At 26.8% G+C, this 57,671-nt stretch carries 55 protein-coding genes and 1 other RNA gene (1 of these 56 running past the window's edge); 21 read left to right on the top strand and 35 right to left on the bottom strand.

Annotation, left to right across the window (positions count from 1 at the left end; genetic code table 11):
- The 10 genes from AMRN_RS00275 to rsmA all read right to left on the bottom strand — a co-directional run.
- Positions 1 to 1,616, bottom strand: partial view of a methyl-accepting chemotaxis protein gene (locus AMRN_RS00275; protein ID WP_099311434.1) — the 5' portion only. 211 nt of this gene lie to the left of the window's left edge; the window shows 1,616 of its 1,827 coding nt (coding positions 1–1,616); the start codon lies at positions 1,614 to 1,616; its stop codon lies off the left edge, out of view.
- Between the two features lie 112 nt (positions 1,617 to 1,728).
- Positions 1,729 to 2,208 carry a hypothetical protein gene (locus AMRN_RS00270; protein ID WP_099311435.1) on the bottom strand — a complete coding sequence of 160 codons (480 nt, stop codon included), beginning with the start codon at positions 2,206 to 2,208 and terminating at the stop codon, positions 1,729 to 1,731.
- Between the two features lie 29 nt (positions 2,209 to 2,237).
- Positions 2,238 to 3,164, bottom strand: a complete 927-nt coding sequence (locus AMRN_RS00265; protein WP_099311436.1) for a D-2-hydroxyacid dehydrogenase — start codon at positions 3,162 to 3,164, stop codon at positions 2,238 to 2,240.
- Positions 3,165 to 3,232: 68 nt separating this feature from the next.
- Positions 3,233 to 4,642, bottom strand: coding sequence for a PhoH family protein (locus tag AMRN_RS00260; RefSeq protein WP_228150835.1), 1,410 nt, complete (start codon positions 4,640 to 4,642; stop codon positions 3,233 to 3,235).
- Complete coding sequence (gene hemJ, locus AMRN_RS00255; protein WP_191282187.1) at positions 4,639 to 5,160, bottom strand: protoporphyrinogen oxidase HemJ; 522 nt, start codon at positions 5,158 to 5,160, stop codon at positions 4,639 to 4,641. Before hemJ ends, AMRN_RS00260 begins: the two co-directional genes overlap by 4 nt.
- Before the next feature lie 8 nt (positions 5,161 to 5,168).
- Entirely contained in the window at positions 5,169 to 6,353 is a 1,185-nt protein-coding gene (locus tag AMRN_RS00250) for a replication-associated recombination protein A (protein ID WP_099311450.1), read from the bottom strand.
- The gene (locus AMRN_RS00245) at positions 6,346 to 7,152 is read right to left on the bottom strand and encodes a pseudouridine synthase (RefSeq protein ID WP_099311438.1); all 807 of its coding nucleotides are present in this window, start codon (positions 7,150 to 7,152) and stop codon (positions 6,346 to 6,348) included. The genes AMRN_RS00250 and AMRN_RS00245 overlap by 8 nt, the downstream gene beginning before the upstream one ends.
- A gap of 8 nt (positions 7,153 to 7,160) precedes the next feature.
- Positions 7,161 to 8,123, bottom strand: a complete 963-nt coding sequence (locus AMRN_RS00240) for a KpsF/GutQ family sugar-phosphate isomerase (RefSeq protein WP_099311439.1) — start codon at positions 8,121 to 8,123, stop codon at positions 7,161 to 7,163.
- A gap of 9 nt (positions 8,124 to 8,132) precedes the next feature.
- On the bottom strand, positions 8,133 to 10,103 hold the full coding sequence (locus tag AMRN_RS00235; protein WP_228150836.1) for a ribonuclease J: 1,971 nt from the start codon (positions 10,101 to 10,103) through the stop codon (positions 8,133 to 8,135).
- Positions 10,075 to 10,884: a 16S rRNA (adenine(1518)-N(6)/adenine(1519)-N(6))-dimethyltransferase RsmA gene (gene rsmA / locus AMRN_RS00230; protein WP_099311440.1), complete on the bottom strand. Its 810-nt coding sequence runs from the start codon at positions 10,882 to 10,884 to the stop codon at positions 10,075 to 10,077. Before rsmA ends, AMRN_RS00235 begins: the two co-directional genes overlap by 29 nt.
- A gap of 72 nt (positions 10,885 to 10,956) precedes the next feature.
- On the opposite strand from rsmA, the gene hisF reads away from it, so the two are divergent.
- The 5 genes from hisF (at position 10,957) to gltX (ending at position 15,998) form a co-directional block, all read left to right on the top strand.
- A complete protein-coding gene (hisF, locus tag AMRN_RS00225; protein WP_099311441.1) occupies positions 10,957 to 11,718 on the top strand; it encodes an imidazole glycerol phosphate synthase subunit HisF in 762 nt (253 codons plus the stop codon).
- A gap of 1 nt (position 11,719) precedes the next feature.
- Positions 11,720 to 12,403 carry an SIMPL domain-containing protein gene (locus AMRN_RS00220; RefSeq protein WP_099311442.1) on the top strand — a complete coding sequence of 228 codons (684 nt, stop codon included), beginning with the start codon at positions 11,720 to 11,722 and terminating at the stop codon, positions 12,401 to 12,403.
- Positions 12,400 to 12,936, top strand: a complete 537-nt coding sequence (locus AMRN_RS00215) for a phosphorylase family protein (RefSeq protein ID WP_099311443.1) — start codon at positions 12,400 to 12,402, stop codon at positions 12,934 to 12,936. The genes AMRN_RS00220 and AMRN_RS00215 overlap by 4 nt, the downstream gene beginning before the upstream one ends.
- A 506-nt stretch (positions 12,937 to 13,442) precedes the next feature.
- Positions 13,443 to 14,510, top strand: a complete 1,068-nt coding sequence (gene rlmN, locus AMRN_RS00210; RefSeq protein WP_099311444.1) for a dual-specificity RNA methyltransferase RlmN — start codon at positions 13,443 to 13,445, stop codon at positions 14,508 to 14,510.
- An 87-nt stretch (positions 14,511 to 14,597) separates the two neighbouring features.
- Positions 14,598 to 15,998: a glutamate--tRNA ligase gene (gene gltX, locus AMRN_RS00205; RefSeq protein WP_099311445.1), complete on the top strand. Its 1,401-nt coding sequence runs from the start codon at positions 14,598 to 14,600 to the stop codon at positions 15,996 to 15,998.
- A 24-nt stretch (positions 15,999 to 16,022) separates the two neighbouring features.
- Here gltX and AMRN_RS00200 read toward each other — a convergent pair whose 3' ends face one another.
- Entirely contained in the window at positions 16,023 to 16,370 is a 348-nt protein-coding gene (locus AMRN_RS00200) for a winged helix-turn-helix transcriptional regulator (RefSeq protein ID WP_099311446.1), read from the bottom strand.
- Positions 16,371 to 16,479: 109 nt separating this feature from the next.
- Between AMRN_RS00200 and AMRN_RS00195 the strand changes: the two genes are divergently transcribed.
- On the top strand, positions 16,480 to 17,457 hold the full coding sequence (locus tag AMRN_RS00195; RefSeq protein ID WP_099311447.1) for a YhdH/YhfP family quinone oxidoreductase: 978 nt from the start codon (positions 16,480 to 16,482) through the stop codon (positions 17,455 to 17,457).
- A gap of 10 nt (positions 17,458 to 17,467) precedes the next feature.
- Here the strand turns inward: AMRN_RS00195 and AMRN_RS00190 are convergent, their stop codons facing one another.
- Positions 17,468 to 17,836 (bottom strand): winged helix-turn-helix transcriptional regulator, encoded by a 369-nt coding sequence (locus AMRN_RS00190; protein WP_079578088.1) that lies wholly within the window; start codon positions 17,834 to 17,836, stop codon positions 17,468 to 17,470.
- A gap of 154 nt (positions 17,837 to 17,990) precedes the next feature.
- On the opposite strand from AMRN_RS00190, the gene trxA reads away from it, so the two are divergent.
- From trxA to AMRN_RS00165, 5 genes are all read left to right on the top strand, one after another.
- Positions 17,991 to 18,308 (top strand): thioredoxin, encoded by a 318-nt coding sequence (gene trxA, locus AMRN_RS00185; protein WP_099344892.1) that lies wholly within the window; start codon positions 17,991 to 17,993, stop codon positions 18,306 to 18,308.
- 123 nt (positions 18,309 to 18,431) lie between these two features.
- Positions 18,432 to 19,664, top strand: a complete 1,233-nt coding sequence (locus AMRN_RS00180) for a glutamate-5-semialdehyde dehydrogenase (protein ID WP_099312718.1) — start codon at positions 18,432 to 18,434, stop codon at positions 19,662 to 19,664.
- A gap of 100 nt (positions 19,665 to 19,764) precedes the next feature.
- Positions 19,765 to 21,111: a cytochrome c oxidase accessory protein CcoG gene (ccoG, locus tag AMRN_RS00175; protein ID WP_099312716.1), complete on the top strand. Its 1,347-nt coding sequence runs from the start codon at positions 19,765 to 19,767 to the stop codon at positions 21,109 to 21,111.
- 91 nt (positions 21,112 to 21,202) lie between these two features.
- Positions 21,203 to 22,465, top strand: coding sequence for a serine hydroxymethyltransferase (locus AMRN_RS00170; RefSeq protein ID WP_118897334.1), 1,263 nt, complete (start codon positions 21,203 to 21,205; stop codon positions 22,463 to 22,465).
- A gap of 70 nt (positions 22,466 to 22,535) precedes the next feature.
- Positions 22,536 to 23,378, top strand: a complete 843-nt coding sequence (locus AMRN_RS00165; RefSeq protein ID WP_099310640.1) for a bifunctional helix-turn-helix domain-containing protein/methylated-DNA--[protein]-cysteine S-methyltransferase — start codon at positions 22,536 to 22,538, stop codon at positions 23,376 to 23,378.
- Between the two features lie 40 nt (positions 23,379 to 23,418).
- On the opposite strand, the gene AMRN_RS00160 is transcribed toward AMRN_RS00165, so the two are convergent.
- Genes AMRN_RS00160 through AMRN_RS00140 form a run of 5 tightly spaced genes read right to left on the bottom strand, consistent with a single transcriptional unit; the run spans position 23,419 to position 28,879 of the window.
- The gene (locus AMRN_RS00160) at positions 23,419 to 24,735 is read right to left on the bottom strand and encodes a sensor histidine kinase (protein WP_099310641.1); all 1,317 of its coding nucleotides are present in this window, start codon (positions 24,733 to 24,735) and stop codon (positions 23,419 to 23,421) included.
- Positions 24,728 to 25,402: a response regulator gene (locus AMRN_RS00155; protein WP_099310642.1), complete on the bottom strand. Its 675-nt coding sequence runs from the start codon at positions 25,400 to 25,402 to the stop codon at positions 24,728 to 24,730. Before AMRN_RS00155 ends, AMRN_RS00160 begins: the two co-directional genes overlap by 8 nt.
- Entirely contained in the window at positions 25,386 to 27,278 is a 1,893-nt protein-coding gene (locus AMRN_RS00150; protein WP_099310643.1) for a PAS domain-containing sensor histidine kinase, read from the bottom strand. The genes AMRN_RS00155 and AMRN_RS00150 overlap by 17 nt, the downstream gene beginning before the upstream one ends.
- Positions 27,275 to 28,198, bottom strand: a complete 924-nt coding sequence (locus AMRN_RS00145; protein ID WP_099310644.1) for a cytochrome-c peroxidase — start codon at positions 28,196 to 28,198, stop codon at positions 27,275 to 27,277. The genes AMRN_RS00150 and AMRN_RS00145 overlap by 4 nt, the downstream gene beginning before the upstream one ends.
- 51 nt (positions 28,199 to 28,249) lie before the next feature.
- On the bottom strand, positions 28,250 to 28,879 hold the full coding sequence (locus tag AMRN_RS00140; protein WP_099310645.1) for a LysE family translocator: 630 nt from the start codon (positions 28,877 to 28,879) through the stop codon (positions 28,250 to 28,252).
- Between the two features lie 97 nt (positions 28,880 to 28,976).
- Between AMRN_RS00140 and AMRN_RS00135 the strand changes: the two genes are divergently transcribed.
- From AMRN_RS00135 to AMRN_RS00125, 3 genes are read left to right on the top strand one after another with little or no spacing between them, the layout of a single operon-like run.
- Positions 28,977 to 30,374: a phosphomannomutase/phosphoglucomutase gene (locus AMRN_RS00135; protein ID WP_099345320.1), complete on the top strand. Its 1,398-nt coding sequence runs from the start codon at positions 28,977 to 28,979 to the stop codon at positions 30,372 to 30,374.
- Positions 30,349 to 31,074, top strand: coding sequence for a carbon-nitrogen hydrolase family protein (locus AMRN_RS00130; RefSeq protein ID WP_099310646.1), 726 nt, complete (start codon positions 30,349 to 30,351; stop codon positions 31,072 to 31,074). The genes AMRN_RS00135 and AMRN_RS00130 overlap by 26 nt, the downstream gene beginning before the upstream one ends.
- Positions 31,067 to 31,516, top strand: a complete 450-nt coding sequence (locus tag AMRN_RS00125) for a low molecular weight protein-tyrosine-phosphatase (protein ID WP_191282144.1) — start codon at positions 31,067 to 31,069, stop codon at positions 31,514 to 31,516. The genes AMRN_RS00130 and AMRN_RS00125 overlap by 8 nt, the downstream gene beginning before the upstream one ends.
- Before the next feature lie 186 nt (positions 31,517 to 31,702).
- On the opposite strand, the gene AMRN_RS00120 is transcribed toward AMRN_RS00125, so the two are convergent.
- Both AMRN_RS00120 and AMRN_RS00115 read right to left on the bottom strand, forming a co-directional pair.
- On the bottom strand, positions 31,703 to 32,095 hold the full coding sequence (locus AMRN_RS00120; RefSeq protein WP_099310647.1) for a hypothetical protein: 393 nt from the start codon (positions 32,093 to 32,095) through the stop codon (positions 31,703 to 31,705).
- Positions 32,096 to 32,097: 2 nt separating this feature from the next.
- Positions 32,098 to 32,706 (bottom strand): OmpA family protein, encoded by a 609-nt coding sequence (locus tag AMRN_RS00115; protein WP_165772940.1) that lies wholly within the window; start codon positions 32,704 to 32,706, stop codon positions 32,098 to 32,100.
- A gap of 321 nt (positions 32,707 to 33,027) precedes the next feature.
- On the opposite strand from AMRN_RS00115, the gene AMRN_RS00110 reads away from it, so the two are divergent.
- Both AMRN_RS00110 and hcp read left to right on the top strand, forming a co-directional pair.
- The gene (locus AMRN_RS00110) at positions 33,028 to 34,245 is read left to right on the top strand and encodes an NAD(P)-dependent oxidoreductase (RefSeq protein WP_099310649.1); all 1,218 of its coding nucleotides are present in this window, start codon (positions 33,028 to 33,030) and stop codon (positions 34,243 to 34,245) included.
- 76 nt (positions 34,246 to 34,321) lie between these two features.
- Positions 34,322 to 35,647 carry a hydroxylamine reductase gene (hcp, locus tag AMRN_RS00105; protein WP_099310650.1) on the top strand — a complete coding sequence of 442 codons (1,326 nt, stop codon included), beginning with the start codon at positions 34,322 to 34,324 and terminating at the stop codon, positions 35,645 to 35,647.
- On the opposite strand, the gene AMRN_RS14385 is transcribed toward hcp, so the two are convergent.
- The 6 genes from AMRN_RS14385 to purB all read right to left on the bottom strand — a co-directional run bounded on the left by AMRN_RS14385 (position 35,637) and on the right by purB (position 43,902).
- Positions 35,637 to 36,332, bottom strand: a complete 696-nt coding sequence (locus AMRN_RS14385) for a sensor histidine kinase (RefSeq protein WP_419777953.1) — start codon at positions 36,330 to 36,332, stop codon at positions 35,637 to 35,639. The genes hcp and AMRN_RS14385 overlap by 11 nt on opposite strands.
- 1,119 nt (positions 36,333 to 37,451) lie before the next feature.
- Positions 37,452 to 38,207: a nitroreductase family protein gene (locus AMRN_RS00095; RefSeq protein WP_099310652.1), complete on the bottom strand. Its 756-nt coding sequence runs from the start codon at positions 38,205 to 38,207 to the stop codon at positions 37,452 to 37,454.
- Position 38,208: 1 nt separating this feature from the next.
- Positions 38,209 to 38,466, bottom strand: a complete 258-nt coding sequence (locus AMRN_RS00090; RefSeq protein WP_099310653.1) for a hypothetical protein — start codon at positions 38,464 to 38,466, stop codon at positions 38,209 to 38,211.
- A 572-nt stretch (positions 38,467 to 39,038) separates the two neighbouring features.
- Positions 39,039 to 40,070, bottom strand: a complete 1,032-nt coding sequence (locus AMRN_RS00085) for a ribonucleotide-diphosphate reductase subunit beta (RefSeq protein WP_099310654.1) — start codon at positions 40,068 to 40,070, stop codon at positions 39,039 to 39,041.
- A gap of 83 nt (positions 40,071 to 40,153) precedes the next feature.
- Positions 40,154 to 42,532 (bottom strand): ribonucleoside-diphosphate reductase subunit alpha, encoded by a 2,379-nt coding sequence (locus tag AMRN_RS00080; RefSeq protein WP_191282185.1) that lies wholly within the window; start codon positions 42,530 to 42,532, stop codon positions 40,154 to 40,156.
- 41 nt (positions 42,533 to 42,573) lie between these two features.
- Positions 42,574 to 43,902 carry an adenylosuccinate lyase gene (purB, locus tag AMRN_RS00075; protein ID WP_099310656.1) on the bottom strand — a complete coding sequence of 443 codons (1,329 nt, stop codon included), beginning with the start codon at positions 43,900 to 43,902 and terminating at the stop codon, positions 42,574 to 42,576.
- Between the two features lie 114 nt (positions 43,903 to 44,016).
- Between purB and AMRN_RS00070 the strand changes: the two genes are divergently transcribed.
- On the top strand, positions 44,017 to 44,913 hold the full coding sequence (locus AMRN_RS00070) for an RluA family pseudouridine synthase (protein WP_099310657.1): 897 nt from the start codon (positions 44,017 to 44,019) through the stop codon (positions 44,911 to 44,913).
- Positions 44,914 to 44,943: 30 nt separating this feature from the next.
- Positions 44,944 to 46,839: a sensor histidine kinase gene (locus AMRN_RS00065; protein WP_099310658.1), complete on the top strand. Its 1,896-nt coding sequence runs from the start codon at positions 44,944 to 44,946 to the stop codon at positions 46,837 to 46,839.
- On the opposite strand, the gene AMRN_RS00060 is transcribed toward AMRN_RS00065, so the two are convergent.
- Complete coding sequence (locus AMRN_RS00060) at positions 46,836 to 47,255, bottom strand: YqaA family protein (protein WP_099310659.1); 420 nt, start codon at positions 47,253 to 47,255, stop codon at positions 46,836 to 46,838. The genes AMRN_RS00065 and AMRN_RS00060 overlap by 4 nt on opposite strands.
- Positions 47,255 to 48,172: a DMT family transporter gene (locus AMRN_RS00055; RefSeq protein WP_228150804.1), complete on the bottom strand. Its 918-nt coding sequence runs from the start codon at positions 48,170 to 48,172 to the stop codon at positions 47,255 to 47,257. Before AMRN_RS00055 ends, AMRN_RS00060 begins: the two co-directional genes overlap by 1 nt.
- 144 nt (positions 48,173 to 48,316) lie before the next feature.
- On the opposite strand from AMRN_RS00055, the gene ffs reads away from it, so the two are divergent.
- An RNA gene (gene ffs, locus AMRN_RS14410) (signal recognition particle sRNA small type) lies at positions 48,317 to 48,413 on the top strand.
- A gap of 42 nt (positions 48,414 to 48,455) precedes the next feature.
- On the opposite strand, the gene AMRN_RS00050 is transcribed toward ffs, so the two are convergent.
- The 4 genes from AMRN_RS00050 to AMRN_RS00035 form a co-directional block, all read right to left on the bottom strand.
- Complete coding sequence (locus AMRN_RS00050; protein WP_099310660.1) at positions 48,456 to 49,076, bottom strand: DNA-binding protein; 621 nt, start codon at positions 49,074 to 49,076, stop codon at positions 48,456 to 48,458.
- 9 nt (positions 49,077 to 49,085) lie between these two features.
- Complete coding sequence (queF, locus tag AMRN_RS00045; protein WP_165375136.1) at positions 49,086 to 49,463, bottom strand: preQ(1) synthase; 378 nt, start codon at positions 49,461 to 49,463, stop codon at positions 49,086 to 49,088.
- A 104-nt stretch (positions 49,464 to 49,567) separates the two neighbouring features.
- Complete coding sequence (locus tag AMRN_RS00040) at positions 49,568 to 49,888, bottom strand: hypothetical protein (protein WP_099310662.1); 321 nt, start codon at positions 49,886 to 49,888, stop codon at positions 49,568 to 49,570.
- Between the two features lie 149 nt (positions 49,889 to 50,037).
- Positions 50,038 to 50,445: a VOC family protein gene (locus AMRN_RS00035; protein WP_099310663.1), complete on the bottom strand. Its 408-nt coding sequence runs from the start codon at positions 50,443 to 50,445 to the stop codon at positions 50,038 to 50,040.
- 80 nt (positions 50,446 to 50,525) lie between these two features.
- Here AMRN_RS00035 and AMRN_RS00030 point away from each other — a divergent pair, with 80 nt between their 5' ends.
- Both AMRN_RS00030 and AMRN_RS00025 read left to right on the top strand, forming a co-directional pair.
- The gene (locus AMRN_RS00030; protein ID WP_099310664.1) at positions 50,526 to 51,380 is read left to right on the top strand and encodes an AraC family transcriptional regulator; all 855 of its coding nucleotides are present in this window, start codon (positions 50,526 to 50,528) and stop codon (positions 51,378 to 51,380) included.
- A gap of 89 nt (positions 51,381 to 51,469) precedes the next feature.
- Positions 51,470 to 52,177 (top strand): nuclear transport factor 2 family protein, encoded by a 708-nt coding sequence (locus AMRN_RS00025; RefSeq protein WP_099310665.1) that lies wholly within the window; start codon positions 51,470 to 51,472, stop codon positions 52,175 to 52,177.
- Positions 52,178 to 52,198: 21 nt separating this feature from the next.
- Here AMRN_RS00025 and AMRN_RS00020 read toward each other — a convergent pair whose 3' ends face one another.
- From AMRN_RS00020 to dnaA, 4 genes are all read right to left on the bottom strand, one after another.
- A complete protein-coding gene (locus tag AMRN_RS00020) occupies positions 52,199 to 52,717 on the bottom strand; it encodes a hypothetical protein (RefSeq protein ID WP_099310666.1) in 519 nt (172 codons plus the stop codon).
- Positions 52,718 to 52,784: 67 nt separating this feature from the next.
- Positions 52,785 to 55,097 (bottom strand): DNA topoisomerase (ATP-hydrolyzing) subunit B, encoded by a 2,313-nt coding sequence (gene gyrB, locus AMRN_RS00015; protein ID WP_099310667.1) that lies wholly within the window; start codon positions 55,095 to 55,097, stop codon positions 52,785 to 52,787.
- A gap of 28 nt (positions 55,098 to 55,125) precedes the next feature.
- Positions 55,126 to 56,196, bottom strand: a complete 1,071-nt coding sequence (gene dnaN / locus AMRN_RS00010; protein WP_099310668.1) for a DNA polymerase III subunit beta — start codon at positions 56,194 to 56,196, stop codon at positions 55,126 to 55,128.
- 158 nt (positions 56,197 to 56,354) lie between these two features.
- Positions 56,355 to 57,671: a chromosomal replication initiator protein DnaA gene (gene dnaA, locus AMRN_RS00005; RefSeq protein ID WP_079578164.1), complete on the bottom strand. Its 1,317-nt coding sequence runs from the start codon at positions 57,669 to 57,671 to the stop codon at positions 56,355 to 56,357.

The following is a 57,671-nucleotide window of genomic DNA, read 5'->3' as shown; positions in this document are numbered from 1 at the left end:
ATAATATTTAAAGTTTGCTCAATATTGTCATTTAAACTCTCATATCCATTTATCATATTATTTGAAATCTCTTTTCCATCATTTGCTTTAATTGTTGCATGTTCTACTAACTCTTTTATCTCTTTTGCTGCTTGTGCTGATCTAGTTGCTAAGTTTCTAACTTCACCTGCAACTACTGCAAAACCTTTACCTAACTCTCCAGCAGTTGCTGCTTCTACTGCTGCATTTAATGATAATATATTTGTTTGAAAAGCTATTTGGTCAATTACTGTAATTGAGTTATTTATTAAATTAACTTGCTCATTAATTTCATCCATTGATGAACTTGTTTTTAAAGCAAGTTCTTTACCCTCTTTAGTAGAAGAGCTTACCTTACTAGCTAAGCTTGTCATTTCATTCATTTTTAATGTACTATTTTTTACATTAGATGTTATTTGCTCTAAAGCAGTAGTTGTTTCTTCAAGATTTGTTGCTGTTTGTATTGAACTTTCATTTAATACATCTACATTTTTCAGTAATGTATCTGAGCTACTTTTTAATTCAACTCCTCTTCTTGTACTTTCAAGTAGCATCTTTGAAATAGATTCTCCCAATGAATCAATACCATTTAATAAGTTTTGAATTTCACCTTGTGCATTAATTGATGTTTTTTGAGTAAAATCTTCATGTTTATATTTATTAAGTGTTTTAGATGCGTGTTCTACGATATCAGCTAAAGTATCAAGCATGCTATTTAATGCATTTACTAACTCTTTTACAGATTTACTTGAACTAGTTTTTGTAACTCTCGTGCTTAAATTACCTTTTTTTATCTCATTTACTACATAATTTACATCTTTTATAACTAATGTATCTTCAAGATGATCTTTTTCTATTTTACTAATATATTCATTAAAATATTTTGCAATTTGGGCTGTTTCATCTTCTGTTTTTATCTGTATTTTAATATCTTTGTTAGATGAATCTGTAAGCTTTTTCATAGCATCTTTTAATATTTTTAGTGGAGATATAATACTTTTTGAAAGAAGAATATTAAATATAAGTATTACTACAGAAAAAATTGACATTAATGCAATAACAGTGATTATTGATTGTTTTATTGTATTATGAAAATTTTTTTGCGCCATATCTGAATTTTTTTTGATTATTTTTAATATATCAATAATAGTAAACTTCAGGTTCCTCCATGCCTTAAGCGATTTTTTCATATCATCTTTTTCTAATACTTTTTTATTAATTACTTTTTTATTTAAATCATTTGATATAAGTAAAAAATCAATTACTTTTTGTTCAAACTCCATGTACAATGAGTTATTTATTTTTTTAAATTTATTTGCAGCTTTTTGCGTATTATTAATTGCATTTTGCATAGTATTTTTTGCTTTTTTCGAGTTTGGATTTTGAAAAACTACGCCAGAAGATGAGTTATATAAAAGTCCATTGATATATATTGCATTTAATGTTTCATTTTGTTTTGCAATAGCTAATGAGTTTATATACTCCCTTGATAAAGAGTTCAATATGTTATAAATAATAACACCTGCTATTAATAAACTAAATATTATTAGTGCACTATTTAGTTTAAGTTTTAGCATTATTGAAAGTTTATTTAACATGACTATCCTTATAGCTTAATATAAGTATTTATAATACTAAAATTATACTTCAAATATAATTTTATATTATTATTTTAATCTAAGCCTTTTAATAAACTTTCAATTTTTTTATTTAATCCCAAAAATCTTTTAGTGATTCATCGTTTTTCTCAATTGGTCGCTCTTCAATATAAACTTCATCAAGTACCTCTTGAGCATCATTATCCAAAGAACTGCTAAAGTTTATGTTATCAATATCTTCAAATGCTTTTTTTAGTTCATTTTCATCAATTTCTTCTATAGATGTTTTAGGATTATTTGTTATTTTATGAATTTTAGTTTCAGAAGGAGTTATAGTTTCACTATTACTTTTTACTTCTTTATCAACTTTAGGCATAATTTTTTCTTTGCTTGTAGTTTTCAACTGCATATACTCTTGCATTAACTTTTCATAGGTTTCAAAATCTAATAACATAAAACTTGGCTTTCCATCTCTTAATATAATTGCCTTTTCAATTTCATGTTTATTTATTTTTTCAAATATCATTTTACTTTTTCTGATTAACTCAGTTGAAGAGAACATCTCTTTAGATGTATATTGTAAATAATTCATTTATACTCCAATACAAATTACAATATGTATTATTTTACATATTCTGATATGTTATTAATTATCATATCAACAAGTCTTTTTCTAGCTTCAATTGATGCCCATCCAATATGAGGAGTTAATGCTAATCTGTTTTTATTTTCTACTTTTAATAAGGCTGAATTTTCTTCAATTGGTTCTTTTGATACTACATCAATCCCACAATATAGTTCTTTTCTATCAATTATATTTGCAAGATCATCTTCATTTATTATTCCACCTCTACCTAAATTCATAAGTATTGCTCCATCTTTAATCAAATTTAAATTTGATTTATTAAGCAAATTAGTAGTTGTTTCATTTAAAGGACAATGTATAGAAATTATATCTGATTCTTTAAGTAATTTATCAAGACTTTTACTTTCATAGTTTGTATTATTATTCTTACCACTTGTTGAATAATAACTTACATTACAAGCAAAAGATTTTGCTATTTTTGCAACATTTTCTCCAATATTTCCCAATCCTATTATTCCCCAATTTTTGTCTTTTAATTCATAGAATGGTTTGTCTATATGTGTGAAGATATCTGACTTTTCCCAATTTCCTTCATTTACATATGAAGTATAATAATTTAACTGTTGAATAAAATGAAATACATAAGAAAATGTTAATTGTGTTACACTATCAGTTGAATATCCTGCAACATTTTTAACTTGAATTCCTTTAACTTTAGCGTATTCTAGGTCAACATTGTTCATTCCAGTTGCAGCAATACAAACTAATTTAAGATTTGAGTTGTCCATTATTTCTTTGTTTATTACAACTTTATTTGTAATAACAATATCCGCATCTTTTACTCTAGTTAGTGTTTCAGTTGGTTTTGTAGTATCATAGATTACTACTTCCCCAAACTTATTAAACCCATCTAATGATATGTCAAAACCTAATGTAGCTCTATCTAAAAATACTATTTTCATTGTGTACACCTTTACATATTTTATTATGTAAAGGTATCTAAATATTGCTAAATTTAATTTAAAATGATTTATTTGTGTTTAGAGCTAAAAATTTGTTCAGCCCATTCAGTAATTGGACCTCGTAGAACTTTTTCTAATTTTATGGCAAAAGGTTTTACCAAATCGTTTTCATTTTTAGTAGATTTTAAAAGAGTTGTAAGTGCATTTGTATGCTTATTTACATAAAAGTTATCAATTTGTTTATTACTCCCTAAGATTACAACTTTGCAGCTATTATCAACTCTTGAAAGCACCATTTGCATAGTTTTATTTGACATATTTTGTGCTTCATCAATTATAACAAATGCATTTGATAGTGTTCTTCCTCTCATTTCACCTACCCACATTGTTTCAATGTTATAATTTTGAATAAGTTGTTCTATTCGAGCATTTACTTCTACATCATCAAGTTCATCATATTGAAAATTCTTTTTATTTGACTTCTTTTTATGCTCAGTTCTTACAATATAATCTAAGCTATCCATTAAAGGGTGGTTATATATTTTAAATTTCTCTTCAAAACCTGGTAAATAACCAATATCTTCACCCTTATCTAGTGATTCAATAGAGTTTCTTATATATATTATTCTTTGAAAATATTTTTGTCTAACTAGCTTTAATGCACCACTTAATGCTAACAAAGTTTTACCACTTCCTGCTTTTGCTTCAACTATTAAAACATTAAAAAAATGTTTTAAAATTGCATTTGAAAAAAACAATTGTTCTTTATTTAAAGGTGTAATTATTTGATTTCTTATCTCTGATTCATCAAGTACAATAATTTTTTTATTTTGAACACAAGCTAATAATACTTGGTCTGAACCTTTCACCTTAAAACAATAAGCAAAATTATAAGCTTTATGTTCTTCATCATATTCAAAAATAGAGGAGTTATTGATTGTTTCTAACTGTTCAAATTGTATTGTAATAGTTTTTATAAATTCATAATTAAACTCTTTTTCACTAGTTCCAAGCAAAGAGTCAGTTTTGATATCCATAGAGACTGCTCTTGTTCTTGCCATAATATCTAAAGATAAAAAATTAGACTCACATTTATAATGACCTTCAACAAACTTAGCAACTTCAAGGATTTTTCTATCATTTATGATATTTGGTGCAACATTTTTTATATTAATTAAGTACTCTTCTTTTGAAATAACATCAATTGTTGCTTCAAATATATCAAAAACTTTAATTGTAACAATTTTAAAATCTGCTACTTTTTTACTTTGGATAATTTGTGAATTTTCTAAAATTCTTGCAAACTCTCTTGCTTGAAAGTTAATCTCATCAAAGCCTGTTTTTTTAGAATCAATCTCATCTAAAACTGTTTCAGGTAGAACTATTAGATTTTTATTTTCATCACTTAGATTGAAAATATTTTTTGCATCTTCAAGTAATATATTTGTATCTAATGTATAAACTTTCTCAAACATCATGCTTCATCTTTTGGTTTTTGTCTTAATACTTTATAGATAATAAAAGCACCAAAAAGTAGGGTAATAAAAGTAAATAATAATGAGAAAGTTTTTACAACTACATATCCTACTATTAAAATAGAAAGTACTGTTGGAACTTCATTATATGCTCTAAAAAAATTCCCACTTTTTGGATATATTCCTTTTTCTAATCTTTTTCTAAAATATTCCATTGAAAAAGAGTAAGCTACTAAAAGCCCAGCAAAAAATAGTTTTGCAAAAAGCCATGGGTCACTTAAATTAAGCATTTCAGGTCTTAAATAAATCATAAGTAAACCACTTATTACTGTTGCCCACATAGCAGGAAGACCAATATACTTATACATTTTATACTCTTGCATTTTTACAACTTCTACAAAATCCGGTTTATTTTTGTGTTCTGTATGATATACATATAATCTTGGCTGGTAAAAAAGCATTGCCATCCATGACATCATAGCCATAATATGAAATATTACTATCCATAAATAGTATTGCATTAGGTCCATTACTCTATTCCTTTTATTTTTTTTAACCATTCGTTTAAAGTTTTTTCATATCCAATCTTACTTGAATTATAATAACTTACTGGCTCATTTAAATACTCTTGATTTACCCATCCTCCAAAATCATGGGGATATTTATATCCTTTATGAAAAGAGTCAATGTGTTTTGGTATTTCTAAAATTCTACCATCTTTTATATCAGCCAATGCTTTATTAATAGCATTATAAGCACTATTTGATTTTGGACATGATGCTAAATAAACAGCGCATTGTCCTAATATTATTCTAGCTTCAGGATATCCTATTTTATTACAAGCATGCATTGTACTTACTGCAAGATTTAAAGCATTTGGATTTGCATTTCCTATATCTTCACTTGCAAAAATAACCATTCTTCTAGTTATAAAATCGACGCTTTCACCACCATTTATTAATCTTCCTAAATAGTATAGTGCTGCATCTACATCTGAACCTCTTAGAGATTTTATCATTGCACTTGCAAGATCATAGTGACTATTACTTGAACTAACTCCATCACCAATTACATTTGATCGTAACTCTTTTAAAGTTTCAAAGCTAATATTATTCTCTATTTTAGAAGCAAAATTAAGCAAATTAAGCATCGCCCTTGCATCTCCACTACTTGAAGCAATTAGGTACTCTCTAGCCTCTTTACTTAACGTTATATTACTATTATTTAATGCTGTTTGAATTATTCCATCTAATTCAGTATTTGTTAATGGTTTAAACTCATATAAAAATGATCTAGAACGAATAGCAGAGGTTAGGGTGAAAAACGGATTTTCTGTACTTGCACCAATAATTATGGCTTGATAACTCTCCATTATTGGTAATAACACCTCTTGTTGATTTTTTGATAATCTATGTACTTCATCTATAAATACAATGGGTTTAATTAATGAATTTTTATATTTGTCAAAAACTTTTCTTAATTCATCTATTTTTATAGTAGTGGCGTTAAAATAGTAGTAGTCACTATTAATGTGTTTAGCAATTATTTTTGCAAGAGTAGTTTTTCCAGTTCCTGGCTTCCCATAAAAAAATAGATGTGGTATCTCTTTTTTTATCAAAAGCTTATATAAAGCTTTGTCCTTACCTATAATGTGAGATTGACCAACAAAGTTTTCTAAACTTGTTGGTCTTAGTTGGTTTGATAAATCAATCATCATCACTATTTAAATATTTTCTTAGATTTCTATACTCTTCTTTATTTAAGTATCTGCTTTTTCCTGTTGGCAAGTTATTTAATGAAATTCCACCAAACTCTAATCTTTTTAAATCCATTACATTTAGTCCAAAGTGTCCAAAAAATCTTCTCAATTCTCTGTTTTTACCCTCACTAATAACAACTTTTAGTTTTGAAAAGTTGTTATTTGCAGAAAGAACTTGATATGCAACAAAGGGTGCAAAAGTCATAGATTTTATCTTTGATTTTTCATGGGCACCCTCACTAGCATCATCTAATTCTAAGCCATCTAGCATAGCTTTTTCTACTTTGTGGTCAACTTCACCATCAACTTTAAGTTTATATATTCTTTCTAAATTTGAATGCATTAATTTATTTACTACATCTACACTATCAGAAAGTAAAATTACACCCTCACTAGCATAATCTAATCTTCCAATTGGTAAGAAGTGTTTATATTTTTTACCTAATGTATCATAAATAGTTTTTCTTCCTTGAGGATCACTTTTTGTTACTAGTTCACCTTTTGGTTTATTATAAACTATAACTGTATACATTCTATTTTTATCAGCTTTAATCACTTTTTTGTCAATCTTAACAAGATCATCTTCTGATACTTTAGTTGCTAGGTTTGTTACAACTTTTCCATCAATTGATACTCTTCCTTCTTCAATGATTTTGTCTGCTTCTCTTCTTGAGTATGTACTATTATGAGAAAGAAATTTATTTAATCTTACTAAATCTTCTCTCTGTTTTGTGATATTTTTTTCATTAGCCATGGTTTTCCTTATTTTATACCTGCTTCAATTAAATCATGAATATGTAAAACTCCAACTAGTTTCTCTTTATCATCAACTACTATTAGAAGTTGTATCTTATAATCTTCTATTATTTGTAAAGCATCACTTGCTAAAATGTTTTTATCATTTATAACTTTTGGGTTCATTGTTGCAACTTTTTCTATTGCACAATCAATTGAGAAATCTTTATTCATAAGAGCTCTTCTTAAATCTCCATCACTTAGAAGTGCTATTACTTTTTCATTTTCATCAACTATAATTACACTTCCAATTCTTCCCTCACTCATAGTTACAATTGCATCTTTTAATTTTGTTTCACGTGAAACTACAGGTAAATTCTCTTTTCTTAATAAGTCATCAACTTTTATAAAAAGTTTTTTTCCTAAACTTCCGCCAGGATGAAATGAAGCAAAGTCTTCTTTTTTAAACTCTCTTTTTTTCATAAGACAAACTGCCAAAACATCTCCCATTGCCATTGTTAAAGTAGTAGAAGAGGTTGGGGCTGTATCTAAGGGACAGGCTTCTTTAGTAACATTTATATTTAAAAAGAAATCTGCATATTTTCCAAGCGTTGAATTTTTGTTTTTTGCCATTGCTATTAAAGGAATATCAAATCTTTTTAAATGGGGAAGAATTTGAATTAATTCTTCACTCTCTCCACTATATGAAATCCCTAAAACAATATCATCTTTTCCTATCATTCCTAAATCGCCATGCATTGCTTCTGTTGGATGCAAGAAAAATGAACTAGTTCCAGTACTAGCTAATGTTGCAGCTATTTTAGTTCCCACTAATCCAGATTTACCTACACCTGTTACTATTAACTTTCCTTTTGAATTAACAATCAAATCAACTAATTTTTCAAAATCAAAATCAAGGTTTTTTGCAGCTAATTCTAACTCTTTTGCTTCTGTTAATAATACTTCTTTTGCAAGCTCTTTATAATTCATTTCTTATCCTTACTGAACGATTAATGTAGGTACAATCATTGGATATTTTTTATATTTTCTAAAACAATGTTTTCTTACTACTTTTCTAATTTCATCTTCTAAAATTTTGTTATTTTTAAATATTCCAGGTTTTGCATTTTTAAGAGCAATTAATAAAATATCTTCAATCTCTTTTGCAAAAAATCTATCTTGTTTATTTGGAACTAATCCAAATGATGTAACTCTTGGTTTTTGAGCTAATGTTCTATCATCTTCATTTACTTGTGCAACAATCATAACAACACCTTCATTTGCCATTGTTTGTCTGTCAATCACAATATCATCTGCAATTTTATTATTTAATTGATTATCAATATATACTTTACCAGTTTTTACAGTTTTAACTTTTTTAAGATATTTTGGAGTAACTTCAACTTGTTCTCCATCACTCATAATATATAAGTTTCTTTCTAAAACTCCACAGTCTACACCCGTTTCACCATGTTTTAATGCATGATTATATTCACCATGTACAGGCATAAAGAATTTTGGTTTAATAAGTCTTAACATAAGTTTTTGTTCTTCTTGTGCTGCATGACCAGAAACATGAATATCACTAAAATCTTTATACGCAACTTTAGCTCCAGCTTTTAATAAATGATTCATAATACCTGATACACTAGCTTCATTCCCAGGAATAGCTTTTGCTGATAAAATAACTTGATCTGTAGGTTTTATTTTAATATGTCTGTGTTCATGAATAGACATTCTATACAATGCACTCATTGGTTCACCTTGACTTCCTGTTGTAACAATAAGAACTTCATTATCATTGTATTTATTTACTTCATGTGGATCAATAAAAGCTTCTTTAGGAAATTTTATATAACCTAATGTCATTGCTAAATCAAGATTTTTCTCCATTGATCTTCCAATAATACAAATCTTTCTGTTATGTTTAATTCCTCTATCAATTGCTTGAGATATTCTATGAACATTTGATGAAAATGTTGACATAATAACTCTACCTTTTGCAGTTGCAAAAATTTTATCAAAAGTAGGGCCAACTGTTTTTTCAGATTTTGTAAAACCAGGAGAGTGTGAATTTGTTGAATCACTAGTAAGAAGTAAAACTCCTTGCTCTCCATAATGTGCTAATCTATGTAAGTCAGTTGGATATCCATCAATTGGTGTATGGTCAATTTTAAAATCACCTGTATGAATAATAGTTCCAGCTTCTGTTTTTACAGCAATTGATGATGAATCAATAATAGAGTGAGTAATATGCATCCATTCAACTTCAAACTCACCGATTTTTATAGGAGTTCTTTTTTGTATAGCTCTAAAGAATTTTCTATGTTCTCTCATTTTATGTTCATCAAATTTTGAACCAATCATCTCTAATGGTAATGATGTTCCATAAACAGGAAACTGCATCTCTTTAAATAAATATGGCATTGCACCAATATGATCTTCATGACCATGAGTAATTACTATTCCTGCGATTTTATTTTTTATTTCTCTAATATAAGTAAAATCTGGAATTAAAATATCAACTCCGTGCATATCATCATCAGGGAAACTCATACCAACATCAACAATAATTGCACAGTTTTCAGTTTCAATTACCATCATATTTCCACCAATTTCACCTAATCCACCAAGTGGAGTGATTCTTACTTTGGCATTTGTATTTAAATTTAATTTATAGTGTGGATTTAATCTATCTCTATGAATCTTTTCATTAATTAAGTGTGCTTTTTTAAGATCACTTATCCAACCATCACCTTTTTGGAATTTTGGTCTTGGTTTTCTTTTTCTTTGATTGTTATTGTTTATATTCTTTTTGTTATCTTCTGTAGAAGTACTTGTTTTTTCTGTATTATTTGTAGTTGTTGAAGTAGGTTTATTATTACTTCTTGGCCTTGTATTCGTTGAACTCTTTTGTTGTTTAGGATTTTGCTGTTCGGCCTTATCCTCTTGAACTTTTTTCTCTTCCATTTTTAACCTTTGTATACATTTGGCTATACAAAGATGCGCTAACTTCATGAGGTCTTTTATTGTCATTTATATCAAGTTCATTGAAAATCTGAGAAATTTCTGACTTTTCTAAAATAGAGGATAGATTTTTTGAAAGTTTTTTTCTTGGCTGTGAAAAACAGGCTTTTAAAAACTTTTTAAAATCACCACTTAAAGAATTTGTCATGTTTTTTCTCAAATACAAAATAGAAGAAACAACCTTTGGAGCAGGGTTGAATGATTCTGGAGATACATCAAAAAGTATCTTTGAATCGCTTGTTAATAATTGAGAAATAATACCCAAAGAAGAGTACTCTTTATCATTTACTTTTGCAGTAAATTTTACTGCTACTTCTTTTTGTATCATTACTATTATATGCTCACAATTAGCATCTTCTAACGCTCTTAATATAATGTTTGTTGCGATATAGTAGGGTAAATTTGCTATTAAATCATATTTACCCTCATGTAACGTCTTTTGGCTCTCCCAAGTTCTTAATACATCTGTATGTATTAATTCAAGTTTGTTACTATCTATTTCGTCTTTAAATTTAGACCTTAAAACACTAACTAAATCAGTGTCTACTTCATAAGCAGTCATATCTTTGTACTTGACTAATTTTTCTGTCAAATCACCTAAGCCAGGCCCAATCTCAACAAGATAGTTTTCATTGTTGGGCATCGCTTGGATGATTCCATTTAAAACAGCATTATCGATTAAAAAGTTTTGTCCGTATTTTTTTTTAGCTTTAATATTTTCCATAAGCAGATATTATATCTAATTTTAACTTACAATTAGATAATATTTTTCAATATTAAAATTAAGGAAAAAATATTGAGTAACTTTGCAAAAAGAATTATACCTTGTTTAGATGTAAAAGATGGAAGAGTAGTGAAAGGGGTAAATTTTGTTGGATTGAAAGATGCTGGTGATCCCGTAGAAGTTGCAAAACGATATAATAATGAAGGTGCAGATGAAATAACTTTCCTTGACATAACTGCAAGCCATGAAAATAGAGATACTATTGTGGATATTGTAAAAGGTGTAGCAAAAGAAGTTTTTATTCCTTTAACAGTTGGTGGAGGTATTAGAAAACTTGAAGATATATATAAACTACTAAATGTAGGTTGTGATAAAGTATCAATTAATTCATCAGCAGTTAACAATCCTAATTTTATAAATGAAAGTGCAAAAAGATTTGGTACACAATGTATTGTTGTTGCAATAGATGTTAAAAAAGTTCAAGATGGGACATACCATGTTTTTGTAAAAGGGGGAAGAGAGGATACAGGACTTGATGCAGTTGAATGGGCAAAAGAAGTTTATAATAGAGGTGCAGGAGAAATACTTCTAACCTCTATGGATACAGATGGAGCTAAAACTGGATTTGAACTTAATATTACAAAAAAAATCTCTTCTTTAGTTGATATTCCAGTTATAGCAAGTGGTGGAGCTGGAACAATGGAGCATATTAAAGATGCATTTAATTGTGGTGCTAGTGCAGCATTAGCTGCTTCTATATTTCATTATAAAGAGATAGATATAATGGATTTAAAACACTACTTAAAAGAAAATAACATTCCCGTAAGGATATAAAATGAATAAAATTTTAAAATGTGCAGTATTATCTTCTGTACTTCCGTTATCACTTTTATCATATGAAATTGATTTTTCAAAAACTTTTACAAAAAAATTAACACCTGATATTTTAAATTCAGATATTAAATTAGTTGTTGAATTAGATAGTGAGAAAAATGTCTCTTCAAAGCTTGAAAAGTTTGATAATTATATTAAAGATATGAATTATGTAGAAAAAAAACTTGGTACTTTTAATATAAGACCTAGATATAAATACAAAAGTAATACTCCACATATAGATGGTTATATTGGAGAGATAAAATATGGTATTGAATCAAATGACCCAAAAAAAATCAGTAGGTTTATTAATGGATTAATTGATTTAAAAAATCATAGAGATACTTCTATTATTGTTTCAAACTTATCATGGAAGGTTAAAGATACTTCAGCAAATATCGCTATTGATCTTTTAAGATATGAATCAATAACTTGGATAGAAAAATATGCAAAAAACTTATCAAATGATTTAAAAAAGAAGTGTGAAATTAAAAATATAAATATACACTCTTTACAAAATTCTTATTACAGAGGAAGTGAAGTTATGTATAGTGCAAAATCATCATCAAATGCTTCAATTTCTGTACCACAACAAACAACAAAAAATATAAAAATGAATGTTAACTACAAATTGGAGTGCAAATGATAATTTGTGCTGGTAGAAATGAAACTTTTAAGTTTGCTGAACCTATGGGTGTAGGATTAATTGAGACATCAATTAATCTTACAAGAAAATGCCTTTTTGATAAACCAGATTTTATACTTTTTGTTGGAAGTGCAGGTTCATATGGAGAACATAATATTTTTGATATTATAGAGTCAAAAAGAGCAGCAAATATTGAATTGTCTTTTTTGCAGAATAATTCATATACTCCATTAGATAATGTATTAGAATCAGAAAATAAGTTTGTAAAAAATGATACAATTGTAAATAGCTCCAACTATATTTCTTCAAATTTTTCTTTAAGTAAGAAGTTCAATGCCTATGGTATTGGAGTTGAAAATATGGAATTTTTTGCAGTTTTACAAGTTGCAAAAGAGTTTGAGATTCCAGTTGGTGGAATATTTGTCGTTACAAATTATACAAATGAAACTGCACATGAAGATTTTCTAAAAAATCATAAAGAAGCTATGTCTAAATTGACTAATTCACTACTAGAGAAAAATATTATTAAGTAATTGTAGTTAAAATAACTACAATTATCTTCAATTTTTTAAAACTATTTGCATTTTATTACTTATTTCCCTAGCTTCATGGCTGCATGCTTGCAGACCATTACGCTTTCAACATCTAAAAATGCAAAACTATTTGCATTTCATTACGATGTTTCACGTGAAACATATTTTTCTAATTAGTATAAAATATATAAATAATAATAAACTAAAATAATCATACAATTATACAATAATTTATTTTTTATATAATCATATTTATTTAGACTTTATCATACTAGTACTATTACTTAGTACTTATTTAACAATCTTTATTTAACTTTATAGTTTTATATCAATACTTTATTAAAGACAAAAATAGGGTTTCATTTCAGTGTTTCACGTGAAACACTTATTAAGTTTCTTAACATATAGATAAAATATTAGCCTAAACAATTTATCTTATTAAAAGCAGAAATAGAGTAGAAAAAGAGTATAATTAAACCTAAGAATAGATGTAATGAAAGGTAATAATGCAATCAATATATGACTTTACATTAGACGAGTTAAAAGAAGAGTTGAAACCTTCGTTTAGAGCAAAACAAGTTTATAACTGGATATATAAAAAATATGCATCATCGTATGATGAAATGAAAAATATTCCAAATGATTTAAAAGAACAATTAAAAGAAAATTATGCTTTGGATATTATGAAAATAGTTAAAAAAGAGCAAAGTTTAGATGGAAGTATAAAATATCTTTTTCAACTACATGATGGATTAACAGTTGAAGCTGTTCTACTTTTGATGAAAAAGAAAAAAATTAGTGAAGATGGAAAAATAGAAAGAAGTGAGAAATATACTGTTTGTATTTCTTCACAAGTTGGATGCAAAGTAGGGTGTACATTCTGCCTAACAGCAAAAGGTGGTTTTGTAAGGAATTTAACAGTTGGCGAATATATAGCACAAATTGTAAATATCAAAAGAGATAACAATATAGCTGAAAATAAATCACTTAATATTGTTTATATGGGAATGGGTGAACCACTTGATAATTATAAGAATTTTGTAAAAGCAGTTAAAGTTTTTAGTGAACTTGATGGACTTGCAATAAGCAGAAGAAGACAAACAGTTTCTACTTCTGGAATCAGTAGTAAAATAGAAAAACTAGGAAAAGAGGATTTAGGAATTCAACTAGCAATTTCTTTACATGCAGTTGATGACAAATTAAGAAGTGAACTAATCCCAATGAACAAAGCATATAATATTGAAAGTATTATTAACGCTGTGAGAAATTTTCCAGTTGATACAAGAAAAAAAGTTATGTTTGAATATCTTGTAATTAAAGATAAAAATGATGATATAAAATCTGCTGATAAATTATTGAAACTATTAAATGGTATCAAAGCAAAAGTAAATTTAATCTACTTTAATCCATATCCTGGCACACCATATCAAAGACCAGAAAGTAAAGATATGGTAAAATTTCAAGAATATTTAATAAATAAAGGATTGCTTTGTACTATTAGAGAATCAAAAGGTCTTGATATCTCAGCAGCATGTGGGCAGTTAAAAGAAAAGGAATCAAATGGAAATTCTTGATATTGTAATGATAGTATTTATATGTATAGTTGCAATAGTCTCAGCAATTGGATTTTTTAGAAGTTATAAAAATAAGGATGGAAAATAATGGCAATTACAAGATTTGCACCAAGCCCAACAGGATATCTACATATTGGTGGATTAAGAACAGCTTTATATAATTATTTATGGGCAAGAAAAACAAATGGTGAATTTAGATTACGAATAGAAGATACAGATACACAAAGAAATAATGACGAAGCTATGGAAGCAATACTTGAAGCTTTTAAGTGGGTTGGATTAAGTTATGATGGAGAAGTAGAGTATCAATCAAAAAGAATGGATATTTATAAAAAATATATTCAACAGCTTTTAGATGAAGGAAAAGCTTATTATTGTTATATGAGTAAAGATGAGCTTGAAGCTTTAAGAGAAGAGCAAATGGCTAATAAACAAACTCCAAGATATGATGGAAGATACAGAGACTTTACAGGAACACCTCCAAGTGGCATTGAGCCAGTAGTAAGAATCAAAGCTCCACTTGAGGGAAAAATCACTTTTGTTGATGGTGTAAAGTCAATCATGAATATAAACTGCAATGAAGTAGATGATTTTATTATTGCAAGAAGTAATGGTAATCCAACTTATAACTTTGTTGTTGCAATTGATGATGCACTAATGGGTATGACTGATGTAATTAGAGGGGATGACCATTTAACAAATACAGCAAAACAGATTATTATATATGAAGCTTTAGGTTTTGATATTCCAAAATTTTTCCATGTTCCTATGATAAATAATCCTCAAGGGAAAAAACTTTCTAAAAGAGATGGTGCCTTGGATGTAATGGAATATAAAAGACAAGGATATTTACCAGAAGCACTACTAAACTTTTTAGTAAGACTTGGATGGTCAAATAAAGATCAAGAAATATTTTCAATGGAAGAGATGCTTGAGCTTTTTGATCCTTCAAATATAAATAAGTCTGCATCATCATATAATCAAGAGAAACTTTTATGGTTAAATTCACACTACATCAAAAATGTATCAAATGATAGATTAGCAAAAGAGTTAGAATTTTTTGATTGTCACTTACAAGGACATGATAAAAAAGAGATGATATTAGACTTATCAAAAGAGAGAGCCCAAACATTAATAGAATTAAAAAATGCAATAAATATTATAATAAATAGACCAACTCAATATGAAGAAAAAGGTGTAAGAAAATTTATAAAAGAAGATACTTCAAAATTTATGGATGCATACTTAAAAACTTTAGAAGAGAAACAAGAATCATTGCATTTAGCTTGTGATTACGAAGATATTACTAAACCTTTTATAAAAGAGTTTGAACTAAAATTTCCACAATTATTCCAACCAATTAGAATAGCACTTACAGGTGGAACACAAGCTCCTTCTGTTTATGATATCATGGCTATACTTGGATATAATGAAGTAAACTTAAGAATTAGAACAGCACTAGATAAAAACTTTAATAAAGAAGCTTAATAAAGAAAGAATAAAGAGTTTATTTTATATCTCTTTATTCTTTTTATGCTTTTCTCCCCAAAAATACAACTGCTTTAAAATTGGTTTTAAACTCTTTCCATAATCACTTAAAGAGTACTCAACTTTTGGAGGTACTTCTGGATAAACAACTCTATTAATTATTCCATCTAATTCTAATTCTTTTAATTTTTGTGATAACATTTTTTGTGTAATCTTTGGCATTTGTTTTTGCAATTCATTAAATCTTTTTGTATCTCTTCTTAAATACCAAAGTATTAAAATTTTCCATTTTCCATCAATCACATCCAAAGCTGTTTCAACTGGACATTTTTCATTTTCTTTATCTATTATTAGATCAATATCTTTATTCATAAAACCTCATTAGTATCTTTTTTGAAACTATATATCTTTTGTGTAAGCTCTTGTGCTTCTTATTTATTTTAGCTAAACTTTTTTAAACTATTAAGAAAAAGGAAAACTAATGAGAGCATTTGTAGTAGAAAAAATAGAGGATAAAAAGTTTATTAGTTCTATAAAAGATATTGATATTCCCAAAATAGAAAAAGATGAAGTATTAGTAAAAGCATTATACTCTTCTTTAAACTTCAAAGATGCATTAAGTTCTATTGGAAATAAAGGAGTTACAAAAGTTTTTCCTCATATAACAGGTATAGATGTATCAGGTGAAGTTGTAGAATCAAATAATTCAAATTTTAAAAAAGGTGATAAAGTAGTTGCCACTGGATATGATTTAGGTATGAATACAGATGGAGGACATCAAGAATATGTAAAAATACCAGCTTCATGGCTTATTAAAATTCCTAAAGGTCTTGATGAAAAAGAGATAATGACATTTGGTACTGCTGGATTAACAGCAGCACTTAGCATTAATGAACTTCAAGAAAATTCAATAACTAGTGGTAAAGTATTAGTTACAGGTGCAACAGGTGGAGTGGGAAGTATTGCAGTGACGATATTAGCAAAACTTGGATATGAAGTAGTTACTATCACAGGTAAAAAAGATAAAATAGAGTATTTAAAATCTTTAGGAGCTAATGAAGTAATATTAAGAGAAGATTTTGATATTTCAAATAAAAAACCAATGTTAAGTGAAGTTTATGATGCAGTAGTTGATACAGTAGGAGGGGAATATTTAGCCCATGCACTAAAACAAATAAAACATAGTGGAGTTGCAACTTGTTGTGGATTAACTTCATCACATGAGTTAAATACAAATGTATTTCCTTTTATATTAAGAGGAGTAAGACTTATAGGAATTGATTCAGTTGAAATACCCTTAGAGAAAAAAGAAAAAATCTGGGAAAAGATAGCAAAAGAGTATAAAAATTCTAATTTAGAAAAACTTACAAGCCAAATTACTCTAGATGAAATTAAAGATGCATATGAGAAAATATTAACATCAAAAGCTACTGGAAGATATCTAGTAAAAATAGATTAAACTTAAAAGTTTAATCTATTACACAATTTGCATCTTCATCAAATCTTAATCCTATCTCATTATCAACAGCATACTCTTTACCCCAATCATGTAAATCATATAAAATAGGAATCAATTTCTCACCAGCTTTTGTTAACTTATACTCAACCTTAGGAGGTACTTGAGGATAAACAATCCTTTGTACAATTCCTACTTCTTCTAATTCTCTTAATTGTTGTGTTAACATTTTTTGAGAAATATTTGGAATTAATCTTTTTAATTCTCCATTTCTCTTAACATCTTTTTTTAAAGCCCAAAGAACCATACCTTTCCATTTTCCACCAATAATATCAGTTGCTAATTGAAAAAAACAGTTGTATTTTTTGTTGTTAGATTCCATAAAAAGCCTTTATAGTTTTTATAAGTTTACAAAGATTAATTTTAATAGTTACTTAAAGGTTATTATAAAACTAAAAAGTGCATACTTGACAAATAGTATCTAAACAGATAAAATTTCGCCAAATTGACAAATACAAAATAATAAGGAAAAAAATATGGGAAAATATATTGAATTAACACAAGAGAATTTTGAGAGCACAGTAGCAAATGGTGTATCATTAGTAGATTTCTGGGCACCATGGTGTGGACCTTGTAGAATGCTAGCACCAGTAATTGAAGAGTTAGGTGAAGAGTTTGATGGAAAAGCAAACATTTGTAAAGTAAACACTGATGAGCAACAAGACTTAGCAGTTAAATATGGAATCAGATCTATTCCTACAATTATCTTTATGAAAGATGGTGAAATTGTAGATCAAATGGTTGGTGCTTCTTCTAAACAAGCACTTTCTGACAAATTAAATTCATTAGCATAATAAAAAGGGGTAATATATCCCTTTTTAATTATCTTAAATTAATAAAACTACTTATAAAACCTAAAATATAAACAAACTTTTGATAAAATAACAAAGACTTACTGTACACATAGGAAAATTCAAATGCAACAATTTTTAGAACAATCAAAAAAAATCAGTAGAGAAATAGCCACACTTAGTGGAGAAGTTAAAAATAAAGTACTAAATGAAATGGCAGATGCCTTAATAGAACATAGTGACTTTATTGTACATAATAACAGTAAAGATATGCAAGCAGCAGAGCAAGAAAATTTAAGCTTGGATTTAAAAGATAGGCTTTTACTAACAAATGACAGAGTAAAAGCTATGGCAAATGCAATTAGACAAATAGCAAGTCTTAAAGAACCTGTAGGAAGAACTCTTGATGGATGGGTAACAGAAAATGGATTAAATATTCAAAAAGTATCAATTCCTATTGGAGTAATTGGAATAATTTATGAAAGCCGTCCAAATGTAACAAGTGATACAGCTGCCCTTTGTTTTAAAAGTGGGAATGTATGTATTTTAAAAGGTGGAAAAGAAGCACAACATAGTAATAAAGCAATTGCAGATATTTTAAGAAATGTATTAGCAGTAAATAAACTTCCTGAACAAGCTATCTCATTATTACCTAACTCTACAAGACAAGGGGTAGCAGAGTTTATAAAACAAGATAAATACGTTGATTTACTTGTTCCAAGAGGAGGAGAAGCTCTAATTAAATTTATAAGCCAAAATGCAACTATTCCTGTTGTTAAACATGATAAAGGATTATGTCACACATATATTGATAAGTTTGCAGATGGTAAAAAAGCAATTGAAATTGCAATCAATGCAAAATGTCAAAGACCTGGTGTTTGTAACTCAATGGAGACTTTATTAGTTCATAAAGATGTAGCAAACTATGTCTTACCACCACTACATGAAAATTTTATGAGTAAAAATACTCAGCTTAGAGGTTGTGAAGAAACAGTTGAGTATATTGATATTCCACTTGCTACACAAGAGGATTTTGATACAGAGTATTTAGCAAATATCTTGTCTATTAAAGTAGTAAAAGATGTAAGTGATGCTATTAGTCACATCAATAAACATGGTTCTGGACACTCTGAATGTATAATTAGTGAAAATTACTCTGTTGTAAATAAATTTTTAAATGAAGTTGATGCAGCTTGTGTATATGCAAATGCAAGTACAAGATTTACTGATGGAGGTGCTTTTGGACTTGGTGCAGAAGTTGGTATATCTACTAATAAACTTCATTCAAGAGGTCCTATGGGAATAAATGACCTTACTACATTTAAATATAAGATTTATGGAAATGGACAAATTAGATAATATTATCTAATTTGTCACTTTTTTTCACTTTTTACTTTCAAGCTTACTTTTTTGCCACCAAATGTCACTAAAGTGTTATTAAATATTTTAGGAGGCTTTTATGACATATGCAAAAAAGAGATATTTAAACTTCTTTGCCATTACAATTTTTACTTTAGTATTGCCCTTTATTACAATAAATGGTAATCATATGCTACTACTATCTTTTGATAGAATGGAATTTCACTTTTTAGGTTTTGCTTTTGAGATGCAAGAGCTTTACATCATGCCATTTTTACTTATGATTTTATTTATTGGTATTTTTGCAACTACTGCTATTGGTGGTAGAATTTGGTGTGGATGGGCATGTCCTCAAACTATTTTTAGAGTAATTTATAGGGATTTAATAGAGTCTAAGATTTTTAATCTAAGAAGAATTAAAAATAAAGTAAAAGATGTTGATTATTCAAAAACAGAAAATAAAATCAAAAAGATTTTATCTATTAGTCTATTTGGTATCTTATCACTTATAATTGCTACAAACTTTATGTGGTATTTTATTCCACCAGAAGATTTCTTTAGATATATGCAAGAACCAAAAGATCATGTATTTATGGTAATGTTTATTGTAACTGTTGCACTTTTTTTAGTTTATGATATTGTTTTTACAAAAGAGCACTTTTGTACATATGTATGTCCTTATTCTAGAATACAATCTGTTTTATATGATGATAATACAATCCAAGCTATTTATAATACAAATAGAGGAGGGGAGATATATAAAAATGGAGAAAAAACTATCTTTAAAGCTAAGCAACTACAAGAGCATGAAGAGTGTACTGCTTGTGAAGCTTGTGTAAAAATTTGTCCAACAGGAATAGATATTAGAAAAGGTCTACAAGTTGAATGTATAAACTGTCTTGAGTGTGTAGATGCATGTACAAGTGTAATGGGAAAACTTGGTAAGAAGACACTTGTTGATTGGGGAAGTACAAACGAAGTTATAAATGATAAAAAAACGAACTACTTTAGTATTAGAAACATAATGTACTACGTAGCAATTGGGATATGTTTTGTATTATTAGTTATTTCTGCATCTAAAAAAGAGTACTTTTTGCTAAATGTAAACAAAACAACAAAACTTTATAATATAAAAGAAGATGGTCATGTTACAAATAACTATTTATTAACAATTCAAAATAGAGATAAAAAAGCATATACCTTTGACATAAAAATTCTTGATAACAAAAACTTTACACTTAAAAGATTCAAACCATTTAAATTGGGTATAGATAAAAGAGTTAAAAAAGTTCTAATTTTAGAGACTAAAAAAAGATTATTTCTATCTGATAAAAAGGATACTCCAATAGATGTAAAAATAGTTATGTTTGCAAAAGAGAATCCAAAAGAAGTATTTAAAGAACAAACAATATCATTTATTTATCCAAGAAATGATAGCTTTAAGTAATTTAGCAATATCTGGATTGTAGAAAAAAAAATTTTTGGTTATACTTCTTTAAATTTTGGAATTTAATAAAGTTAACAAACAGGAGCAATAAATGAGTTATATAACAAGCGCAAACTTAGAACAAGCAGATGAGAAAGTATATTCAATAATACAAAAAGAGTTAAAAAGACAAACAAATCATTTAGAGATGATAGCAAGTGAGAACTTTACAAGCCCAGCAGTAATGGAAGCAATGGGTTCAGTATTTACTAACAAATATGCAGAAGGATATCCATATAAAAGATATTATGGAGGTTGTGAATTTGCTGATGAAGTAGAACAACTAGCAATAGATAGAGCTTGTGAGATTTTTAATTGTAAATATGCAAATGTACAACCACATTCAGGAAGCCAAGCAAATGGTGCAGTATATGCAGCATTATTAAAAGCTGGTGATAAAATTTTAGGTATGGATTTATCTCATGGTGGACATTTAACTCATGGTTCAAAACCATCATTTTCAGGAAAGAACTACTCTGCTTTTTATTATGGAGTTGAGCTTGATGGAAGAATTAATTATGATAAAGTTTTAGAAATTGCAAAAATTGTTCAACCAAAAATTATTGTTTGTGGTGCAAGTGCATATGCAAGAGAGATTGACTTTAAAAGATTTAGAGAAATAGCAGATGAAGTTGGTGCTTTTCTTTTTGCTGATGTTGCACATATTGCAGGTTTAATTGCAGCCAATGAACATCCATCACCATTTCCACATGCACATGTTGTAACAACAACTACACATAAAACATTAAGAGGACCAAGAGGTGGACTTATATTAACAAATGATGAAGATATTGCAAAGAAGATTAATTCAGCAATATTTCCAGGAATTCAAGGTGGGCCATTAATACATGTAATTGCAGCAAAAGCAGTAGCATTTGGAGAGATTTTACAAGCATCATGGAAAGATTATGCAAAACAAGTAAAAGCAAATGCAAAAGTATTAGCAGATGTATTAGTAAAAAGAGGATATGATTTAGTAAGTGATGGAACAGATAATCACTTAGTATTAGTATCATTTTTAAATAAACCATTTTCAGGAAAAGATGCAGATGCAGCACTTGGGAATGCAGGTATAACAGTAAATAAAAACACAGTTCCAGGTGAAACTAGAAGTCCATTTGTAACAAGTGGTCTTAGAATAGGAAGTCCTGCATTAACAGCAAGAGGAATGAAAGAGAAAGAGTTTGAGTTTATTGCAAATAAAATTTGCGATGTTTTAGACGACATTGAAAACACAAAACTTCAAGATGATATAAACAAAGAACTTGAAGCTCTTGCTTCTAATTTTGTTATTTATTCTCAATCTACTTACTAATAGTTTCTTGTACTTATTTAAGGTTTAAGTGGTATACTTTCCACTTAAACCATTTTTTATAAGATATAAGATGAGCGAAGATAAACTATATTTACAAAATGAAAACTACAATAAAATCGTAAAAGCAATAAAATTTATTGATGAAAACTTTAAAGAACAACCAAGTATTGATACAATTGCTGAATATATTGGTATGAGCAAATATCACTTTATTAGAGTATTTAAAGAGTACGTTGGTGTTACACCTATTCAATTTTTACAATCAATTACATTAAATTATGCAAAAGAACACTTAAAAGAATCAACATCTATTTTAGAAAGTTCATTGGATTTAGGACTATCAAGTCCAAGTAGATTGCATGATTTGTTTGTCAATGTAATTGGAGTTACTCCAAAAGAGTATAAACAGCTAGGTCAAAATGTTCAAATAACATATGGTTATGGATATACACCTTTTGGAAATGCCTTAATTGCACTAACAAAAAGAGGGATATGTTTTTTAGGTTTTTATGATACAAATAAAGAAGATGTATATAAAAGATTTAAACAAATATGGGCAAAAGCTGATTTGATTGAAGATAATAAAAAAGCAACTGAGGTTTTAGATAGTATATTTATAAAAAAAGACAAAAAATTTAGTCTTTATTTAAAAGGAACGAACTTTCAAATAAATGTGTGGAAAGCTTTGATTAATATTCCAGATGGTTCAATTACTACATATCAAGAGGTTGCAAAATATTTAGAGAATCCAAAAGCAGTAAGAGCCGTTGCAAATGCAATAGGATCAAATCCTATTGGATATTTAATACCTTGTCATAGAGTTTTAGGAAAATCTGGTGCTATGACTGGATATAGATGGGGAATTGAAAGAAAAAAAATATTAGTTGCATATGAAGCTTTAAAGAAAAAATAGAACAATACTTATAAATTTTTATAAGCTTATAATATAGCTTTTAAAAGCTTTTTTCAATAGTTATTATAAACTCTAAGCCTTTTTTCAAAGGCTTAGCTTCAATAGTTCCTTTAAAACTATCTTCTATAATAGTCTTAACCAAATAAAGTCCAATACCAAAGCCATCTTCTTTTGTAGTAAAATAAGGTTTAAAAAGTTTAGGTAGCTCTTTTTTAGAAATACCTGCTCCATTATCACTTATTTTAACTATTAAGCTTGAGTGATTTGAGTAGACATCAATATCAATTTTGGGATACTCTTGGTTTGATAAAGCCTCAATACTATTTTTTATCAAGGTTAATATAACTTGAGAGAATTCATTTGAAATACCATAGATTTTTGATACTTCACTTGTATGAAAAGTAAGAGTTAAATCCACTCTTTGTTGCTTTAAACTTGCATTTAAAATAGTCAAAGCCTTATTTATAGACTCTTTTACTAAAAAATCCTCTTTATTCTTTGCTGGTGTATAAAAGTCTTTAAAATCATCAATTGTTTTTGACATAAACTGCAATTGTTCATTTGCTTGCATAAACTTTTTATCAAAATAGTCTTGTTTTAGTTTACCATTTTCAAATCTTGTTTTTATATTCATAAAAATATATGACAAGTTATTTAAAGGTTGTCTCCATTGATGAGCAATATTACCTATCATAGCTCCTGATTTTGCTAATCTGCTTTGATGTAATAACATATTTTCATAGTTTATATTTTGATTTTTTAACTCTTTTTGCTTGTTTGCTAGACTAAAAGTAAATAAAATTGCTTCAATAGCAAATGCAACAAGAACTAAATCAACATAACCACTTCTTACATAAAGAGTTTTAAACTGAATAATATATAAAAATAAGCATACAAAAGACCAACCTACAACATAAATCAATGTAGGTTTTACACCATCTTTTATATTAAAAATTACTGATAAAAATAGTAAAAAATAGACAACAGAATAAGGTAAATACTCAAATAACATATAATGATAAAAAACTGTTGCTAAAACAAAAATCAAAAAAGCAGTAAAAATCATTAGTTCTTTTATGCTTTTAAATATTGGAATAAATTCAACTTTAAAAAAAGCAAATGCAAAGATTATTGCAAAGATTGTTGCAAAACCTAGTGATATCTCTTTAAAAATTGGTGGAATCTCAAAAAATTGACTATATATAACTATGTATGCAAGGGAAAAAATCTGCATTAAGCAATATGCTAAATAAAATAGCTCTTTTAAATAAACATATCTAATTGCAGTAAATAAAATACTCATCAAAAGTATTCCAAAAGTTACTCCATATGCTAAAACTATATTTATATCAAACATCAATTTTGTAGCCAACCCCTGAAAGATTTGAAATGCTATTGCAACAAAAATGGGCTTTTAATCTTCTTACTAAAGTTTTTAAAGCATCTTTACTCATAACATCATCTGCCCAAACATAATTTTCTATTTCTTGATAAGTCACATATCTATTCTGATTTTTTATTAATAGCTCTAAAAGTAGTATCTCTTTTGCTCTTAACTTTACAAGCTCTTTATCTTTTGTCAAAGTTTTATTAAAAGTATCAAAACTAATATTATCGCAAATTTGTATAATATTTGAATTGTTACTTTTTAAAGTATCAATACAATCTTGTAAAGATTGTAAAAGTTCATCATGTTTTATTGGTTTTATTAAGTACTTTACTAAATGAAGTTCAACAGCTTTTAGTAAATACTCTTTTGTACTATATGCACTTGTAATAATAGCTTGTGTTTTTGTATCTTCTTTTCTAATGCGACTAATTAATTCTAAGCCATCAATCTTTGGCATTTGGATATCTGTTATTATTATATCAGGATTATATTTTTTATATAAACTTAGTGCTTCAAGACCATCACTTGCTTCATAAATAGTATCAAAATGGTTTTGTAAAAACTCAATCCCATTTTCTCTTGCTAGTTCATCATCTTCTACATATAAAACTTTTATATTATTTATTTTTATCATCTTTTTTACTTGGTATTGTTATTGTAAATAAAGCACCTGTGTACTCTTTATCTTTATACATATAAGTGCTATTATTAACTTCTATTGTACCATAGAAATGTTTTGAAATTATTTCATAAGTCATATATAAACCAATACCTGTTCCTTGACTTTTATGTTTTGTAGTAAAATATGGTTCAAAAATTTTATCAATAATTTCATCATCAATACCTTTAGCATTATCTTTTATTTTTATTACTACATTTTCATTATCATCATAAACATCTAGAAAGATAAATTTTTCATCATCTTTATCAAGATTTTTAGCAATTGCATCTTGAGAATTATTAAAAAGATTTACTAAAGATTGAATAAGTTCATGCTCTAAACCTTCAATATTTAACTCTTTAATATTTGAAATAAACTCTACTTTATTTTCATTGAATTTATATCCAATCAAATCAAGTACTTTATTAACAGTATTTTTTATATTAAAAAGTGTATTTTCATGGTTTGTCTTAAAAAATGTTTTAAAACTATCTATTGTTTTTGATAAATACAATGTATTATCAACTATTGAATCAATCAGTTCATAAAAAGTTTTATCATCTAAAGAATCAAACTCTTTATTCAATCTCATTCCACTTGCTGCTGTTGATATAGTAGAAAGGGGTTGTCTCCATTGATGAGCAATACTATCAAGCATTTCATGAAGTGCTATCATTTTTGATTGTTGTGATAATAAGTGTTCTTTTTCTTTAAGCTCTTTTTCTATGTTTTTTTCTTTTGTAACATCAAGTTTAATAGCTAAAAACTCAATAATTTTACCTTTTTCATCAAAAATAGGAGAAATAGAGGTTTTTTCATAACTTAACTTACCATCTTTTATTTTATTTACAAACTCACCATACCATCTTTTACCACTATAAATAGTTTTGTTTAAGTCTTTATAAAATTTCTTACTATTAAGTCCTGATTTTAAAATAGAAGCTCTTTTACCAATAACATCTTTATAGGTATATCCAGTATGTCTAATAAAGTTTTCATTTACATATTTTATTTTTTGATGATAATCAGTTGTCATAATAATATTATCACTGTTTTCAACTGCTTGTTTAAATCTATTTAATTGAATTTTTTGATAAGCTATTTTTGTATAATAAAATAAAAACAGTACTAAACTACTTGATAAAAGTATAATAATACTCCATAAAACAGTTTTTATATCTTCTATGAATACATTTGAGTAGTCATTGAAGTTTTTTTCAAACTTATCTAACTTTTTATTTAATCTTAAAATTTCTATCTCTTGCTTTTGTTTTTGGAATTTTTCAAAATATTGCAAAATATTTTTTGCATGAACAAGAAATATTTTTTCAGTATTGTCTTTAGCTTTAAAACTATTTACTTGATTTTGAAGTTTTTTAATATCAATTTCACTATTAAACTCTAAGCCTATAATTCGTGTATAAATTGTATTAAAAACTTTATTATCAAGCTTTTCATAAATTGTTTGTATATATCTATATGAATTATTTAAAACAGCACTAGTAGATTTTAGTTTTTCAATAGTTTTTATCTTTTTCTTAAATAAATCACTAATTTGTAAAAAATCATCATTAAAAGTAAATAATTCTTCATCAAAATAATTACTTTTTTTTATTTGAGATAATATATCTTTTATTTTGAATATATCTTTTTGAATAACATCAAAATTATTGTAAGAAATACTGCTTGACATAAAAATATCAAAATTTTTATTTGTAGAAATCAAATATGAAATATTTTCTTGCATTTTAAAAAAATCTTCTATTTTCTTGTTTGAATGATCAGTTGTATAAACCAATGAAAAAATAAGAGAAATAAATATAAATATAATAATTAAAACTTTTTTCATTTTTTATCCAATATTTCTGGTCTTTTTCCATCTAATGTTTTTAGAAATTTTATTATTTTTTCTATTTCTTGTTTATTTGCTTTCATACCTAATTGGTATTCCATCATTATTGAAACTGCATCATGTAAAGTTTTTGCAGAAGCATCATGAAAATAAGGAGATGTTTTATTTATATTTCTTAATGTTGGAACTTTAAAATAACTTTTATCTTCAATATCTTTAGTAACTTCATACCTTCCTAAGTTTCCTACTTTTGATTTATACTCTTTTAAAATACCCATTTTTTGAAATAAATTACCACCAATATTTATTCCATTATGACATGAAATACAACCATTTTTTTTAAATAATTTATATCCTTCAATTTCATCTTCATTTAAAGCAGACTTATCGCCTTTTAGATATAAATCAAATTTTGAATCAGGAGTTACTAAAGCACTTTCAAACTCAGAAATTGCATCAACTAAATTCTCTTTTGTAAAACCATTTTTATATATTAAGGCAAATTGTTTTTTATAATATTTGTCATTTTGTAATTTTTTTATTATTTCTTCTAACGATGTTCCCATTTCTACTGGGTTATGTATTGGTCCACTAACTTGTTCTTTTAGGTTTTTTGCTCTTCCATCCCAAAATTGTGTAAAATTATATCGTGTATTAAAAACTGTAGGAGAGTTTATCTTACCTTTTTTATTATCAACTCCAATAGAAAAATCTCTATTATCATCTCCACCATTATCAAGATCATGACAAGAAGCACAAGAAATTGTATTATCTTTACTTAATCTTTTATCAAAAAAGAGCTTTTTACCTAAAAGTGCTTTTTGTAAATCATAAGCTATTCCAGATTTTATAGGTAAAATCAATTCCTTACAGTTTAACAATAAAAAAGGCATCATAATTAAAAATAATATTTTCATTTTTTTATTTTACCATAATTATGTTGATAGATAGCTATCACTTAAGTGTCACTATCTTTGAGAAAGTGCTAGTTTTACCCCTAAACTTACTAATACAAATGAGGTTAAGATATTCATATATTTTACTATTTTTGGATTATTTAATAATTTTTCACTTAAAAGATTTCCTGCAATTCCTATCAAAGAGAATAAAATAATAGTTAAACCCATGAAAATTAATCCCAAAATAATCATTTGTAAAGGTACATTTCCATTTTGAACACTTACAAATTGAGGCAAAAATGCTAAGAAAAATATTGATACTTTTGGATTTAAAATGTTCATTAAAAAACCTTTAAAATATAAAGCTTTCAAGTCTTTCTTTGAAGCTTTTGTATCAAGATTTAATGGTTCATTTCTATGTTTATATACTTGATATGCAATATAAAGTAAATATATTACTCCTAGATACTTTACAATATCAAAAGCTATTTGTGAAGTCTTAAAAATCATAGAGATACCAAAAGCTGCTGCACTTGTATGAATAATAAGTCCTGTACAAAGCCCTATTGTTGTAATAATTGCTGCTTTTTTTGATTTTGTCATACCTTGTGTTAATACATAAATATTATCAGGTCCTGGGGCAATACATAATAAAAATGAGGTAATTATAAACATATATAAATTACTTAATTCAATCATATTTTTCTCCTTAAAAGAAAAATTATATCAAAATTAAAGTTAGTACTCTTAAAGCTTCAAACGATATAATAATAAAAAAATTGTAGTAAGGGTCTTTATGATTAAAAAGTCTATTTTTAGAGAGTATGATATTAGAGGAATAGTTGATGAAGAACTAAATGAACAAAGTGTTAAACTAATTGCTTATTATTTAGGTTTAGAAATTATTAAAAAAACAGTTAAAACTCCATATGTTGTGGTTGGTTATGATGCAAGAACACATTCTCCAAGACTATTTGAATACCTTACAAGTGGATTTAATAAAGCTGGCGTTAAAGTTCTTGGCATGGGGATGGTAGCAACTGGAGTTAACTATTTTGCATCTTATCAAACATTTAATGGCATAAAACCAAATGCTTCTGTTATGATTACAGGAAGTCACAATCCAAGCGAATATAATGGCTTTAAAATCTCAGTAAATAATACTCCATTTTTTGCAGAAGACATATATACATTAGGTGATGAAATCATCAAAAATCAAAACATAAAAATAGAAGACAATAAACAGTTTGAAAAAATTAATGCAAAAGCTATGTATATAGATTATATGTTAAAAGAGTTCTCATTTTTAAAAGGTTTTGACATTCCTTTTGCAATTGACTGTGGTAATGGTGTAGCAAATACTGTTTTATGTGAGATTTTAGATAGATTAGAACTAAATTACAAAGGCTTATATTGTGATCCTGATGGAACATTTCCAAATCATCATCCAGACCCAAGTGAAGAAAAAAATCTACACGATTTAAAAGAGCTTTTAAAAGGTGATGCTTTATATGGATTTGCATATGATGGTGATGCAGATAGAATTGCATTTTTAACTAAAAAACATAATGTCAAAGGTGATATTTTAGCACTTCTTTTTGCAAAAACGATGAAAGACCCAATTGTAGTTGGAGAAGTTAAATGCACTCAAGTTATGTATGATATTATAAATAAGACTGGAAAAGCTATTATGTACAAAACAGGACATAGTAATTTAAAAGTAAAACTAAAAGAAGTAAATGCTCATTTAGCAGCTGAAGTTTCAGGGCATATTTTCTTTAATGATAGATATTATGGTTTTGATGATGCAGTTTATGCTACATTTAGAATCTTAGAGTTAATTCATAATGGAATGGATATTGATAAACAAATAGAAAAACTTCCAAAAACATACTCAACAGAAGAGATTAAAATAAAAACAACAGAAGATGAAAAGTTTTTATTAATAGACAAAATAAAAGAGCTTCTTAAAAATCCTCCAAAGAATTTTCCTAAAATAGTTGATATAATCGATGTTGATGGGGTTAGAATAAACTTTAGACATGGATGGGGATTGGTTAGAGCTTCAAATACTACTCCTGTATTAGTTACTAGATTTGAATCAACAAATGAACAAACTGCAAAAGAGTATGAAGAAGAAGTTAATAAACTAATTTTATTGGCAAAAGATGAACTTAGTAACTCTTCAAACTAATTACACAAAAGATTTAGAACAAAATCTTAATTATTTAGAAAACCTAATAAATTCGTGCGAGAATGATTCTTTAATTCTTGCACCTGAACTTGCACTATCTGGTTACTCTTATGATAATATACACAAAGTTGCAGAGTTTTCAAAAAAAGCCATAAAAAGATTAAAAAAGTTATCAAAAAATAAGGCTATAGCTCTTACACTAACCATTTTTAAAGATGGTAACTACTACAATAGATTTTATATGTTTTATCAAAAACAAATTATTCATACCCAAGATAAATATAGACTTTTTAAACTTGGAAATGAACAAAAATACTTTTCTAAACCCAAAAATGATAAAAAAATAAAATTTTTTAAAATAGGGCAACTTAAGGTTGCAACTTTAATATGTTTTGAACTTAGATTTACAAAATATTGGAATAGGTTAAAAGGTGCAGATATAATACTTGTACCTGCTATGTGGGGAAAAGGTAGAAAAGAACACTTTGAGACTTTAGTAAAAGCACTTGCAATTTCAAATCAATGTTTTGTTATAGCGTCAAATAGTGCAGATGACAACTGTTGTAAATCAAGTAGCATAATAAATCCTTTTGGAGAAGTTATACTTGATGATTCAAAAGAGTTACTACAAGTTTTATTTGATAAAAAACAAATAAGAAAAATAAGAAAATTTTTAGATGTAGGAATAGATTATGAGTAAAATTAAATCAATTATTTTTGTATGCTTAGGAAATATTTGTAGGTCTCCTATTGCACAAGGTATTGCCCAAAAATATATAAAAGATAATCAATTAGATATAAAAGTTGATAGTGCAGGAACAGGAAGTTGGCATATAGGAGAGAGTCCTTGCGAACACTCTATTAGTATTGCAAAAGAAAATGGCATTGATATATCAAGACAAATAGCAAGACAAGTAAACTTAGAAGATTTTCAAACTTATGATTTAGTTGTTGGTTTAGATGAGAGAAATATGCAAGATTTGAAAAAATTAGGTTGTAAGGATGCAATTAAATTGGGTAATTTTGGTTTTGAGGGACAAGATGTACCTGACCCTTTCTTCTTTGAGGGTTTTGAGGGCTTTGACAAAGTTTATAGCATGATTGAAAAATGCGTAATAGAACTTATTAAACAAAAGTCTTAAACTTTTGTTTATAAGATTCTATATCTTTGTAGTAAAAAAATCGTTGATAATCCTGCTAAGTGAAAACTAGCTGTTGCCATATATAATAAAGAATATTCCGTAATCATAATCTAACTCCTTTTATATTTAAGTAGTTAAATTATAACACTAGTTGATTCCAATATGATTACAAATTAAGTATAAAAACTATACAAGAGGTTTAGTAAAGCCTTTTGCTTGTTCTACCCAATTTTCTTCTTTTATTTTTTCTTCTATTTCCAAATAATTTTCTATCCAATCAGAATTTTTATCACTCCAATTTGCAATTTGATCAAAGTGAAAAATTCCAAGATGATTTAATTGTGCTTCAATTAAAGAATCAATTCCTTCTATTTGTTTTAAATCATCTTTACCAGCTGGTCGTGGACAACTAAATATAACTGGCTTATTATAAACATTCCCTACATTTTTAGTAGGTTTTTGTGGCATTGGCGCATACTCTTGTTTTCTTGTAGCTCTACCTAGTATGTAACCTATTAAAAATCCAATAATTGTTGCTAATACTAAACATAATACTATTTTCGAAGCTATTTCTATCACAATTATTCTCCTATGATATTAAATTCTATTCTATTGAAAATCTTGATTTCATCTTGAATTAAAGGTATCTTATCTCCATATCCTCTTCCTTTCATTCTTGTATTTTTTATGCCCATAGATATAAGTTTTTTCTTTATATTTGCAGCTCTCATTACTGAAATATATCTATTGTACTTATCATCTCCTGGTCTAATACTTACATGGCCAGCAATTTCAAAACTCAAGTTATCATTATTTTCCATAATTTTATAGATTTTATTTAAAAGCTCGTCATTTTTACTTAAATAATCAATACCTGCTTTTGAAAATTCAAAAGATTCATCTCTCATAATCGAATATAATTCATCTTGAATTGCTTTTGATTTTTTAGATAAGTCTTTATAAGAAAGTTCGCCGTTTGATCTTCTATAACCCTCATCAACTCTTTTTAAAATAATTGGTTCAGGTTTTTTTATCTCTTCTTCAATTTTAATTATTTTTTCTGTTACTGAATCATGAGTCTCTTTTAATTGTAAATCAACTGGTTCTAACTCAACTTCTACTACATCACTATTATTATTTTCTTGTAATTGAACTTCTTTATCTTCAACAACAGAAGCTGTACTATTCATAAACTCATTGGCATGTTTATATACACAAGAAACTATTAATAACAGTAACAACAGGGATAATAAAAAAATTTTTTTACCTACTTGCATCTAACTTACTCTTTATTGAAAATTTAATTATTATATCTTAAAAATTATAAGAAGAGATAAAAATATGGCTAAAATTAATAAATTACTTTATTATCTTATTTAAAATTACAGCTTTAATAGATTTTTTATAGGTACAAAAACAAGAAATTTATCTATTATTTTTCAAATTTATCATATACTTATCATTTAATTTATATAAAATTTTTAAACTAAGTTTAATTTAAAAGGTGAAAAATGCAACATATTATTAATTCTGCACAGACATGTTTGGACTGTAAAAAACCAAAATGTCAAAAAGGATGCCCTGTAAATACTCCTATTGCTGAGATGATTAGATTATTTTTAGCAGGAGATATAAAAATTGCAGGAGAAAAAATATTTGAAAATAATCCTTTATCAATTATTTGTTCATTAGTTTGTCCCCATGAAAAACATTGTGAGGGACACTGTGTACTAAATAAAAAATATACACCTGTAAATGTTGGAGGAATAGAAAACTATATTTCAACATACTATATGAACTATAAAGAGTTTGAAAAACCTAAATCAAATGGTCATAGTATTGCTATTATTGGAAGTGGACCAGCAGGAATAAGTCTTGCTATGATTCTTGCATTAAAAGGTTATGAAATCACAATGTATGAAGGTCATGATAAAATTGGAGGTGTTTTAAGATATGGAATACCTGATTTTAGACTTGATAAATCAATACTTGATGAATTGCTATTAAAACTAAAAAATATTGGTGTTAAGATTAGACCAAATACATTAATTGGAAAAAACATTACAATTGATGAATTATTTAGAGATGGTTACAAAGCAGTATTTATAGGAACAGGTGTTTGGACACCTAAAAAACTGGGTTTAAAAGGTGAATCATTAGGAAATGTACACTTTGCAATTGATTATTTAAAAAGTCCAAAAGCCTACAATCTTGGTAAAAAAGTAGTAATTGTTGGTGCTGGAAATGTAGCCATGGATGTAGCAAGAACTGCTATTAGAAATGGTTCAAGAGAAGTTTCTATTATGTATAGAAAAGGTTTTGAGCAAATGAGTGCAGAAAAATTAGAAATTGAATATGCAAAAATTGATGGAGTAAAATTCAATCTTTATAAGTTGCCACTTGAATTTACTCCAAAAGGTATAAAATATCTAAATACAAATGAAGAAAAAGAAAATATTGAAGGCTTTGAAGAAGCAGATTCTATTTTAGTATCAATTAGCCAACAACCAAGAGATTTAATTGTGTCTAATACAAAAGGAATTAATGTTGGTGGAGATGGATTAGTAGTTACAAATGAAAATGGAGAAACTACAAGAGAGGGTGTATTTGCATCAGGAGATGTAGTAACAGGTGCTAGAACAGTTGTAGAAGCTGTTGCTTTATCAAAAAGAGTTGCTATTGCTATAGAAAATTATATAGCAAACTTGAAAGAACAAGAAGCCTGTTAATCTTTATATTGATATTAATCAATGAAACAACTTATTAAAATCCTTATAATTAACAAAAAATATTAAGGATTATTTAATGAGTATGTTTTGTTATCAATGTGAAATGAGTCAAAAAGATGGTTGTGGTAGTAGTGGTGCTAGTGTTGGAACATGTGGAAAAGATGAAAACCTTTCAAGACTTCAAGATATTATGATATTTGGATTAAAAGGGCTTAGTGCTTATAGAGAACATTTAAATGAATTAGATTCAACCTTAACAAAAGAGATTGATGATGTTATGAGTGAAACTTTATACTTTACATTAACAAATGTAAATTTTAATTTTGATGACCATATAAATCAATTAATGAAAGTAGGTAATGCTGGAGTTAAAGTTATGGATAGACTTTCAAACTCTCACACTTCAAAGTTTGGTATTCCAACTCCTGTAAAAGTTACTCAAAACAAAGTTGAAGGTAAAGCTATACTTGTTAGTGGGCATAATCTTGAAATGCTAGAAAAACTTTTAATAGCTACAAAAGATAAAGGTATAAATATATATACTCACTCTGAGATGTTACCAGCACATGGTTATCCAGAACTTAGAAAGTATCCACATTTAAAAGGAAATGTAGGTAAAGCTTGGTTCGATCAAGCAAAACTTATGGAAAAATTTACTGGAACTTTTGTAGTTAATACAAACTGTATTGTGCCTCCAAAGAAAAACTGTACATATCTTGATAGACTATTTACTTACAAAATAGTTGGAGTTGAGGGAGCTACACAAATTGAAGATGATAACTTTGATGAACTTATAAAAAGAACTTTAGAGTGCGAAGATGCAAATGGAGTTGATTTAAACGAAGATACAACACTTGTAACAGGGCACCATTATAAAACTATATTAACATTAGCACCACAAATTTTAGATGCAATAAAAGATGGAAAAATTAAACAATTCTTTGTTGTTGCAGGATGTGATGCACCAGGAAAAGGTGGAGAATATTATAGAGAATTAGCTCAAACTCTTCCAAAAGATACAGTTATTTTAACTTCAAGCTGTGGTAAATTTAGATTTAATGATATTGATTTTGGAGAGATTGAAGGAACAGGTATTCCAAGATATTTAGACTTAGGACAATGCAATGATAGTAATGGCGCTGTTGAGATTGCAAAAGCACTAAGCCAAGCCTTAGATACACCAATTAATGACCTTCCTGTATCAATTGTACTATCTTGGATGGAACAAAAAGCAGTAATTATTTTACTTGCTCTTTTTTCTTTAGGAGTAAAAAATATCTATTTAGGACCAAAACCTCCACAATTTGTAAATGAAGATATATTTAACTTTTTAAGCGAAACTTTTAATCTTACACTTACAACTAATGCAAAAGATGATTTAAAAAAACTTCTTATTGCATAAAAGAGCCTTTAGGCTCTTTTAATGGTAATTTAATTGTAAACTCCACACCTTTATACTCTGTTTGTTCATAAGTAAAAGTACTATTTTTTACTTGAATTTGACCATCTATTTTATCAATAATAAGTTTACTCATATATAGACCTATTCCTGTACCATTTTCACCTTTTGTAGAAAACTTATACTCAAAAATTTTTGAAATAATTGCACTAGGTATTCCTCCAGCATTATCACAAAATTTTATAACAACAAACTCTTTTTCGTATCTTGTAGAAAAATATATAACTTTTGTATCTAAATCAAACTCATCAAAAGCATCTATACTATTACTTAATAGATTCATAAATACTTGAATTATCTCATTTTTATTTCCATATATTGTTCCACTATCAAAAGAAGTAATTATATGTATATCTCTTTTTTCTAGTTTTGAAGCTATTAAAGTTTTTGATTTATTAAAGGCTTCTTCTAATACATATTGTTGTTTTAGACTGTCATTTTTAAAGAAATCTTTAAAATCATCAATTGTTTGTGATAAATAGTTTGCAGATTTTTCTATATTTGTTAATGCATTTTGTAAATAATCATCTGTTAACTCATTAAACTCACTTTCCATTTTTACTCCTGTTGAGCTAAGAGTAATTATAGATAAGGGCTGTTTCCATTGGTGAGCAATATTTTCTATCATTTCTCCCATTGTTGCCATTTTTGATTGAGCAATTAAAGTTAAATCTTTTTTTCTAATATCTTCAACTTGAATATCTACTGTTTTTTGAAGTTGTGTTTGAAGTTGTGTTAATTCTGTAACATCAACTAAACTTACAACATAGTTTACATCATCAATTTTATCTTTTGATATGTTTATTTGAAAAATTTTATTATCTATTTTTATTTTTAAAATCTTATTTTTTAAAGCAAAAGCATTAAGTAACCAATCTTTACCACTTAAATAGTTTTCACCTTTAGTAAAAGTATCTGATAAAAATAAGAACTTCTGTTTTAAATGCTCTTGTGTTTTACATTTGAAAAATTCAAGTGCAGTTTTATTTGCTACTTTTAATCTTTTTCCATCAGTTATAAAGATTATCGCATTTTGTGAATCAAGTATATGATTTATATATTTACTTTTATTAAGTAGCTCTTTAAAAATAAAATAAAAAATAACCATCATAAATAAAATTGAAAAAAGAATAACAAAAGAAGAGAAGTTTATATTTACAAAAAGATGGTTTTGAAGAGTTTTATTTTTCTTTTCTATCTCGCTTAAAACTGAATCTAATCCTACTATATAACTTTGTTTTAGATTTTTGTACTCTAAAGAAAATAGTAAATTTTCAGCTTGTTTATAATTACCTTTTTTACTTAATTCTAAAGCTTTTTCTTCTAAAGAAATAAGTTTTTTATTTGTCTTTTCAATAGATTTAAATTTATCTTTTAAAGAAGGCATTAACTTTATAGCTTCATTTATACTATTTTCTAATGGATTGATATTTTCATAATATCTTTTTATCCAATAATCGTTTTGATTTAAAGTAGCAACTCTAGCACTCATAGTCAAAACTTCATCATAATATCTTATCTCTTCTGATATAGTTGAAATCTTTTTTATTTTATCAAACTCTTTTGTATCATCATTTATTTGAAGAACTGAAATAAATGCTACTATAAAGCTTGCTAAACCTATAAAAGTTAATATTAAAAGACTTGAGTTTAATATCTTATTACTTTGCATAAAGCAGGTTCCTTTTAAATTATTCTTTTAAAAGTTTAACTTAAAATAGTATCTTCATAGTATCTTTTTTATTTTTTAATTACTATCCTTAAAAATAAAGCCTTGATGTTCAAAAGTTTTTTTAATATCTCTAGTATAACTTTTTGTATAAAATCTTGCCATCTCTTCTTTATAAGATGTTTTGTAATTCATACCATTTGCTTTTCTAAAATCACTTAAAATAGTTTCATAAGATTCAATACCATCTTTTGCTTTTTTATCATCATATTTATCTTCAAATACAAAAGAATCAAAAGGTATTCTAGGTTTTAAAGGTGCTTGTAATGCTTCTTTTGTAGGTACACCAATAGTAGACCCTACAAGTGGATATGTATTTTTTGGTAAATCTAGTATTTCTATAAATTTTTCAACTGATAATCTAACAGCTCCAATAGCAGTTGTTCCATATCCCAATGATCTAGCAGCTGTTTGTAAAGTACTTAGCATAATACCTGCATCAACTGAACCTACAATAATTCCCTCAGCTGATTCTTGAATCATCTGCTTTTGATTTATTTTTTCAAGAGTATAAGCTGTTCTATTATAATCAATCACAAACATAACAAAAACTTCACAATTTTTAATATGCTCTTGACCTGCACATAACTCACTGATTTGTTTTAATTTTTCTTTATCTTTTGTATATACTATAGAAACTTGTTGTCCATTCACTGATGTTGGTGCTCTTTGTGCAGCTTCAAAAATAAGTTTTAAATCCTCATCTTTTACACTTTCACCTGTAAAGTTTCTTATTGATTTTCTATTTAATAACTCTTGTAATATTTCATTCATTTTAATCCTTTGTTAATAAATCTATCCAAAAATATTTATTTGCTACACCTTTTTCTACAGGTTTCCACCCATATGAAATTGAGTGCATATATAATGTATCATTTACTAGTTTAAATGTAAACTCTTTTTCTATTTCTTTTCCTAATGCTTCTGTAAAAATAACATGTATAAACTGGTCATCTTCTTCTACTTCATAAGAAAAATCATTTAAATCTAGTATCTGCTTTTTTATAAAACCTAATGCTTTATCTTTTAACATTGTCAATCCTTTTAAAATATGTGTTATTTTATGTATAAATAGCTTTTAAAGTGATTATTCTTAGAAATTAATGGTTTTGTTAAGGTGAGTGTTTAAATGGCTTATTATATGAATAACGAAAGAACTATAATATTCTATATAATACTTTTTTATTGAAAAAAGTATTGCAAAAAGCAAGCAGCTAATTGTTAAAGGCAAAGCTTCCCTCGTCATTTTAAATTTCTTTTCTGTCTGCGGAACTCCTAAGTAAAGTGCATTTAGCACTTTACTTACTCAAACAGTCCTCGACTTTTTCGAAAAAAATTTAAAACAACTCAGCTTTAACAAATGCTGGAAATTGATATTCCTCTAGCTTTTATTTACATTGTCTCTTTTAACCTCTCCTCTATCTCTTTATAATTATTATTTTTATAAATAAATGAATATCAAAAAGAGTTTTAGTGATAGTTATTTTTTGAAAGTTCAAGGCTAGAGTGGTAATTTTATTAGGAGCTTACTATTGTAAGTGAGTGATGAAATTTCCGCGATAACGCAGAAATTTCTAAAAAGAGCTATTAATAAAACTCTTTTTTTTAAAAGTCGTCAAAATCTATGCTTCCTTTTGAGTAGTTAACAACATTCCCCTCAAAGAAATTAGTTCTTTGATCATTAAATGAAGCATAACCATCAACCCAAGGAATAGGGTGTTTTACATTATACATAGGTTTATATCCTACTGCTTCAAGTCTTCTATCTGCTAAGTATTGAATATATTGAGTGATTATTGCATCTGTAAAACCTAAAATTTGTCCTTGTGTAATATATGCACCCCAAGAAGCTTCAAGTTCAACTGCTTTTTTAAACATATCTCTTACTATTACTTCAAGTTCATCAGTAAATAAATCAGGTCTCTCTTTTCTTACAGAATTAATCATATTTTGGAAAAGTAAAAGGTGTGTTACTTCATCTCTTTGAATAAATCTAATCATCTGAGAGCTTCCAAGCATTTTCCCTGATTTTCCAAGTGCATAAATAGCTGCAAAACCTGCATAAAAATATAATCCTTCTAGGATTTGGTTTGCAAACATTGCTAATACTATTTTTTGGTCTGTAATTTCTTCTTTATCACCAGCTGCTAAACTTTTGTAAACATCAGCGATATAGTTGTTTTTTTCTCTTAATTTTAGATCTGTTTTCCACATTTCATATATTTCATCTGTATTATCTGAAATACTTTCTACCATAACAGCATATGATTTCGAGTGGTTAGCTTCTTCATAAGATTGTCTTGACAAGCAAGCATTTACCTCAGGTGCTGTTATATATGGATTGATATTATCCATTAGATTATTTGTTTGTAAACTATCCATAAAGATAAGTTGTGAAAGTACTAAATCATACATTCTTTTTTCTGATGGACTTAAATACTTATAATCTTTGGCATCTCCTGTCATTTGAACTTCTTTTGGAAACCATGTATTAGCTTCCATTGTATCCCAAAGATTAAGTGCCCATTGATACTTTAACTTTGTAAAGTTAATCATACCATCAGGATTACCTCCAAAGATTCTTCTATCATTTAAGTTCTCTTTTGATTGTGGATTATATATCGTTTTTCTATCCATTAGGATTTCCTCTTATATTTAAAATTTAAATTTATTTTATAATACTTTTTTAAAAGTTTGTATACCTTGTGTGTAAGGTTATCTTATTGACAACCTGCACACTCCATACTTCTATCTTCAACATCATTATTTGCTTCAGGAGATTGACTTCTTAAATAGTAAGTAGATTTTAATCCTAGTTTCCAAGCTAATGTATAAATTTCATGTAGATATTTTCCACTTGCTTTATCTAAACTCATAAATATATTTGTACTTTGACCTTGGTCTATCCATTTTTGTCTAATAGCTGCTGCTTTAATAATATCTGTTTGCTCAACTTCATATGCTGGAATATAATATTGCCATGTTTCAGGACTCAATCTTGGTACCACAACAGGAATAAGTCCACTTAAGTTCTCTTCATACCATTTTCTTTTATAAACTGGCTCAATTGCTTGAGTTGTACCTACTAAAATAGAGATAGAAGATGTTGGAGCAATAGCCATCAAGTAACCATTTCTCATACCATTTTCTTTAACTTCTTCTTTTAGCTCTTGCCAATCATATCCACCATCAAATAAATCTTTATTCATCAAGGCTTCAACAGCTTGAGGTGCATGATCATGTGGCATTATTCCTTTTGACCAGTTTGAACCTTCAAATGCAGGATATACACCTTTTTCTACTGCAAGTTTACTTGATGATTTAATAGCATTATATGAAATTGCTTCCATAACTGAATCAATTTTCTTAAAATGCTGTTCACTACCAAACATGATTTGATGTTCTGCAAGCATTTGTGCTTCACCCATCACTCCAAGTCCAATACTTCTTGTTTTTAAGTTAGTTGCTTTTACTTTTCTTAATGGATAGAAGTTTAAATCAATCACATTATCAAGCATTCTAATTGCAGTTGGAACTACTCTTTCAATATCCTCTTTTGTATTAATTTTTGAAAGATTAATTGATGCAAGGTTACAAACTGCTGTATCACCATCAATTTTCTCTTTTTCTACTATAAATACTCTTTTTCCATTGATTGAATCAAGTGCAGTTATTTTATTTGCTTTTTTCTCTTGTCCTGCATCAACTTTAATAATCTCATCTTCATCATATGTTTTGATTGTTCCATCTTCAAACTCTAATCTTATTTTATAATAGTTTGGATTTGTATTTTGAAAAATTTCTGTACAAAGATTTGAACTTCTAATATGTCCAGCATGAGCATTTGGATTAGCTCTGTTTGCATTATCTTTAAAACATAAAAATGGACTTCCAGATTCAAAATATGAAGTTAAGATTTTCTTCCATAAATCTTTAGCTTTCATAGTATCTTTTGTAATAGTCTCATCTTTTTCATACTCTTCATATCTTTTTTTGAACGCATCTCCATGAAGTTCACTTAAATCTTTTACTTCATATGGATCAAACAATGTCCAATGAGAGTTTTCTAAGATTCTTTCCATAAATAAGTCTGTTATCCATAAAGAAGGGAATAAATCATGTGCTCTTCTTCTTTCTTCCCCAGAATTCTTTTTAAGGTCAATAAAATCAACTATATCCATATGCCATGGCTCAACATATACAGCAATTGCACCTTTTCTAGTTCCAAGTTGGTCAACTGCGATTGCTAAATCATTTGTAATTTTTAAAAATGGAACTGTTCCACCTGCTGCACTTTTATGGTCATCAATAACTCCACCAAGGGCTCTGATTTGGTTCCAATCCCAACCAATACCACCACCATACTTAGATAATAGTGCCATCTCTTTGTAACCATCAAAAATTCCTTCAATATTATCAGGACTTGAACCGATATAACAAGATGAAAGTTGATGTCTATTTGTTCTTGCATTTGATAAAGTTGGAGTTGCTAACATAACCTCAAATTTTGAAATTGCATCATAAAACTCTTTTGCTCTTTCTTGTTTATTATCTTCATCTTGTGCTAAAAACATTGCAATTGCCATAAACATATGTTGAGGAAGTTCAATTGGATTGGCTTTTTTATTTTTGATTAAATATCTATCATATAGTGTTTTAATCCCTAAATAATTAAATAATAAATCTCTTTCTGAATCAATATAATTATTTAAATCATCTAAATCATAACCCTCACCAAGAGCAGGAAGTAATCTTCCAGCTTCTTTTCCATATCTTAGATAATCTTTTAAATGACAATATGGCTCACCCTTAATACCATGTGTTGATTTACCAACTCTATGATATAAATCAAATAAGAACAGTCTTGCAGCAACAAAAGTCCAGTTTGGAACATCTATATCAATTTTTTCAACTGCTGTTTTAATAAGTGCATCTTGAATATCTGAGGAACTCATACCATCAATAAACTTTATTTGTGCATCCAATTCCAATTCACTTTGGCTAACACCATCTAAGTCTTTTGTTGCATCTATAGTCATCTTTTGAATTTTAGTAATATCTAAAACTTCTTTTCTACCGTTTCTTTTTTGAATCATTATTGCCATTTTTGTTGCCTTTTTTTTACCTAAAATTTTATAAATTATTTAAATACTCTATTAAAAATTGCATCAACATTTTTTGTGTAATAGTCATAATTAAAACACTCTCTGATTTGCTCCTCACTCAATGAGTTTCTTAACTCTTCATCTTCTAATAAATATTGAAGATATAAAGATTCACCTTTTTCATTTGTAGTTGGTTTATCTGATTGTAAGCCTTCCCAAACTTTCATTGCATTTCTTTGTACAATTCTATATGCATCTTCTCTACTTACCCCAGCTTTTGGTAATTCTAATAATACTCTTTGAGAAAATACTAATCCACCTGTTAAATTTAAATTTTTCATCATATTTTCTGGCATAACAGTTAAATTTGCAATAACATTGTTCATTCTATGAAGCATAAAGTCACAAGTGATAAAAGAATCTGGAAGCCAAAATCTCTCTGTTGATGAGTGAGAGATATCTCTTTCATGCCATAATGCAACATTTTCCATTGCTGGAGTTGCATAAGCTCTGATAATTCTTGCAAGTCCTGTTATATTTTCTGTTAGTATTGGATTTCTTTTATGTGGCATTGCAGAAGATCCTTTTTGACCTTTTGCAAAAAACTCTTCGCATTCATAAACTTCAGTTCTTTGCCAATGTCTTACTTGAACTGCAAATTTTTCAATTGAACTAGAAAGTAGGGCTAAAGAAGAAGCAAGTCTTGCATATCTATCTCTTTGAATTACTTGATTAGAAGCAGGTGCAAAAGATAATCCTAACTCTTCACAAGCGAATTCTTCAAGCTCTAAAGGTGCATGGGCAAAGTTCCCCATTGCTCCTGAAATTTGGCCAACAGATATAACTTTAAGAGTTTGTTCTAAATTTTCTAAGTGTCTTGCCATCTCATCATACCATACAGCAAGAACTAATCCAAATGTAATAGGTTCACCATGAATACCATGACTTCTTCCTACCATTAAAGTATATTTATGTTCTTTTGCTCTTGTTTTAATAGACTCCATCATCATTTTTACATCTTGAATAATTAAATTCAAAGAGTCTTTCATTTGTAAAGCAACAGCTGTATCAACAGTATCAGAAGATGTCATTCCATAGTGAAACCATCTTGACTCATCACCTAATGTTTCTGAAACACTTGTTGTAAATGCGATTAAATCATGTCTAGTTACAGCTTCAATTTCATCAATTCTTTCAACTGAAAAATTAGCATTTTCAACAATTTTTTTTGCATCATCGTCAGGAATAAGACCTAGTCTATTCCAAGCTTTAACAACAGCTTTTTCAACATCTAACCATGCTTGATATTTAGCTTGCATAGTCCATTTTGAACTCATCTCTTCTCTTGCATATCTTTCAACCATTTACTAGTCCCTTATTTGTTTTTATTGCTTTTTAGTGTATGATATCTTAACTAAGTTAGCCAAAGTTTTTCATTAAATCTTGGTTAATTTAAACTTAATTTTTAGGAAAAGTTTGTGCCTTTTATTTTAAAAAAATATAAAGCTATTTTAGGCAAAAAAATACAACATTTTTTACTGCAAGATTTAAAGATAGAGCCCAAGTTAGCGCAAAAGTATATAAGTAGAGCAAGAGTTTTTGACCAAAACCAAAAACCATTTATTTTAAATGAAAAAATAAATACAAATAGTATATATATAGCAGAGTTTGAGGGACATACAAGAGGTCTTAATCCATTGCTTGAATTTAAAGATTTTGCTTTATTTGATAAGCCAACAAAACTAATGGTTCATCCAATTTCAAAAAACACAAAATACTCTTTATTAGATGAGATTCGTTATCATTTTGGAAACAATGCAAATTTAGCCCATAGAATTGATGCTGAAACATCTGGGCTTGTAATAGTTTGTAAAAATAAACAAAGTGAAAAAAGACTAAAAGATATGTTTATTGAAAAAGAGTATAAAAAATCATATCTTGCAATAGTTCAAGGTGAATTAAAAAAAGATATTACTATAGAAAACTATTTAGAAAAAGAGGGGGAAAATATTGGTGTTAGGATGAAAACTTCCCAAAAAGGAAAAAAATCATTAACTATTGTTAAGCCATTAAATTATAATTGTAAAAAGAACATAACATTAGTAGAAGCAATTCCACATACAGGAAGACAACATCAAATTAGAGTTCACTTATATTCTATTGGTCATAGAATAATAGGAGATCCTATCTATGGAATTGATGATGAAATAGCAGAAGCTTATTTAAATAAAGAGCTTGATGATAAAAAAAGATATGAAAAAACAGGTAGTTATAGGCTTTGGTTACATGCAAATTATCTAGAGTTTAACTATAATAATACAACTTATAAATTATTTTCTAAAAACGATGAAATCTTAAAAGAGTTTTATATGTAAAAATTAATAAAAAAAACACTATAATATCGCATGTTTAAAAGTAATGAAAAAAATATTTTACGTATTATTAAATATGCTCCTTTATTATTTATACTTTTACTATCTACAATAACTACTTATTTACTTATTTTAAATAACCAAAACATCTACAAAGAAGACATTAAAAAGATTGAATATGAATTTTTTATACATAGACAAAAAGAGATTAAACTTGAAGTTGAAAAAATTTATGAGTATATTTTATATAAAAAAGATAGAAGTGAAGAGACCTTAAAAGCTCAATTAAAAAGTAGAGTAAATGAAGCTCATGCTATTGCTACAAACATCTATAAAGAGAATAAATCTAAAACTAACTCTGAAATTTGTAAAATGATTAAAGATGCACTAAGAGAAGTTAGATTTAATGACAAAAGAGGTTATTATTTTATCCATGATATTAAAGGCAATAATAGGCTTTATCCACTAAACAAAAACCTTGAAGATAAAAATTATATAAATCTAAAAGATGCTAAAGGTTATGAATTTGTAAAAACAATAATAGAAACTATAGAAAATAAAACCCAAAGATTTGATATTTACTATTGGAGTAAACCTACAAATGAAGGAAAAAGAATTTATAAAAAAATATCTTTTTATAAATATTTTGAACCTTTAAATATTACAATTGGTACAGGTGAATATATAAAAGATTTTGAAGATGATATAAAAGATGAGATAATAAAATATATAAAAAAGATGAATGAGAAAAATCAAAGATATATTTTTTTATTTGATTTTGATAAAAATATATTAGTTCACAATAATATTAAACAATCAAAACTACAAAAACAAAAAGAGAATATTTTATTAGACAAAATCATAAAAAAAGCAAAAGATAATGATGGCTTTATAACATATAATCAAAGTTTTAAAGATAATATTGAAAATGAAAAAACCTCTTATATAAAAAGTTTTAAACCATGGAATTGGATTATTGGTACAGGCTTTTATAAAAATGAATTTACAAAAATATTAGAAGAAAAAAAACAAGAAGTAAAAAATAGAAATAAATCTTATGTAGTAAATATTTTAATTATAAGTATAATAATTACTATTATACTATTAGTAATTTCTTTTTATATATCAAATATTCTTAAAAAACGTTTCTTAAAATATAAAGAAAAAATATATGAAGAGATGAATAAAAATAGAAAAAAAGATAGTTTATTAGCTCAACAATCAAAAATGGCCTCAATGGGGGAGATGATAGGAAATATTGCCCACCAATGGAGACAACCTTTATCTTTAATATCTACTGTTTCAAGTGGTATTAAAATGCAAAAAGAGTTTGGTACCTTAACTGATAAAGATTTAGATGAGAGTGTAGATGCAATTACTAAAGCTACAAAACACTTATCAAAAACAATTGATGACTTTCAAAACTTCTTTAAACCAAATAAAACAAAAGAAAAATTTACAACAACAGATGTATTTGAGAAAAGTCTATCTTTAATTAGTGCACAATTTAAAGCAAAAAGTATTGATATAGAAAAAAATATTGATGAAATTGAAATTTTTGGTTTAGAAAATGAATTAATTCAAGTATTAATAAATATTTTAAATAATGCAAGAGATGAACTTGTAAAAAAAGAACAAAATCATAAAATTATTGTAATAGAAACAAAACAAACAAAAAATAGAGTAAAAATCATAATAACAGACAATGCAGGTGGAATTTCACCTAAAATTACTAATAAAATTTTTGAACCATATTTTAGTACAAAAAAAGAGAAACAAGGAACAGGAATTGGGCTTTATATGAGTAAAGAAATTATTACTAAACATATGAAGGGAAATATAAAAGTTGAAAATTCAACAATTAATATAAAAGGTGATTCTTACAAAGGTGCAAGATTTACTATAACTCTTCCTACAAGCAACTATTAAATAATAGATAAAGTCACTAATGTAACAAATAGATATCTTATAAACTTTGCAAATAATACAATAAGTATAAAAAACTTTAAATTATATTTTAGAACACCTGCTATAAATGTCAAAGGATCTCCAATAATAGGAACCCACGATAAAAGTAATGAAAAAGCTCCATATTTATCAAAAAAAACTTTATATTTTGCAATCTTTTTTTTATCTAAATATTTTTTATTTTCTAAATACTCTTCACCTTTTAAACCCAAAAAATAGTTTAACAAAGAACCTAAAGTATTTCCAAGTGTAGCAAAGAGTAAGAGTAAATAAATATTATAGTTTTCCTTGATATTAAAAACTAAAAAAGCCTCACTTCCCATTGGTAATAAGGTTGCTGAAATAAAAGATATGAAAAATAGACTAATATATGTCATTATTGTTTATTAAATAAATTAAATATAGTTTTAGGAATTACAATTTTAATTTGTGAAATAAATACACCAAAAAGTACTACAATTGATGCAGTAATTTCAATATAGCTTAATCTTTCATTTAAAATAAAATAGGCAAGCACTAAAGTAAATACAGGTATCAAATTCATAAAAATTGAAGCTTTAGAAGCATTTATTTTAGTTAATGAATAATTATATAAACCATAACCACCTAAAGTTACAATAACACCTAAATAAGCTGTCCATAAAAAACCTTCAAGTTTAAAAACAAAAGGTGTTGTAGTAAGTTCATAAAATGCAAGAGGCAGAAAAAATATTGTTCCTATAAAAGCATGTGCAGCTGTTAAAAATATTGCAGAAAACTTATAAGTTAAATGTTTTGCGACAATTGTATAACCAGCAGCACATGTCATTGCTAAAAATTCTAAAAAATTACCAAGCATTGGGTTTGGTGCAGTGATACTTGATGTTGCTTCTAAACTTAACCAAATAGCACCAAATACAGCTAAAATTGAACCAAAGATAAATTGTTTTGAAATTAACTCTTTTAATATAAAAACAGCTGCAACAGAGGTAATTAAAGGCATTAAAGAAGCAATCATCCCTGCTTGTGAAGCAGTAGTTAATTGTAATGCTTTTGATTCAAATAAGAAGTATAAACAAGGTTCAAATAAAGCTAATAAAAGTATAAGTAATATATCTTTTTTTGTAAAGTCATATTTTAAAAAACTTTTAATAAAAATCAAAAAACACATAGATGCAAAAACCATTCTTACAAAAATAACTGTATGTGCTCCATATTCATTCATAGCAGCTTTCAAAGCAATAAAAGAACTTGCCCAAATAAACATTGCAAAAGTTAAAGATAAAATTCCTAATATACTAATTTTATTTCCCAAATTAAACTCTTTTTTTTAAATAGACCAAATTTATATCCAATTTTCCTTAAAACAGTCTTTTTTAAAATTTTTTTTAAGTTTATTTAGTTAGAATACATCTCTTAAAGAGAAGCACTGAGAATAGTTTACTATTTTGAGTGCTCTTCTTTAGACCTTTGCAATCATCATTTAAGACAATGCCCCAGGGTGGGAACACAGCAAGGCACCTTACTTGATGGTGTGTTTGGGTATCTGGAGAAGAGTGCTATAAAGCACTCTTTTTTTTTGCTTAAAATTTATTACTTTATAAAAAATCTTTAAAATCACTATCTTTTATTATTACTTTTTTACTTTTTTTATCATATAAAAACCTATGATCTTTACTTTTAACACCTGTTAAAATTATAGTTTTAATTTCTAAGTCAGATTTACCATAAGCTTTCATCATTTTTGTAAATTTTTGTAAAGTTATATATCTTATTTCATCATTTATTGGTTTTTGAGTTTTTTCTTCAGCTTCTTGGGTTTTTTTTTGATTTTGTATTTGTGGCTTATAAATTGAACGCATTTCATTAAATGCACTTTGTAATAAATCTATTTCTCTATTAAAAACTTCTATGATTTTTTTTTGATTTTTTTCAAGTCTTATAATCTCTGAAGTATACTGTTTTTTCATCCACTTCATATTTTTTTTTAGTAAATCTATTTGTTCATCTTTTACTTTTATCAACTCTTTTATTTCTATAATTTCAACAGGTTTTTCATTTTCTTTAGATTTATCTTCTACATGTTCACTTATGTAAACATACGTTTTCCCAGATTTTTTGATAGATTTTAATTGATTGTTCTTTATTCTATAGTGTACACCTTGAAGAGAAAGCCCAAGAATTTGAGCCGCCTGAGAAGTAGTTACTAATCTCTCCAAGACTTATCCTTACATTTTTGCGCTGTCTATTTCTATTACAGTATGTACATTCCCTCTTGGTTTAAAATCTGCAACTACTTTCATCCATTTAGGCTCTAATTTTTCATACAATGTATCAAAAATTTCATTTGCAGAATTTTCATGTGAAACTTCTCTATAAATAAAAGTATTAATATAAATCTTTAACGCTTTTAATTCGATTACTTTTTTATTTGGAGTATATTGAAGTTTAATTGTTGCAAAATCAGGATATCCACTTCTTGGACATTTTGCCATAAACTCTGGTAATTCAATATTTATAATATAGTTTTTTTCATTTTTATTTGGCCAATAATGCTCTTCATTGTTAATATCAAATTCAACAATCTCTTTTTCGCCATATTTCATTTCCATTTAAATAACCTTTAATATTTTATTTTTGCCAATTTTATCAAAAACTTACTTACAAGTGTAGCAGGTATAAAAATCTTTAGTTATTTAAATAAATAGATTTAATAAATTTTTTTATTTTGACATTCTACACAATTTAGTTCTCTTTCATCCTTATCACACACTACACAACCAACCAGTGAGTAATTAGAAAAATCTCTTTTTTGTGTACATTTTGGATTATTAGATGCCATATAACTTACATTTAAGACTGGATCAAAAGTTAATAAATTTGCAATATCTTCATCAATATTTATATTTCTAGCAATTGCACGTCTTACAAGCATTGATTCGCTATCTGCTAAAACTTTTAATTCATCAAGATTTTCACTAGTTTTTGCAATATCTAACTTCTCATTTAAACTTATTTGTTTAGCATACATAAATATCCCTTTAAGTATAGTTTTAAAATATACTTTAAATAATATCATAAATTTAAAAAATAATAATTAAATTATATAGTAAAAAATAGCTTTTTTATATTTTTTATATTTTTGACACTATATTTATCAAAATACCTATTATTCAAGTTTTAAAATGACAATTTAGTGTCATTATTTTTTATATAATTTGATAATTCAATCAAATTTCCATCTGGGTCATTTATATAAATAGAATAAATATCTCCTAATGCTCCTGTTCTAAAAACTGGACCTTCTAAAATTTTTATAGCTTTTTTTTGTAAAAATTTAAATACATCATTTATATCATCTTTTACAATAAAACATAAATCAGCACTTCCTTGTTTTACATTTGTAGCTTTTGGCTCAAACTCACTTCCAAGCTTGTGCAGATTTATTTTTTGATTTGCATACTTTAAAGCAATCCTAGTATCTTTAAAAATCTCTTTTTTCATTCCCAAAACTTCAGTATAAAATTTTACTGTTTTATCTAAATCTTTAACTGTTAGTACTAAATGGTCTAAATTTTCAATAATCATAACTATTCCTAAAGTTTTTTATATTTTACTATAAGATTATGTAGTTTGCTTTATTATGATTAATTCTTTATAATCTATTTATGAAAGATTTATTAGAAGTAGAGTTTTTACATAAATTAAAAGAGTACGGCTTTGAAATATTAACTTTTAAGCAGTTATTTAAAAATATAGATTTAAATACTCATTTTATGACTAAAGCTCATAGAATTAAGTTTTATCATATTTTATATTTTACAAAAGCTTTGGATTATCATTTTATTGATTTTAAAAAATACAATGTAAAAGATAATTGTATGATTTTTTTATCAAAAGAGCAAATACATAGTTTTAGCAAAACTACTAATTATGAAGGTTATATTATTCTTTTTACTGATGAGTTTTTAAAAAGAAATTTTCTTAGTTTAAATGACTCTATTTTTAATATATTATTAAAACCATCTATTCTTTATAATTGCAAAGAAGATTATCAAACTATTTTTAAACAATTACATAATGATTATAAAAAATCCTATCAGTATAAAGAAAAACTAAATAGCACTTTATTTAATTACTTAATCTTAAAAGCAAAAGAAGAGTTTAGTAAACAAAACAAAAATAATATAAATCAAAAATACAATGATATATATAATAAGTTCAAAAATCTTTTCCACAAAAACTATTATAAAAATAGAAGTGTAAATTATTATAGTAGTTTATTAAATATAAGTTCAAAACACTTAAATACTATATGTAAACAAAAAACAAATTTAACTGCAAAACAATTAATAAGTAGTTATATTATACTTGAAGCAAAAAGAAAATTAATTACTACTAATAGCGCCATAAAACAAATAGCCTATGAATTGGGTTTTATAGAAACTACAAACTTTATAAAATTTTTTAAAAAACACACAAATATCTCTCCTAGCAAATTTAAAGAGAAAAATAGCTGTTAGTTTGATTTTTACCATTTTTTATACCAAATTAACCTTTACTAAATGAAGCTAAAAAAATATAATTTCAAAAAATTACCATAGGAGTAAAAATGGATTTTAAAAAATTGATATTGTCTATATCTTTTTTATCATCACTTTTTGTTTTAAATATCAATGCAAAAGAGATATCAAATTCACAAAAAGTAGTAATGTTATTAGAAAAAGCATTTACTAAAAATCAAGATAGAAGTGTATTAAAGTATGTAAGTGATAAAAAATATATTCAACATAATTTATATGCAAAAGATCAAAAAGATGGATTGATAGCTTATCTTGATTATTTATCAACAAAAGATATAGAAACAAAAGTAATTAGAGTATTTGAAGATGAAAATTATGTAATCGCACAAACATTATCAAGAGAAGATAATACTTATATGCATATTATTGATATTTTTAGATTTGAAAATGGCCTAATTGTTGAGCATTGGGACAATATACAAACTATTAAAAATAAAGATTTAATTAATGGCTTACCTACAAAGGTTTTAAATAAAAATTCAACAAAAAATAACAAAAATTTAATAAAAAAATATATTCATGATAAGATTATTAAAGATAATACTTATATAAAAAACCATATGATATTAGCAAATGGTGAGTTTGTTTTAAGTGTAAGTGAAATAAAACAATCAAATATTAATTATGCTTTATATGAACTTTTTTATATAGAAAATAAAAACATAAAAAAAGTTTGGAAAATAAAAGAAAAAATTTTAGCAAAAAAGAACTGGCAAAATAACAATTCTAAATTTTAAAAAGATGGCAATATTGCCATCTTACATTTGTGATACTCTTTTTTTAATAATTCTTTGAATTTCATTATTTATAATCTTTGAAGAACGCAAATTTTGATTTTCATTTGCAATAGTACCAACTGCTTTATTACAATTATCACAAATAAACTCAAATTTTCTAACTGTTGAATTTTCATAAGCAACTGTATCATCATAATAAAGTTCTTCATTACAAGAAGGACAATAACACTTCAAATTTACAACTTTATCTTTATTCCAAGACCAAGTCCATTTTATACCATAAAATACATCTTCTGTATATTTACATCTATTTTTTTGAAATACCTTAATAATTATAAATATAACAATAGGAGTAATCACTGCTATTATTTGTATCCAAATAGGATAAGATGAAATATATTTTTCATAATTTACTATAAAATAATCTTTTATTTTTATAGTTGTATCTAAAAAAGGTATTGGTAAAAAAATCAGTAAAAGTAAAATAATTATTGCTAAAACTATTTTTGCTTCATAAGATAAGAGATTTTTTTTTCTCATATAAGCTCCAAATAATTAAAAATTTTGAAAGATAAAAGGAGAGTAAAAAGAGGATATATTCCTCTTTTTATACATCTAAGTGTTCTACGTCTTTTGCATGCTCTTCAATATAATTTCTTCTTGGTTCTACTTCATCACCCATAAATAGTGTAAATGTATCACTTGCTACTTCTGCATCTTCAATAGTAACTCGAAGAAGTCTTCTATCTTCAGGTATCATTGTAGTTTCCCATAATTGTTCTGGGTTCATTTCACCAAGACCTTTATATCTTTGAATATAAGCACCTTTTTTAGCTAAACCTTCTATATATTCTAATTCATCAATTAAATCATTTTTAAACATAGAAATATCTCTTTGAACTAATCTTGAATATATATATGTTGCCTCACTAAAATATGGAGATGCAAATAAATCATCATCAATAAGAAGCTCTTCAAGCCCCTCTTTTGTTTGAACAAATAATTGAATCATACTATCACTTATACTTTTTGATAATATATTATAACCTTTATTTTCAAGGAAACCTTTTACTTCTTCATATAATGCAGTATAATCTAATTTTACTAAATCAGGTTTTTCAATTAAATGTTTTAATACTTCAATTAAAGAGTACCTTTTTTCAAGTTGTAAAAGCATTTCTCTATATCTTGAAACAGTTTTAAATAAGTCTACTAAATCATTGTAGCCTAAACCTTCAAACTCATAAGATTCTAAACCATTTTCAATTAGAAAAATTGATAATGCAGTGTCATCTTTTAAATAAGTCTCATTTTTACCTTTTTTATATCTATATAAAGGTGGTTGTGCAATAAATAAATAACCTTTTTCAATTACAGGTCTTAAAAATCTAAAAAAGAAAGTTAATAGAAGTGTTTGAATGTGACTTCCATCAACATCGGCATCTGTCATAATTATAACTTTATGATATCTGATTTTTTCATCATCAAAATCTTCACCAATACCACAACCAAGAGCTGTAATCATATTTCTAATTTCATCAGATTTTAAAATCTTATCAAGTCTAGATTTTTCAACATTTAAAATTTTACCTTTTAAAGGTAAAATTGCTTGATAAACTCTATCTCTACCTTGTTTTGCTGAACCACCTGCTGAATCTCCCTCAACTAAATATAGTTCTCTAATTGCTGGATCTTTACTTTGACATTCCGCTAATTTACCAGGAAGTGTTCCAACTGTCATTGAATCTTTTTTTCTAGTTAAATCTCTAGCTTTTTTAGCCGCTTCTCTACCACGTGCTGCCATTAAAGCTTTATCCATTATTGATTTAGCTGCTGTTGGATTTTCTTCAAAATATTTATCTAGTTGTTCACCAGTTAATTTTTGAGAAATAGGTTTTACATAAGAAGAACCTAGTTTACCTTTAGTTTGTCCTTCAAATTGTGGTTCTGGAACTTTTACAGAAACAACAGCTATTAAACCTTCTCTTACATCATCACCTGTAATTTTTGTATCTTTTTCTCTAGCATTTGCATTATTATTTAAATATTTAACAATACTTCTAGTAAGACCAGCTTTAAAACCAGCTTCATGAGTACCACCATCTATTGTTCTAATATTATTTACAAAAGAGATAGTTTTTTCTGTATATGAAGAGTTATACATCAAAGCAATATCAACTTCAACATCATCAACTCTATCAGAGAATGAAATAGCATCACATAAAGCAGTCTCTTTGTTCAAATCAGTAACAAATTGAGCAATACCACCCTCAAAGTGGAAAACTTCTTTTGTCTTAGTTCTTTCGTCTTCTAAAGTAATAGAAATAAAAGGATTTAAATATGCAACTTCTCTAAATCTTTTAGCTAATGTATCATACATATATTCAGCTATTTCAAAAATTGAATCATCTGCTAAGTATTCAATAGTAGTACCTGTTTTTCTTGTATCTCCAATAACTTCTAAAGGAGCTTTTGGAATACCTTTTGAAAACTCTTGATAGTGAATTTTACCTTCTCTATAAATAGTCATTTTAAGTTCGCTAGATAATGCATTTACAACTGAAACACCAACTCCATGTAATCCACCTGAAACTTTATAAGTATCTTTATCAAACTTTCCACCTGCGTGTAATACTGTTAAAACTACTGTTGCAGCTGAAATTCCTTCACCTTTGTGAATTTCAGTTGGAATACCTCTACCATCATCACTAACTCTAATAACATTATCTTTTGTAATTGTTACTTTTATATTTTTACAATAACCAGCCATTGCTTCATCAATTGAGTTATCAACAACTTCGTATACCATATGATGAAGACCATTTAAGTTTGTATCACCAATATACATACCTGGTCTTTTTCTTACAGCTTCAAGACCTTTTAAAACTTTAATATTACTAGCGCCGTATTCTTGACTCATTTAATTTTTCCTTCTTTAATGTACTATATTATTTTTCTAAAACTATTGGCATAACAATTGTAAAGAATTTTTCATCTTCTAAATAAAATGGTAAGTTTGATTCATTAAAACCAATATTTACATTTTCATTGTTTGTTAAACTTAAAAAATCTAATAGGTATTTTGCATTTACTGCTAAATAAAAAGTATCTTCTATATTTAGATCTATATCAATTTGTGTTTTTGATTCACTATCTTCATCTAATGATTCAAATACAATAGTATTTGAACTAAATGTAATTTTTATATTTGAGAATAGTGATGTAACTAATTTAATTGATTCAATTAACATATCTTTTGGTAAAGAGAAGTTATATTTTAAACTATTTGGAATTATTCTATCATAATCTGGAAACTTTCCATTAATCAATTTTGTAAAGAAAGTCATTCTTTCATTTGAAATAATTAAATTAGTAGAATCATAAGCAACAGTTGCATCATCTAAAAATAGTTTTTGAATCTCTATTATTGCTTTTTTTGGAATTATAAATTGATTTTGATCATTTGATATATTTTGTAAATGAGATACTGCTAATCTTCTAGTGTCTGTTGCCACAAAATTTATTTTATCACTTTTTATATCAACTAATGCTCCATTTAATTCAAATTTAGGATTATTGTTATCTATTGCAGGAGTAATCTTTCTAATAGAATTAATTAAATTTAGCATACTAATATCTAATTTATTTATATTATCAGGTTTTGGTAAACTTGGATATTCATTAGGATCATACATAGGCAATTTAAAAGTAGATTTATTTTGTCTAATAATTAAATTGTTTTCTATTGTTTCTACAATTATTTCTAAATCTTTTAATCTTTTTAATATTCCTAATAAATTTGAACCATTAACAGTTGCCTTTCCATTAAGACTTTCATTTAGTTCTTCGATTTGAGACTCTAATCCAATCTCATAATCTGTTGCTTTTATGATAAGTTTATCATTGTTTACTTCTAAATATATATGTGAAGTAATAGCACTTGCATCTTTTTTTTCTAAAAATGGTTGCATTGAAGAAACTATATTCTCAATGATATTTTTTGTGATAATAAATTTCACTTAGATCTCCTCTTATTATTTCTTTTAAGTAGTGGTAGCAGTAGTGTGTGTGAAAAGATGAAAATACCTTTGAAACTTCCATTTCATCGTACGAAATGAAAGTGAATAACAAAATGTTTATATTCACACCTTTTCACACTATCTACTGTAACTTATTTTTACCACTCCTTATTTATTAACTTATTTTTCAAATTTTCGATGATTAATTTAAAGTTTTCATCTTTTTCTATTAACTCATTTGCTTTTTTTATATTATGTGAAATAGAACTGTGATCTTTCATACCTAAAAACTTTGCAATATCAGGCATTGAGTTATGAGTTAATTCTCTAGCAAGATATATAACTACTCGTCTAGCATTTGCTACAGTTGCAGTTCTTTTTTTAGATTTTATATCACTTGGTTTAATATTTAACTCACTTGCTACTAAATTAATAATATCAGGTAGTTTAATATTCTCTTTTGTTTCTTTAATTTGCTCTTTTAATAAACCTTGAACTAATTCCAAATTAATCTCTTGATTTAATAAAGAAGCACTTGCATTAATTCGAATAAGAACACCCTCTATTTCCCTAATTGAGTTATCTAAATTAGTTGCAATAAAGTTAATAATTTCTCTACTTAAATGAATTCCATTTAATTCAGATTTCTTTTCAATAATTGCAATTTTTGTTTCAAGTCCTGGAATTTGGATATCAGCTGTTAATCCCCATTCAAATCTAGACTTTAATCTATCAACAAGTCCAGCAATTTGAGATGGAAGTCTATCTGATGTCATAACTATTTGTTTTTTTGCATTATGAAGTTCATTAAATGTATGGAAAAACTCTTCTTGAGTCTGTTCTTTTCCACTTAAAAATTGAATATCATCAATTAGTAAAACATCACACTTTCTATATTTATTTCTAAAGTGCTCCATGTTTTTATTTTTAATTGAGAAAGTAAAATCATTCATAAACTGTTCAATTGTTACATAAATAACTGTTCTTCCTTGTTGAATTGCATCATTTCCAATTGCTTGTAAAAGATGGGTTTTCCCAAGTCCTGTTCCCCCATAAATAAATAATGGATTGTATTGAATACCAGGTTTTTTTGATACAGCAAGTGAAGCGTTGTAAGCCATTTGATTTGAGCCCCCAACTACAAAAGAGTCAAATGTATATGAAGGGTTTAATATCGTACTTTCAGCTGTATCATTTTTTAGTTTTTCAGTAATAATTTCTTTTTTAGTTTTCTTTTCACCAGCAACCTTTATCTCTATTTCTGGTTTTGTTCCATCAATAGTTTCAAAGCAGTGTTGTATAAGATTTCTATATTTACTTTTTATCCACGAAGCAATATATTTATTTGATACTTCAAATACAGCTATTTTTTCATCAGATGAAATTTTTTTGTAAACTAGCTGTTTTAAATATCTATTATAATCTAATGCTGTAGATTCTTGTTTAATAATTGCTAAAAACTCTTTATTTGTCAT

The organism is Malaciobacter marinus (assembly GCF_003544855.1).
Classification (GTDB): Bacteria; Campylobacterota; Campylobacteria; order Campylobacterales; family Arcobacteraceae; genus Malaciobacter; species Malaciobacter marinus.
Note: the sequence above shows the minus strand (reverse complement) of the source record. Positions and strands in the feature narration are given on the sequence as shown.

Bases quoted from the DNA above. Each gene is read 5' to 3' on its own strand.
- AMRN_RS00270 (WP_099311435.1), bottom strand. From the start codon at position 2,208: ATGAATTATTTACAATATACATCTAAAGAGATGTTCTCTTCAACTGAG.
- AMRN_RS00265 (WP_099311436.1), bottom strand. From the start codon at position 3,164: ATGAAAATAGTATTTTTAGATAGAGCTACATTAGGTTTTGACATATCA.
- AMRN_RS00260 (WP_228150835.1), bottom strand. From the start codon at position 4,642: ATGATGTTTGAGAAAGTTTATACATTAGATACAAATATATTACTTGAA.
- hemJ (WP_191282187.1), bottom strand. From the start codon at position 5,160: ATGCAATACTATTTATGGATAGTAATATTTCATATTATGGCTATGATG.
- AMRN_RS00250 (WP_099311450.1), bottom strand. From the start codon at position 6,353: ATGATTGATTTATCAAACCAACTAAGACCAACAAGTTTAGAAAACTTT.
- AMRN_RS00245 (WP_099311438.1), bottom strand. From the start codon at position 7,152: ATGGCTAATGAAAAAAATATCACAAAACAGAGAGAAGATTTAGTAAGA.
- AMRN_RS00240 (WP_099311439.1), bottom strand. From the start codon at position 8,123: ATGAATTATAAAGAGCTTGCAAAAGAAGTATTATTAACAGAAGCAAAA.
- AMRN_RS00235 (WP_228150836.1), bottom strand. From the start codon at position 10,103: ATGGAAGAGAAAAAAGTTCAAGAGGATAAGGCCGAACAGCAAAATCCT.
- rsmA (WP_099311440.1), bottom strand. From the start codon at position 10,884: ATGGAAAATATTAAAGCTAAAAAAAAATACGGACAAAACTTTTTAATC.
- AMRN_RS00220 (WP_099311442.1), top strand. From the start codon at position 11,720: ATGAATAAAATTTTAAAATGTGCAGTATTATCTTCTGTACTTCCGTTA.
- AMRN_RS00215 (WP_099311443.1), top strand. From the start codon at position 12,400: ATGATAATTTGTGCTGGTAGAAATGAAACTTTTAAGTTTGCTGAACCT.
- rlmN (WP_099311444.1), top strand. From the start codon at position 13,443: ATGCAATCAATATATGACTTTACATTAGACGAGTTAAAAGAAGAGTTG.
- gltX (WP_099311445.1), top strand. From the start codon at position 14,598: ATGGCAATTACAAGATTTGCACCAAGCCCAACAGGATATCTACATATT.
- AMRN_RS00200 (WP_099311446.1), bottom strand. From the start codon at position 16,370: ATGAATAAAGATATTGATCTAATAATAGATAAAGAAAATGAAAAATGT.
- AMRN_RS00195 (WP_099311447.1), top strand. From the start codon at position 16,480: ATGAGAGCATTTGTAGTAGAAAAAATAGAGGATAAAAAGTTTATTAGT.
- AMRN_RS00190 (WP_079578088.1), bottom strand. From the start codon at position 17,836: ATGGAATCTAACAACAAAAAATACAACTGTTTTTTTCAATTAGCAACT.
- trxA (WP_099344892.1), top strand. From the start codon at position 17,991: ATGGGAAAATATATTGAATTAACACAAGAGAATTTTGAGAGCACAGTA.
- AMRN_RS00180 (WP_099312718.1), top strand. From the start codon at position 18,432: ATGCAACAATTTTTAGAACAATCAAAAAAAATCAGTAGAGAAATAGCC.
- ccoG (WP_099312716.1), top strand. From the start codon at position 19,765: ATGACATATGCAAAAAAGAGATATTTAAACTTCTTTGCCATTACAATT.
- AMRN_RS00170 (WP_118897334.1), top strand. From the start codon at position 21,203: ATGAGTTATATAACAAGCGCAAACTTAGAACAAGCAGATGAGAAAGTA.
- AMRN_RS00165 (WP_099310640.1), top strand. From the start codon at position 22,536: ATGAGCGAAGATAAACTATATTTACAAAATGAAAACTACAATAAAATC.
- AMRN_RS00160 (WP_099310641.1), bottom strand. From the start codon at position 24,735: ATGTTTGATATAAATATAGTTTTAGCATATGGAGTAACTTTTGGAATA.
- AMRN_RS00155 (WP_099310642.1), bottom strand. From the start codon at position 25,402: ATGATAAAAATAAATAATATAAAAGTTTTATATGTAGAAGATGATGAA.
- AMRN_RS00150 (WP_099310643.1), bottom strand. From the start codon at position 27,278: ATGAAAAAAGTTTTAATTATTATATTTATATTTATTTCTCTTATTTTT.
- AMRN_RS00145 (WP_099310644.1), bottom strand. From the start codon at position 28,198: ATGAAAATATTATTTTTAATTATGATGCCTTTTTTATTGTTAAACTGT.
- AMRN_RS00140 (WP_099310645.1), bottom strand. From the start codon at position 28,879: ATGATTGAATTAAGTAATTTATATATGTTTATAATTACCTCATTTTTA.
- AMRN_RS00135 (WP_099345320.1), top strand. From the start codon at position 28,977: ATGATTAAAAAGTCTATTTTTAGAGAGTATGATATTAGAGGAATAGTT.
- AMRN_RS00130 (WP_099310646.1), top strand. From the start codon at position 30,349: ATGAACTTAGTAACTCTTCAAACTAATTACACAAAAGATTTAGAACAA.
- AMRN_RS00125 (WP_191282144.1), top strand. From the start codon at position 31,067: ATGAGTAAAATTAAATCAATTATTTTTGTATGCTTAGGAAATATTTGT.
- AMRN_RS00115 (WP_165772940.1), bottom strand. From the start codon at position 32,706: ATGAATAGTACAGCTTCTGTTGTTGAAGATAAAGAAGTTCAATTACAA.
- AMRN_RS00110 (WP_099310649.1), top strand. From the start codon at position 33,028: ATGCAACATATTATTAATTCTGCACAGACATGTTTGGACTGTAAAAAA.
- hcp (WP_099310650.1), top strand. From the start codon at position 34,322: ATGAGTATGTTTTGTTATCAATGTGAAATGAGTCAAAAAGATGGTTGT.
- AMRN_RS14385 (WP_419777953.1), bottom strand. From the start codon at position 36,332: ATGATAGAAAATATTGCTCACCAATGGAAACAGCCCTTATCTATAATT.
- AMRN_RS00095 (WP_099310652.1), bottom strand. From the start codon at position 38,207: ATGAATGAAATATTACAAGAGTTATTAAATAGAAAATCAATAAGAAAC.
- AMRN_RS00090 (WP_099310653.1), bottom strand. From the start codon at position 38,466: ATGTTAAAAGATAAAGCATTAGGTTTTATAAAAAAGCAGATACTAGAT.
- AMRN_RS00085 (WP_099310654.1), bottom strand. From the start codon at position 40,070: ATGGATAGAAAAACGATATATAATCCACAATCAAAAGAGAACTTAAAT.
- purB (WP_099310656.1), bottom strand. From the start codon at position 43,902: ATGGTTGAAAGATATGCAAGAGAAGAGATGAGTTCAAAATGGACTATG.
- AMRN_RS00065 (WP_099310658.1), top strand. From the start codon at position 44,944: ATGTTTAAAAGTAATGAAAAAAATATTTTACGTATTATTAAATATGCT.
- AMRN_RS00060 (WP_099310659.1), bottom strand. From the start codon at position 47,255: ATGACATATATTAGTCTATTTTTCATATCTTTTATTTCAGCAACCTTA.
- queF (WP_165375136.1), bottom strand. From the start codon at position 49,463: ATGAAATATGGCGAAAAAGAGATTGTTGAATTTGATATTAACAATGAA.
- AMRN_RS00040 (WP_099310662.1), bottom strand. From the start codon at position 49,888: ATGTATGCTAAACAAATAAGTTTAAATGAGAAGTTAGATATTGCAAAA.
- AMRN_RS00035 (WP_099310663.1), bottom strand. From the start codon at position 50,445: ATGATTATTGAAAATTTAGACCATTTAGTACTAACAGTTAAAGATTTA.
- AMRN_RS00030 (WP_099310664.1), top strand. From the start codon at position 50,526: ATGAAAGATTTATTAGAAGTAGAGTTTTTACATAAATTAAAAGAGTAC.
- AMRN_RS00025 (WP_099310665.1), top strand. From the start codon at position 51,470: ATGGATTTTAAAAAATTGATATTGTCTATATCTTTTTTATCATCACTT.
- AMRN_RS00020 (WP_099310666.1), bottom strand. From the start codon at position 52,717: ATGAGAAAAAAAAATCTCTTATCTTATGAAGCAAAAATAGTTTTAGCA.
- gyrB (WP_099310667.1), bottom strand. From the start codon at position 55,097: ATGAGTCAAGAATACGGCGCTAGTAATATTAAAGTTTTAAAAGGTCTT.
- dnaA (WP_079578164.1), bottom strand. From the start codon at position 57,671: ATGACAAATAAAGAGTTTTTAGCAATTATTAAACAAGAATCTACAGCA.